The sequence below is a fragment of the Nocardia sp. NPDC058499 genome, from assembly GCF_042719915.1.
GTDB lineage: Bacteria > Actinomycetota > Actinomycetes > Mycobacteriales > Mycobacteriaceae > Nocardia.
Genome location: NZ_JBHXMZ010000003.1, coordinates 411828 through 469498 on the forward strand (window position 1 = coordinate 411828; position 57671 = coordinate 469498).

Genomic DNA, 57671 nt, shown 5'->3' on the forward strand with positions numbered 1-57671 from the left:
ACCCCGGCAAGCACAACGGCGCAGAAGCGGTAAGCGAGTGGCAGCTGCTGAGCCAGCAGCGAGTCACCGATTTCGCCGACGCCAGCGACGACCGCAACCCCCTCCACGTGGATCCTGACTTCGCCCGCACAACTCCCTACGGCTCGACGATCGCGCACGGCTACTACTTCATGGCCACCGCCCCGAGCGTGCTCGAAACCCTGTGGCAGTTCACTGGATTCTCCTTCGCTGTCGCCTACGGTGTCGACCGGATCCGCTTTCCCGCTGCCCTCCCCACCGGCACCCGCTTCAGATTGCGGCTACAGATCATCGCGGCCGAACCAATCCCTGGAGGCGTCCAGGTGCGCACGAACCTCATATTCGAAGGCGAAAGGATCGAAAGCCCGGTCTGCGTAGCCGAATCCCTCTACCGCGCGTATCGATAACCCGCCATCACGGCACAACACCGATGCGTTGGGACAGTTTTCCCAGTTCACCTACCGTCAGGCCACGTCGCATCAATCGACGTATTCGGCCGAACTCCGGCCGGCCTACCCGCCTTCTCACACTGAACCGGATTATGGACATAGCAGACGTGGAGACGGTACGGCCACGATTGTCCTTCGCCCGGTATCGATGTCCGGTGACAGGCAGCAGGGCGTCGCGAGATACGCGGATCGAGTGGTGTCACCATCGGAACATGTCGAAAGATCCCGTAGACCTGGCCGCGAAGTTGTCGCTGTTCTCCGAGCGCTGGTCGCCCAAGGTTGTGGCGCGGCTCAACGATTACGAAATCAAAGTCGTCAAACTGCAAGGCGAGTTCGTGTGGCACAAACACGACGAAACCGACGAACTCTTCTTCGTCATCGACGGTGAACTGATGATCCAGATGCGTGACGGCGACGTCCGGGTCGGGCCGGGGCAGTTGTTCGTCGTGCCGAAGGGTGTCGAGCACTGTCCGATAGCAGACGGGGAAGTGCACGCAATGCTCATCGAACCCGCAGGAGTTCAGAACACCGGCGATGCAGGTGGCCCGCTCACCGCGCAGTATGACGACTCCCTCACATGACGGCGTTCACCGGCGAACCCGAAGGCGGCAAGACCGGTGACAAAGCATTCTTCGACCGGTCGACAGCCGGCTGGACGCCTGGCCCTTGGATCCGGATGCGCTCGCGTGCCACGCTCTCCGCGAATTTTGTTAACTCAGTAGTGCTACCATAATCAAGTGCCGATGTTGATCGACCATGCGCAACGGCGAGCCGAGTTGGCCGCCGCGACCTGGAAAGTGATTCAGCAGAAGGGCGTCGCTGCGGTGTCGCTCCGCACCGTCGCCGCGGCGGCCGGATTGTCCACGGGCTCGCTCCGCCACGTTTTCCCGGCCAAGGCCGATCTACTGGCGTTCTCGATGGAGCTGGTGCACCGGCGTTTCAGCACCCGCGTCGAAAAACACAACAGTTCGCAGACCCCCGACCTCGTGGCGTGGCTCTGCGAACTATTACCGCTGGACGACGAACGCCGGCTGGAGATGGATGTCAATCTCGCCCTCTTCGCCGAAGGGGGAGCCAACCCGCATTCGTTGCGTATGCGGGAGAGCACCGCGACCGGAGTTCACGACGTCTGCCGGCACGCCCTACGGCATCCCGGAATCCGCGCACACCTGCGATCAGACCTCCATCTCGAATGGGAGGTGCCGCGGCTGGCGGTGCTCATCGACGGCCTGGCGCTCCAGCTACAAGCCCGGACCCCGCTATTGGCCCCGGAATTGGCGGTACAGATTCTGCGAGACCACACCGATCGCCTGCGCGCACACTAGCGGGGCGCTTCCCGCAAATACCCGGCGTCGCCGCACGCCGGACATCACCCCAACTCTGGAGCATCAATGGCCTTCCTGCCGAACCGATCCCGGATCGTAGCCACCTGGCGCCGGGCCCCCGCCCCGCTCCACTGGCTGACCTGGTGCGGTGTGGTGAGCATGATCGCGCTCATCGCCCTACCGATCGTCATGACATTCGACCGGACCGGCGTCGAAACGACGATCACACAGGCGAATCCGGATCTGCCGGCAGATCAGCTGAAATTCGCCTGGATCGCCTCCTTGGCCTACACCTACATCCTGCATCTCGCGAACGTCACCGTATTCGTCTGGCTCGGGTGGAAAGTCCTGCTCGGCCGGCGCTGGGCGCGGGTGACACTGACTCTGGTGCTCGTCTTCGTGATCTGCGCGGCGATGATCTCGGCAACGGCCGGCTCCATGTACCTGTGGGCGGTTGTGATCGGTCACCTGACCCACACGGCCGGATTGGCGCTCTTGTGGATCCCCCCTTCGGTGCGCGCCTTCTTCCGCACCGAATCGGCCACCGACCGGACCCCGAAAGTACGTGTGGGAACCATCGGCAACGGGCGACCCGACGGCAGCGACCTGTAGCCGCCCATCCCGCTGAATCAGCCCAGGCTCCGGGCCTCGGAGCCTGGGCTTCCGAACTGCTCCTCCGCTGAGCGCCCGAATTGGGGACGGTCGACCCCCGAAGCAGCATAGGGCGGCACCGAACTATGGCGCGGCGGAGATCTATTCGTAGTGGTGTCGGCACGAGAGAATGCGGATCACCTCGTCCTCGACCCGATAGACCAACCGGTGCTCCTGCGTGATCCGCCTCGACCACCACCCGGCGAGACTGTGCAACAGTGGCTCCGGCTTACCGATTCCGTCGGCTTGGCCATTGACCACGATGTCATCGAAAAGGCGATTGATCTTGCGCGCTGCCGCACGATCGTTGGCGACTGTCCATACGTAGTCGTTCCATGCCTCACTGGAAAACTGCAGCTTCACGCCACACCCGCAGAGTCGTCGTCCGGTACGTCCAGACGTTCGCCCGGAACGAATCCGCCCGCCGCGAATTCTTCCAGCCCGCGCTGCAGATGCCGGGCATTGGCGGGCGTGCCGAGCAGATGGGCGGTTTCCTTCAGCGACTCGTATTCACGAAGCGAAACCACCACCGCCGCCTCGTGACCGGCACGAGTGACGACGACCTCTTCCAGGTCATCGGTCGCGGTGTCGAGCACCTTCGCCAGGGTGGCGCGGGCTTCGGTGTAGGAGATCTGCCTCATGCGCCAACTGTACAGACTTTCTGTACACAGGTCACCGCTGCTGCAGTGATAGATCGTGACAAGGCAGCCGCTGCGGCACCTCGCCGGAGGCGTCGACACGGCGGAAATCAGCTTTTAGAGCTGATTTCCGAGTGGAGCCGCCTAGGAGAATCGAACTCCTGACCTTTTCATTACGAGTGAAGCGCTCTACCGACTGAGCTAAGGCGGCGTGCCTTTCGGCGTCGCGAGTCTATCGTCTCCGGCCGGGGAACGCGAAAACGGGTGGTCAGGAGGTTTGCGCGAGGAGGGTGGCGGCCATTGCGGCGAGGGCGAAACGGGGTTTGACATTGCGATCGAGGGCTTCGCGGCAGGCGAGGACGGCGTCGATCGAGCGGAGCAGGCCCTCGGGGCGGATGCGGGTGGCGAGGGTGCGGGCGCGGTCGGCCATATCGGGGTGGGTCATGGTGAGGCCGGTGGGGTCGCCGAAGCTCACAGCCAAGGCGTCGCGGTAGAGGCCGGCAATATCGAGGAGGGCGCGGTCCAGCGCGTCGCGGCCGGTGCGGGTGGCGCGGGATTTCTGGCGTTTTTCCAGGTCTTTCAGGACGCCCGCGGAACCGCGGGTGGCGCCGGCCGCGCCTTTTCCGGTGCCACCGGCCCCAAGGGCGGTGGCGAGTTCGTCGCGTTCGCGTTCGTCGCGTTCGGCGCTGAGCTCTTTGGCTTCGTCGTCGGCGGCTTTCACCAGCTCGTCCGCCGCGAGGTAGGCGTTACCGCGGAAGACCGCGGCAACCAGGTCGAGCGCCCGCCGGCGGCGGTCGCGGGCCTCGTCGTCGGTGGCGAGGCGGCGGGCGCGGCCCACATGGCCGCCACTCACTGCGGCCGCCCATTCGGCGGTTTCCGCGTCCAGGCCGTCGTGGTCGCGCAATACCTGGGCGATGGCGGACGCCGATGGGGTGATCAGATGGACATGGCGGCAGCGGGAGCGCAGCGTCACCGAGATGTCCTCGGGGTCCACCGAGGGGGCGCACAGCAGGAAAACCGTCCGTTCGGGCGGTTCCTCGACCACCTTGAGCAGAACATTGCCCGCGGCTTCGGTGAGCCGGTCGGCGTCTTCGATCACCACGACCTGCCAGCGGCCGGTGCTGGGGCGGCGGGCAGCGATCTGCACAATTCCACGCATCTCTTTTGTGGAGATACTCAAACCCTCCGGGATCACCCGGCGGACGTCACCGTGGGTTCCGGCCATCGTGGTGGTGCACGCGTGGCACCGGCCGCACCCCGGCCGGTCGGGATCGGTGCATTGCAGTGCCGCGGCGAAGCACAATGCGGCAACGGACCGTCCGGAACCCGGCGGGCCCGTGAACAACCACGAATGTGTCATCGCCGAGTCCGCGGTGCCGGAGCGGCCCGCCACCGCGGCGGCGGTCAGTTCGGCCGCTACCGTCTCCTGCCCCACCAGCCGATCGAAGACGTCCGTCACGTCCGACACCCTAATGGACCCGCTGGGCCTTGCTCATCGGATGGCCCCGGCCGGTCGAGCGGAGGCGGGGCGGGCCTATCCAGCACGCTGAGCGGTGGTGTTCGCACCGTCCAACTGTTCGCGGATGATATCGGCGTGCCCACTGTGGTGGGCGATCTCACGCAGGATGTGCAGGATCAGGAAACGCGCCGACCACCACACCCGGCCGGGTACCCATGGGTTGGTGGGGGTGGGGATGGAGGCGTCGAGGTCGCCCACGGAGCGAATGATTTCCGCGGTGTTCGCCGCGACGATCTCCCATTCCGCGAGCAAACCGGCCACGGTTTCCGAGTCGCCGATGCTGTATTGGCCTTCGAAGTCTTCCAACTTCTGTTCCGCGTTCTCGTCGCGGTCCACGAGCACTTTTGTCCACAGCCGTTCACAACTGACCAGATGGTGCAGCAGCCCACCCAAGGTGAGTTCGCTCGCGGTGGTGCGCTGCCTTGCCTGCTCTTCGCTGATACCCCGCAGGGTGATGCGGAACATCTCGCGCTGTTCGTCCAGCAACTGGATGAGGTCGTCGTGCTCCTGGCGGCCGGCCATCGGCGCTCCTTCTGATCGGTGTCGCGCGTCAGGCTACGGCCCGGGTACGACAACCATCCGTCGTTTCCCAGGGCGGAGAGGTTTCTATTCGTCGTCCTCGGTGGCGCGGCTCGCGGCCTGCTGTGCGGGCGCCTTCTTCGCGGCGGCCTTCTTGGCAGTCGTTTTCTTGGCCGTGGTCTTCTTCGCGGTGGTCGACTTCTTCGCCGCGGTAGTGGTCTTCTTCGCCGCGGTAGTGGTCTTCTTCGCCGCGGCCTTCTTGGCCGGAGCCTTCTTCGCGGTCTTCTTGGCCGCCTTCTTCACCGGCCCCCGCGCGCGACGATCGGCCAGCAGTTCCGAGGCCCGTTCGTCGGTGATCGACTCCACCTCGTCGCCCTTACGCAGGCTGGCGTTGGTTTCCCCGTCGGTGACGTAGGGACCGAATCGCCCGTCCTTGATCACCATCGGTTTATCGGTGGCCGAATCATTGCCGAGTTCCCGCAGCGGCGCAGCGGCCGCGGCCTGTCTACCTCGGCGCTTGGGTTCGGCATACAACTTGAGGGCCTCGTCCAGGGTCACCGTGAAGATCTGGTCCTCGGTGGCCAGCGAACGCGAATCCGTCCCCTTTTTGAGGTAGGGGCCATAGCGCCCGTTCTGCGCGGTGATCTCCTCACCGGAGGCCGGATCGGTACCGACCACCCGCGGCAGCGACAGCAGCTTGAGCGCGTCCTCGAGCGTCACCGTCGCCGGATCCATGGATTTCAGCAGCGAGCCGGTGCGCGGTTTCGGGCCACTGTTCTTCTTCGTCGTCTTCTTCGCCGCCTCGTCCTCCGGCGGTTCTGGCAGGATCTCGGTGACGTACGGCCCGAAACGTCCCTCCTTGACCACGATTTCGTGCCCGGTCACCGGGTCGACACCGAGTGCGCGCCCCTCCTGCGGGGTCGCGAACAGCTTCTCGGCGACATCGGGGGTCAACTCGTCGGGCGGCAGATCGTCGGGCAGATTCGCGCGTTGCGAGGTCGGTTCCGCATCGGGCTTGTCCGGGTCGGTGACCATTCGTTCCAGATACGGCCCGTACCGGCCGACCCGCACCACCACATCGCGGTCCGCGTCATCGGTGAAGAGTTTGATCGAATTGATCACGCGGGCATCGATATCGTCGAGCCGCTCCCCGACCATTTTCTTGAGCCCGCCGGACCGCGCGACCGACCCCTCGGCGCCGTCGTCCCCACCGAAGTAGAAGCTGGACAACCAGTTGCCGCGCTGGGCCCGGCCGGTAGCGATGGCGTCCAGATCGTCTTCCATGGCGGCGGTGAAATCGAAATCGACCAGCCGGCCGAAATGCGACTCCAACAGTCCGGTCACCGAGAACGCCACCCAGGACGGCACCAGTGCGCTACCACGTTTGTAGATATAGCCGCGGTCGAGAATGGTCTTGATGATCGAGGAGTAGGTGGACGGGCGCCCGATGCCCAGCTCCTCGAGCGTTTTGATCAGCGACGCTTCGGTGTATCGGGCAGGCGGATTGGTGCTGTGCCCGTCGGGGTTCAGTTCGACGGCCGTCACGCCCTCGCCCTCCGCGAGCTGCGGCAACCGGGTTTCCGCGTCGTCGGATTGGCCACCTGCCTCCTCGTCGACACTCTCCACGTAGGCCCGGAGGAACCCGGGGAAAGTGATGGTGCGGCCCGAGGCGGAGAACACACACTCCTCGCCGGTACCGGCCGTGCCGGTGATCCGCAGGGTGAGAGTGGTGCCCTTGGCGTCGGCCATCTGTGAGGCGACGGTGCGCTGCCAGATCAGCTCGTAGAGCCGGAACTCGTCGTTGTCCAACCGGGAATGCAGCTGGCCGGGTGTGGCGAAGGTATCACCGGCGGGGCGGATCGCCTCGTGTGCTTCCTGCGCGTTCTTGACCTTGCGGGTGTACTGCCGCGCGGTCGGGTGCACGTACTCCGCGCCGTAGAGCTGGGTCGCCTGGGTGCGGGCAGCATTGATCGCCGACTCCGACAGCGTCGTCGAGTCGGTACGCATATAGGTGATGTAGCCGTTCTCGTACAGCCGCTGCGCGGTGCGCATGGTGCGTTCGGAGGTGAAACGCAGTTTGCGGCCGGCCTCCTGCTGCAGGGTGGAGGTCATGAACGGCGCATACGGTTTGCGGGTGTACGGCTTGGATTCGGCCGAGGTCACCACCAGATCGACACCGTGCAGCGCCTCGGACAACCGTCGAGCGCGGGCCTCATCCAGCACCAGGGCACGCGAATCGGCCTTGAGCTGCCCGTCGGAACCGAAATCCCGGCCGGTGGCGACCCGGGAACCGTCGACATCGACCAGCCGCGCGGAGAACACCCGCGGGTTGGCGGTATCGGATTCCCCGCCGGCGTCCAATCTCGCCGCGATATCCCAGTACTCGGCCGACCGGAACGCCATCCGCTCACGCTCACGCTGCACGACCACCCGGGTCGCGACGGACTGCACCCGGCCCGCCGACAACCGCGGCATGACCTTCTTCCACAGCACCGGGCTGACCTCGTAGCCGTACAGCCGGTCCAGGATGCGCCGGGTTTCCTGCGCGTCGACCAGGTCGTTGTCCAGGTCACGGGTATCGGCGGCGGCCGCCTGGATGGCGGGTTCGGTGATCTCGTGGAAAACCATCCGGCGAACCGGGACCTTCGGCTTCAGCGTCTCCAGCAGATGCCAGGCGATCGCCTCGCCCTCACGGTCGGGGTCGGTGGCGAGGTAGAGCTCGTCGGCGTCGGCCAGCAGTCCCTTGAGTTCGGTGACCTTGCCCTTCTTATCCGGGCTCACCACATAGATGGGTTCGAAATCGTTGTTGACGTCCACCCCGAGCCGGGCCCAGTCCTGCCCCTTGTATTTGGCGGGCACATCGGCGGCGCCGCGCGGCAGATCGCGGATATGCCCCACCGATGCCTCGACCGTATAGTTCCGTCCCAGGTAGGGCGCGATTTTACGAGCCTTTGTCGGGGACTCGACGATCACGAGACGACGCACGGGACGACCCGCCTCGGCTGCGCTACGGTCTCGTGTTGCCACCGGCGAATCCCTTTCCTTCTCGACCCGCTGGACGCTGCTGGGGCGCAGGACGCGGCTGGATGAACAGATGGTGACGACGAACATCACCACCAGACACGTTTATACCTTGACGCTGCGCGTGGTCGAGCGGTTGCGACCATCGGGCGATGGCGCGTCGATGCCGTTCAGTATGCAGGGCGCGGGGCCACCACAGCACGCACGGTAGGTCACGAAGTCGTGCCTTGTCGAGGTGAGCGGTATACGACGACGGTAATCGGCCGTCCGTCCGCGCGTGGCGCAATTCGGACGAGCGGGGCCGGCGATCACCGAGAAGTGTGACGCGACACCATCCGCCGGAGCTCGATCGCGGATGCCCGGAAAATGCGCGGCCGATACCGGGATACCCGGATGCCGCGCGGCCGGAGCGAAAGCCCGGAGGCGCGGCGAGCGCACGACTCGGGCAGGCGCATCGTAACGAGCGGGGCTCACGGCCGCGGAAGTACACATACTGCACATATAGTTCGTCCCTCGCTCCCGTTACGGGATCGAGGGACGAACTGGGAGGTGTACTCGCTCAGCTGAGCGCACGAACTCCGGTGGCCTGCGGGCCTTTGGTGCCCTGACCAACCTCGAACTCGACCTTCTGATTTTCCTCGAGGGTACGGAACCCCGAACCCTGGATTTCGGAGTAGTGGACGAAGACGTCCGCAGAGCCGTCTTCGGGCGCGATGAAGCCGAAGCCCTTCTCCGCGTTGAACCACTTCACAGTTCCCTGTGCCATTCTGTTCCTTCTCTTTTCTTACTCGGAACGGCGGACAACTGAGTTTCGTCCACCGGGCCCGTTCCGAACCCCTGTACTCTGGACACCCGCAGGGCCTTCGTAAGCGGTTCGCAACATCGATCCTGCCAAGGTTTGGACTTTGCATCCGTTCCCTCGAACACAGAAGCTTGCGACCGAGACCCAGTGAACCATGTCTTTGGGAAATTCAACAGCGGAGTTACCGACAATTTGCAAAAAAAATGATCTCGCGAATGCGGCTATAAGGGATAGCCCGGCGGAATCTGAACCTCCGGTATGTTTGCCTACCGATAACCAGCGAGCGGACCGCGTACCCGGCTGTGACCCAGATCGCTATTGGGTATCGAATCCGCAGGCAGCGGGCGGCGGACGACGATGTTTCACATCATCCGGACACGCAGAGGGTGTATCGACATGACTCGCGAGGTCCGATCCGAGGAGAGCTACGGGCGATCGTTGCTGAATCGTGTCCTGCGTGGAGGCGAGGATACCGATTCGCGGCTGACGCATATCGCGGAGGACCCCGGCCGCACGCCCCGGACCGCCGAATGGCCGATCTGGGCGGCGCCTGCGGTGATCGATGCGCTCCGCGAGGACGGTATCGCGGCGCCGTGGAGTCATCAGGCCGCCACCGCCGAACTCGCCCACGGCGGGCAGCACGTGGTCGTATCCACCGGGACCGCCTCCGGTAAATCGCTCGGCTACCACCTCCCGGTGCTCACCGCCCTACACGACGACCCGCGCGCCACGGCGCTGTACATCGCGCCGACCAAAGCTCTCGGCGCCGACCAGTTGCGAATGGTCGGCGAGCTCACCCGGCACGAAGCGTTACGCCGGATCCCGGTGGCCGCCTACGACGGCGATACACCGACGGAGGTCCGTCAGTTGGTACGGGCCGAGGCACGGTGGGTGTTCACCAACCCCGATATGCTGCACCTCGGGCTGCTGCGCTCTCATCAGCGCTGGGCGCGGCTGTTGCGCCGGCTGCGCTATGTGGTTGTCGATGAATGCCACGCCTACCGGGGAATTTTCGGCTCCCACGTGGCACTGGTACTGCGGCGCCTGCGCCGATTGGCCGCCCACTACGGCGCCGATCCGGTGTTCGTGCTCTGCTCCGCAACGGCCGCCGATCCGGCCGCCGCCGCATCGCGGTTGATCGGTTCGGACTGTGCCGCGGTGACCGAGGACGGGTCGCCACGCGGACCGCGTACCGTCGCGTTCTGGGAGCCTCCGCTGCTCACCTCGATACAGGGCGAGAACGGCGCCCCCGTGCGACTGGGCGCCACCACCGAGGCCGCCCGCATCACCGCCGACCTGGTACTCGAAGGGGCCCGCACGCTGACCTTCGCACGCTCTCGGCGGGCCGCGGAGCTGATCGCCCTGCACACCCGGCAGCGACTGACGGAAACCGCCCCTGAACTGGCCGATCGTATCGCCGCCTACCGTGGCGGCTACCTGCCCGAAGACCGCCGCGCACTCGAAGCGGGAATCAACGACGGATCGATACTCGCCGCGGCAACCACCAACGCCCTGGAACTCGGCGTGGATATCGCAGGCCTGGATGCAGTGGTGCTCGCCGGTTTTCCCGGCACCGTGGCCTCGTTCCGTCAGCAGATCGGCCGGGCCGGACGGCGGACCCAGGGAGCGCTGGCGGTATTGGTGGCCCGCGACGATCCACTGGACACCTACCTCGTCCACCACCCGGAAGCCTTGCTGGACCGCCCGGTGGAGGCCACGATAATCGACCCCGCCAACCCCTATGTGCTCGGTCCGCAACTGCTGTGCGCGGCAATGGAGCTACCTCTCGACGACCGCGAGGTCCAGCGCCTCGCCGACCATCACATAGTGGCCGAACTCGCAGGTAAGGGGCTGATTCGCCGGCGCCGGTCGAACGGTGGCGGCCACTACTGGTTCTATACCGCTGCCGAACCACCCCACGATGCGGTCGATGTCCGCGGCGGTATCGGCACCCCGGTGGCGATCGTGGTCGGCGAGACCGGGCGGTTCCTCGGCACGGCGGACGCCGCCCGCGCGCCGGCCACGCTGCATCGGGGAGCGGTACACCTGCACCAGGGCGAGACCTACGTGGTCGACGAACTCGACCTGGACGGCGGCGTCGCATTCGTACGCGAAGAGGCACCGGGTTGGACCACCAGCGCCAGGCAGACCACCTCCCTCACCATTGACTCGATCCGGGAAAGCCGCATGTTCGGGCAGGTCACAGCAGCATTGGCGACGGTGACCGTGCACAGCCAGGTCATCGGTTACCTGCGTACCGCCGTCACCGGCGAGGTACTCGATATGGTCGAGCTCGACCTGCCGCCGCAGCCGTTGCCTACTACCGCGGTGCTCTACACGTTGACCCCGGAGCTGCTGACGCGCGCAGGGATCGCGCCCGCCGATGTCCCCGGCTCATTACACGCCGCCGAACACGCGGCGATCGGGCTGTTGCCGCTGGTCGCGACCTGTGACCGGTGGGATATCGGTGGTGTGTCCACCGACCGGCACCCCGATACCGGTCTCCCCACGGTGTTCGTCTACGACGGACAGGCCGGTGGCGCCGGTTTTGCCGAACGGGGGTACGCCCTGCTGCGGCAGTGGCTGGGAGCCACGCTGGCCGCCGTGGAGTCGTGTTCCTGCCCTGCCGGCTGCCCGTCGTGTGTGCAGTCACCCAAATGCGGAAACGGGAACGATCCGCTGGACAAGGCCGGAGCGATCAGCTTGTTGACCGCGATTCTGACCGAGCCGGCCGAGCCCGGCCGCCCATCCGGCCTTGCTTGACGGGTACACACTGGTCAGTACGTTCGCTGCGTACGGCGGCACTCGGCAACCTGCCCAACCCGTCGTTCGATTTAAGAGGAAGATGATCATGTTAACTGAATTGTTGCCCTGTAACGGATCGGTAGCTGCCGGCAATGCCTCCGAATCAATTCAATAACAAACTCCTATTTCCGGTAGCGAGCCATTAATTGCTCGACCTAAGCGAATGCGGTATTCGTCGTTAACAAATTTCCCCGAAAGCCGATCACTCACCTTCTTCGACCGGACCTGCACGTGCAATGGCTCGTATACCCCGTGACCCGAACGGACCCGCCGGTACTTTTTCTTCGACCTCGATCAGTACGTCCCATCCGGCAACCTCGCACCGGACGACTCCCGCCTTCATGCGCCGGCCGAGCGCTTCGGCAGCGGCGCATCCCGCATCGGCTCCTTCCGGTAGTTCCGCAGCGGCAGTCAGCGCCGCGAGATCGGCTGCCGCCTGCGCCCGGTGCCGGGCCGCGATCACCCCGCCCACGTGCGTAACGAGCACGGTGAGCGCGAGCAACGCGGCCAGCGCGAGGCAGGCGGTCACCGTTGCCGACCCGTCGTCCCGGGAAAGACGCGCGGAATTCGGACTCTCGGCCATATCCGCACCGACGCGCCGGTCCTCCGCAACGGCCGGGTGCGGGCTCGACCGACTCCGGGCCCGCACCCGAGCGGCGCTGCTCTCCGGGAGTTGAGAGGCCGGCTCCCCGTGCTCGGTGCCCCGCCGGCAGGATGGCCGCGCCGAGTGCGTGGCCCGCTCTTCGCGGCGATATCCCACGGGTTCCGCTTTCATACGCCCTCCCCCGGCTCCCGCGCGGCCACCGCTTCGGCACGCAGTTCGAGTGCAGGTAACAGCGGAACATCTGCAGTGACCACCGCGACCACCCGATCGGCCTCGTAGCGCACCGAAATATCGGCCCCGTCCGGGGCGACCTGCCGTGCCGTGGGCTCGGCAGCCGCCCGGTCGCCTCGTGCGGCGAGACGGGCCGCCTCCCTGGCCGCATCGACACAACGCACCTGAGTGACGGCGGCGAAAACCGCACCCACGCACAGTGCGACCGCGGCGGCGAGCGCCCCGAGTGCAATTGCCGCTTCGACAGTCACCGAACCGGCGTCGTCCCGTAGCAGCCCCGGTGCACGCGCAGCCGCAGGCGCTCCGGGGCCGGACCGCCGGTACGTCCCGGTCCGGGCGCTAGACACTTGTGTTCAAAGCCTTTTCGATGATCCCGGTCAACGCGTCGGGAATACTTTCGCCGGTCACCACCGTGTACAGAACAGCACCGAACGCCGCCGCAGCGATCGTGCCGATCGCATATTCCACGGTGCTCATCCCCTCCTCCGCGACCGCGGCATGCAGGAGACGAGCGTTGAACTCCCCGCCGACCGTGCGCAACCGCCGTACCGGCCCGCATTCGCTCACTTTCCACATCTGTATCCCCCTTCTCTCGACCTCGTACGGCCGGTCCGTACGCAGGTACATCTCGGTGTCCGGCGGCGCGGTCACAGCAGCGCACCGCCCAGCACCCGGCCTGCCAGCCCCACGATTACCGGGACGATGCCCAGGCAGACGAACGCCGGCAGGAAGCACAGGCCCAGCGGGCCGCCGATCAGCACTCCGGCGCGCTCGGCCCGCGCGGTCGCCGCTTCCTCGACCAGGGCCCGGTGTTCTTCGGCCAGCTCACCCACCGCCGCCGCCAGCGAAGATCCGGAGCGAGCCGATCGGCGTGCCAGCCGGGCCAGAGCATCGAACTCGGGTGCCGCGGCTTCCGGCCCGGCCGACACCCAGGCGGTGGCCGGGTCGGCGCCCATGGCGAGCAAGTCGGCGGCGTGCTGTAGCGGTGCCGCCAGGCGGGCGGGGCAGGTCGGCACCACGGCGCGGACCGCGGCATCGGTCGGCAAACCGGCACGTAAACACGCCGCCAGCAGATCGAAGAGGGTCGCGGTCGCCACCGGGTCGGCCGGACCGCGCGTGCCGGGTACGGCCGGCCGTCCCTCGACCGGGCGGGCACACAGCCGCGCGATCACCGGCACACGGGCCGGGACCAAGAGCAACGCAGCGGCCAGCAGCAGGCAGGGCCATTCCGGAACGGTGATCATCGGCAGCACCCGCACAGGAGTGGCCGGCAGCCCGGATACCGTCCGGGCTCTGGTCGACACCGAAAACGCCGGTTCGGGCGGCGATCACGGCGCGCAGGCGGGGTCATTGCGATACCACCCGGCGTGTTATCTCGTCGGCCCACAGCAATCCGGCACAGGCCAGGCCGGCGCCGAGCGGCAGGAGATAGGTGCCGATCCCGGAGAAAAGGAGAACGCGTAGCGGGTCGGCCCCCATCAGCTGCCCCAAACCGATGCCCAGCACCGGCAGTACCGCCAGAATGGCGGCCGTGGCCCGGGCACCGGCCAAGGCCGCTTCGGTCCGATTGCGGAATTTGGCCCGGGCTGCCAGGTCGGCGCGGGCCGCCGACAGTAGTTCGGCCAGGGCGAGGCCGTGGCATTCGGCGACCCGCCAAGCATCCGCGACCCGGGCCAGTTCGGTGGCGACGACCGTTCCCGGGCACAGCATTCCGTCGGCCCCGGATCCGCCCAGCCGGCTGCGGGCGGCGCCCACCGCGAACGCCTGTGCCGCGATCCCGGAGGTTTCGCGCGCGGCGACGGCGGCGGCAGCGCTGGGATGCGCGCCCACGTGTAGTTCCGCGATCACGGCCGCCAAGCCGTCGAGCAGGTATCCGCATTCGGTACGGTGCCGCCCGGACCGGCGGGCGCGGCGCACCCGGACCGCAACGGCCGCCCCGACGAGGACTGCGGTGACGAGGGCCCCGCTACCCAGGCTCAGCGCCACCATGGCGCCCAGACCGGCAATGCAGTGGAGAGACCGGTGCACGGGTATTCGACGCCTCGGCTGCGGACGGAAAACCATCAGGTATCGCCGCCGGACAGCCGTTGCCGGGAGAATGAGTAGGCCCACCGCAACACAACCGAGCGCCGCGATCGCCGGCCCGGCCGGCTCTCCCGGCATCATCCGCCCAGCCGTTCTTCGAGCAACCTCGCCAGCAGCTCCGCGCCGGGGGCCGGTCCGCCGGGGCGCCACGCCGGGCAGATCTCGACCCAGCCGTGGCCGTCCCGTCGCACCACGCCGATTTCCCGGAGGATGCGCACACCGTCGGTACGCCGCTGAACGTGCAGTACGACCTGGACCGCGGCGGCCAGCTGACTGTGCAGGGCAGGGCGGTCCATACCGCCCGAACCGGCAAGCGCCTCGAGCCGGGCCGGAACCTCATGGGGCGAGTTGGCATGTACGGTTCCTGCACCGCCGTCGTGTCCGGTGTTGAGGGCGGTGAGCAGGTCCACGACCTCTGCGCCGCGCACCTCCCCCACCACGATGCGATCGGGCCGCATCCGCAGCGCCTGGCGCACCAGATCGCGCAACGTGATCTCGCCGGCGCCTTCGATATTCGCCGGGCGGGCCACCAGCCGGACCACGTGGGGATGTGGCGGCGCGAGTTCGGCGGCATCCTCCACACAGACGATTCGTTCCCCCGCTGCCACCTCGGCGAGCAGCGCCGACAGCAGCGTCGTTTTCCCGGCACCGGTTCCGCCCACCACCAGGAATGCCAGCCGGGCCCGGATGATCTTGCGCAACAGGGTTTTCGCTTCGGCCGAAACTGTCCCTGCCCGGGACAGGGCTTCCAGGCCCTGGGTGGCCGGACGCAGGACACGCAGCGATAGGCAGGTGCCGCCGAGGGCGACCGGAGACAGCACCGCGTGCAGTCGGACACCGAAGTTGTTGCCCAGTACGAGTTCCCGGCCCGAGAGCCGGCCGTCCACCCAGGGTTGCGCGTCGTCGAGCCGACGGCCCGCCGACAGCGCCAGCCGCTGGGCCAGGCGCCGCACCGCGGCCTCGTCGGGAAAGGTTATCGAGGTTTTCTCGACCCCGCGCCCGCGATCGACCCATACCGCGTCGGGCGCCGTCACCAGGACATCGGCAACCGCCGGATCGTGCAGCAGCGGTTCGAGTACGCCGGCGCCGGTGAGTTCGGTCTGCAGCAGCCGCAAGGCACGTAAGAGATCGGTATCACCCAGCATTCCGCCCGCTTCGGCCCGGATGGCCGCGGCGACCCGCGCCGGTTCGGGCTCGGCGGATTCGCCGGCCAGCCGCCGGCGCACCCGGTCCAGAAGTTCGGCCGTGACCACGGGGTCCTCGGCACCGGTGGTCATCCCGGTCGCCGTTCGTCCGGTGGGCTCAGTACCGCGAGAACCGCGTCGCAGGCGGTGCGCAGCGGGCCGCGCGGTAACCGCAGACCACCGCGTTCGAGGCGGGCGCCGAGGCCCGGCTGTGCGCGTACGGCGGCCAGCAGCGGCAGTTCGAGGACCCTCGCGATTTCGTGACCGCGGAGATTACCGGGGGCCGGACCGCGGACGACCAGCCCCTGGTTCGGATTCCGGTCGGCGATCCACCGCGCGACGGCCTCGGCCGCTGCCACCGCGCGCAACCGGGCGGGTACGACGAGCACCACCAGATCCGCGGCGTCCAGTATCCGGTCTACGTGCGGGCCGCGTTCACTCGAGATATCGCAGACGACGAGATCGCCTGCCCCACGGGTGGCTTCGATCACCGCATGGACCGCGGCGGCGCCGATGGGACTCGCCCGGCCCGCGCCGCGGCCGCAGGACAGCACCGACAGGCCCGCGCCGGCGCCGGGTAAGGCGTCGTGTAGTTCGGCGGCGGCCACCCGGCCGTCGTCGATGACCAGATCGGGCCAGCGCAGGCCGGGCGTGCCCTCGATACCGAGCAGCAAATCCAGGCCGCCGCCCTGGGGCACGCCGTCGACGAGCACGGTATGCGGCCGGAACCGGGAGGTGGCCGATCGCAACGCAACCGCTGCGGCCAAGGTCGACGCCCCCGCACCGCCACCGGCACCGGCCAGGGCGATGACGACTCCGCCGTCGGCGTGCTGTTCGGCGTATTCGGCGAACTTCTCGATGAGCCCGACCGCCGCGGCGGGCAGCGTTACCACACGTTCGGCGCCGATCACCGCCGCCGCCTGCCAATCGCCCAGTTCGGGTTCGCCGTCGGTGACGGTGACCACCCCGTTGCGCCGCGGCGGCGCGGCGGCGGCGCATTCCACCGCCGCCCGGGTGTCCAAGACGATGAGTGGCGCCACCGACCAGACGTGCCGGCCCGCCGGTGGGTCGGTTTCCTCGATGCGCCGACCGGCCGCCGCGGCCACCCGGCGGACTTCCTCGCGAAGCGAGTGATCCCGGATGACCACCAGCACAGCGGGTTCGGTGTCTTCCGCGGTGGTCGTGTCGTGGTCCATACGAGCCAGCGTGGCCGACGAGCCCCGCCCGAAAGTGGGCAGTGGCGGCGATTGTGGACAACTCGCGGGCTGTGGACAACTTTGCGAGCGCGACCGCCCCTTGAATAGAGGACGGCCCCAGCCGGGGGGGGAGGAGGCTGGGGCCGTCGGGGTTCAGCCCCGGGGGGTCGGGCTGAACGCGCCTGGAACATGTCCAGGTGACAGCCATACTACACCCAATCCCCGACGGGAACGCAAGCCCCGCGACAAAGAAGTTCGCCGGTTCACACCCGCTATTATATGCCAGGAAAAAGCACAGGTCAGGACCGCCGAATCCACCCGGCAGCGCCGACACGCCAGGCACCGATGCTTATCCTGAACCCGTGACGGACTCTGCTGATTCGACTCCGCTGACCGGCGATCGCCACGGCACCAACGGCCGTATCGCCGCCTTCTTCGACCTGGACAAGACGGTGATTGCCCGCTCGAGCACCTACGTGTTCAGCAAACCCTTCTTCGCCGAGGGCCTGATCAACCGGCGTGCCGTGCTGGAGAGCAGCTATGCCCATTTCATGTTCCTGCTGTCGGGTGCCGACCACGATCAGATGGAACGGATGCGCGCCAACCTGACGAACATGGTTGCCGGCTGGGATGTCGCCCAGATCCAGTCGATAGTGGCCGAAACCTTGCACGACCTGGTGGATCCGCTGATCTACGCGGAGGCAGTCGATCTGATCGCCGATCACCGGATCCGCGGCCACGATGTGGTGATCGTCTCCGCCTCCGGCGAGGAAGTCGTGGCCCCGATCGCCGAGGCACTCGGAGCCACATATACCGCCGCCACTCGGATGGAGGTCGTCGACGGTAAGTACACCGGGGCCGTCGACTTCTACTGTTATGGGCAAGGCAAGGTCACCGCCATGGAAAAACTGTCCGCCACAGCGGGTTACGACCTGTCGCGGTCCTACGCGTATTCCGATTCGATCACCGATCTGCCGATGCTGTCAGCGGTCGGCCACCCGACCGCGGTGAATCCCGACCGAAACCTCCGGCGGGAGGCAACAGCGCGGGGCTGGCCGGTCCTCACGTTCTCCAATCCGGTTTCGCTGTGGTCACGGTTTCGCGCACCGTCGAAAACGACGGCCACCGGTATTGCGGTCGGCCTGAGCGCGCTGGCCGCCGGCGCGCTCACCTATCGACTCCTGCGCCGCCGCTGAAGATGGCCGCTCACCTGGTCTTATAGCATATTCCTCCAATTGGCGGGATCATTCGGTGAATGTTCGGTGATGTTCCGCGAAGCCTTGATGTGAGTGCGCTCACAGTGTAGAAATGGAGGCACGGAAGGACGGAAGGCCAAGGCGCAGCCGGAAGAGAAGGCTCCGCCTCCCGACCCACCCTTCCCAGCACGGACACCAGGTACCCACGCGGAGCTCGCCGCGACAAGGGCAGGAGTGTTGTGGGCCTGCGAAATCCGGTTCGTTGCCGGCGATGGCCTCGCATAGCTGCGGGGATGAGCTGCTGCGGAGCCCGGAGGAACGCCGAGGCCGGAGAACACAACCCATTTCAGCACGCATGGTAACCGGGTAGTCCGTGCTCGCGGGCGGTGAGGTCCAAGGACCACGCCGCCCGCTTTGATGTGCGGGGAACGCCGCGTCCGGGGGCGGTGAACCGGGTGGTCCATCCGCAAGGTACTCAGCCGGCTGCCGCCTCCGCGATCGACATCGCTTCCCGCGCGCCGTCTTCGAGCGCCCCGCAGCAGAAAACCACCCAGCCGCCGACACCCGCGGCGGTACCGGCGCCGAAACCCGCCGCCGCGTCCAGGTAGGCCTGCCGGCGCCGCAACAAGAAAACCTCCGGTACACCGAGCGCGTGCGGATCCAGCCCACTGGACACGGTCACCAGTCGCGACGCCGCCCGGGCGACCAGTGCGTCCGCGGTCCCGAACGGTTTCAACGTCATCAGCTCGCCGTGCACCACGGCCGCCGTCACCGGGGCGGGCGCCGAGGTGGACAGCAGGGTCTGGGCCAGAACGTCCAAGCGTTCGGCGACACCTCCATGAGCACGTGGCCGGCCCAGTTCGCCTTCGTCGTCGACCAGGTCCGCGGCGGCCAGCAGGTGCAGCCGGGCCAGCGCCTGCAGCGGCGCCCGTTCCCAGACCCCGACCAGGTTGCGCAGTGCATCGCCTTCCAACGCCTGCCCCACGCGCAGCGCGCCGGCCAGGATCGGATCGGCGACCGCGCCGTCGGCAGGGAGTTCGGTACTGCCGCCGTCGAGTGCCGCCGAGGATCGCGCGGCGCGCACCGCGGCTTCGGCCGACGTGGTCGGCCAGCCCCGGCGATTGGTTTTGTGCCGGTGTACCTCGGCCAAGGCGTCGCGGGCCTTGTCGGCGGCGGCCCGGACGCAGGGCAGTTCGGTGAGGGGCGCGAGCGGATCGGTCACGGGGTAGCAGGCTACGCGGCGCGGCGGCACGGCGGGCGCGAGACCCGCGTGGTCCCCCGTTACCCGACGAGCAGGTCCCGCCCCGGGATGGCCGCGAGCAGGCTGCGGGTGTACTCCTCGGCGGGTGCTTCGAAGATCCGCTCGGTCGGCGCTGCCTCGACGATGCGGCCGTCGTGCATCACCAGGACGTCGTCCGCGATCTGGCGGACCACGGCCAGATCATGGGTGATGAAGAGATAGGTGAGCCCCAGGTCGCGCTGCAGACGGTCGAGTAGGTCCAGGATATTGGCCTGGACGAGCACATCGAGCGCCGAAACCGCCTCGTCGCAGACCAGCAGATCCGGTTCGAGGGCCAGTGCCCGGGCGATGGCCACCCGCTGACGCTGCCCGCCGGACAGTTCGTTCGGGTAGCGGGGCGCGATACCGGCCGGCAGCGCGACCTGGTCCAGCAGTTCGCGGACCCGGGCGTCGCGTTCGGCACGGGTACCGAGGTTGTGGGTCCACAGTGGTTCGGCGATGCACCGGTGGATCGAGTACATCGGGTCGAGCGAGGCGTAGGGGTTCTGGAAGATCGGCTGCACCCGGCGGCGGAACCGGGTCTGTTCGCGACCCGACAGTCGCGCGATATCGGTACCGTCGAAAATCACCGAACCCGAGCTGGGTTCGAGCAACCCGAGGACGAGCTGGGCGACCGTGGATTTTCCGGAACCCGATTCGCCGACCAGCGCGGTGGTGGTGCCGCGGTCCAGGCGGAACGAGACGTTCTCCGCTGCCGTGCTTTCCCGGGAGCGCCACGGGACCGTACCGCGCACCCGGTAGCGCTTGGTCAGCCGGTCGGCGACCAGGATCGGTTCCTTGCCGCCTGCCCGGTCCGGCTCGACACCGCGGATACGACCCGCCCGCCGCCCGGCGGCCAGCGAAGGTGCCGAATCCACCAGTTTCCGGGTGTAGGCATGCCGCGGATCACGGAGCAATTCGAGCGCGGGGCCCGATTCGACGACGCGGCCCCGATACAGCACCACCAGGTGTTCCGCGCGTTCGGCGGCCAAACCCAGATCGTGCGTGATGAGCAGCATGGCCGTACCGAATTCGCCGGTGAGACTGTCGATATGGTCGAGGATCCGGCGCTGCACGGTGACGTCCAGCGCCGAGGTGGGTTCGTCGGCGATCAACAGCGCCGGTCGCGCGGACAAGGCCATGGCGATGAGCGCGCGCTGCCGCAGCCCGCCGGACAGTTCGTGCGGGTACTGGCCGGCCCGGTGCTCCGGGTCGGGTATTCCGGCGGCGCGCAGTAGTTCCACAGTCCGCTCCCGGGCCGCCCGGCCGCGGGCTACACCGTTGGCGGCCAGGGTCTCCCGGATCTGGAATCCGATCGGGTAGACCGGGTCGAGATTCGACATCGGGTCCTGCGGTACGAAACCGATCTCGGTGCCGCGCACGGCCGCCAGCCGGGATTCCGGCGCGCCGGCCAGTTCCGTACCGGCGAAGCGGATACTGCCGCCGGCGATACGCCCGCCGGGCGGCAGCAGACCGAGGACGGCGTGCGCGGTGGTCGATTTACCCGATCCGCTCTCCCCGACGATCGCCACGGTTTCACCGGGGTAGACGCTGAGATCGACGCCGCGTACCGCCTCGACCCGGTCGTCGCCGGTCCCGAAGGAGATGTGCAGATCCCGGATCTCCAGCAATGGGCGGTCGTCGGTGGCACCGGTCATGATCGCTTCCTGTCTCGGGTCCGCGCACGCGAGGCGCCGTACCGGCTTCCGGCCGGCCGGATTCGCCGGTTTCCGCCGTTCACCGGGCCCGCCGGGTTTTCGGATCGATGGCATCGCCCAGCGCATCGCCGAGCATGATGAAGCTGAGTACCGTCAGCGCCAGGGCGGTGGCCGGGTAGAACAGGATCAGCGACCCCCCGCGCAGTTGCTGCTGGCCGGTCGCGATATCGGCTCCCCAGGAAACCTCGGTGGGCGGCAGCCCGACGCCCAGGAAGGACAGTGTCGCCTCGGTGACGATGAAAACACCCAGCCAGATCGCGGTCACCACGATGATCGGTCCCACCGAGTTCGGCAGGACATGGCGGACGAGGATACCGAGGCGGGAGACGCCCAGAGCCCGGGCCGCCAACACGTATTCGCTGTTCTTCGCCGCGATCACCGAACCGCGGGCGATACGCGCCGCCTGCGGCCAGGTGAAGCCGGCCAGGGTGACGATCACCAGCCAGAGGGTGCGCTCGGTGGACAGTTGCATGAGAACGATGGCGGCGAGCATGAGCGGGATGGCATAGACGATTTCGGAGATCCGGGAGATGACCGAATCGAGTAGTCCGCCGTAATAGCCGGCCAACGCCCCCAGAGTCGCTCCGATCAGGACGAACAACGTCGCGGCCCCCACGCCGGTGAGGATGGAGGCCCGCGCCCCGTAGATGGTGCGCGCGTAGATATCGCAGCCCTGTAGGTCGAATCCGAACCAATGCGCCGAACTCGGCGGCAGCAGACTGTTGTCCACCAGGCAGTAGCGCGGATCCTGGCCGGTGAACAGTCCGGGGAATGCGGCCACCACGACCACGAGCAGAATGAGCGCCGCCGCGATCCAGAACAGCGGGTTGCGGCGTAGATTCCGCCAGGCCTGACCCCAGAACCCGCGCGGTGCGCCCGCGACCCGGACCCGATCGGTGGCCTCCACGGTCACCGTGTCCGGTTCGGCGACCCAGCGTTGCCGGCCGGGCCGGCGGGGCAACTCATCCGACATTGCCGCACTCCTGTTCAGGCATAACGGATCCGCGGGTCGAGTACCGCGTACAGCAGGTCCACCACGAGGTTGGCGAGCAGGAACACCACGATCAGCACCGTGACGAACGAGACCACGGTCGGCGCTTCGCCCCGCACCACCGCCTGATAGAGGGTGCCGCCGACGCCGGGAATGTTGAAGATGCCCTCGGTGACGATTGCCCCGCCCATGAGCGCGCCGAGGTCGGCACCCAGGAATGTGACCACCGGGATGAGGGAGTTCCGCAGGATGTGGACGGGGACCACGCGGCGCCGGGGCAGGCCCTTGGCCGTTGCCGTGCGCACATAGTCGGCGTCCCGAGTGTCCGCCACCGAATTGCGGGTCAGCCGCAGGACGTAGGCGAACGAAAGCGATCCGAGTACCAGTGCGGGCACCACCAGGCGACCCCAGCTCGCGTCCGCGCCGACCGTGACCGGTGCGATCCCCCATTTCACGCCCAGCAGGAACTGTGCGAGGAAGCCGAGGACGAAAACCGGTATCGCGATCACCAGCAGGCTCACCACCAGCATGGCCGAATCGAACAGCTTGCCCTTACGTAAACCGGCCAGGACACCGAACAGCACCCCGAGCACCGCCTCGAATACCAACGCCAGGAACGCGAGCCGGAAGGTGATCGGAAACGCGCGCGCCAGTTCGTCTTTCACCGAGCGCCCGGAAAACGAGGTGCCGAGGTCGAAGGTGAAGATGCCTTTGAGGTAGTAGAAGTACTGCACGAAGAAGGAGCGGTCCAGGTGATACCGCGCGCGCAGTTGCTCCTCCAGGGCGGGGGTGAGGGTGCGGTCACCGGCCAGCGCCGCCACCGAACCTCCGGAAATCTTGTAGATCAGGAAGTAGACGAGCAGGGTGGCGCCGAAGAACACCGGAACCATCTGCAGCAGACGCCGCACTACGTACCAGGCCATACGCGCTCCTCACGCCTCTCGAGTCCGGGCGTCATATCAACTCGAGGTTCTCGAAATCCGCCATCCCGTTCCAACCGAAGGTGACCCCGCGGACCCGGTCGGAGTACCCGGACGAGTTCACATAGTCGAAGACCGGAATGGTGGGCAGGTCGTGCAGGAGAACCGTCTGGGCCCGGGCGACGAGCGCCCACGATTCGGGCTCGGTCGAGGCGGCTTCGGCGGCCGCGATGAGGGCGTCGAATTCAGGGTTGTGGTAGTCGAAATCGTTGGTTTCGGAATGACTCAGGAACGACGGCTCGAGGAACTGGAGCATGGTCGGATAGTCGCCCTGCCAGCCGGAACGGAAGGCCTTACCGACGGTCCGCGAGGTGATCTGGTCGCGTAACTGTTTGAACGTCGGATAGGCGGCCCCGACCGCCTCGATACCGAGAGTGTTCTTGATACTGTTCGCGACCGCGTCGACCCAGGGCTGATGATCGCCGTCCGCGTTGTACGCGATCTCGAAACGCCCGCTCCACGGAGAGATCTCGTTCGCCCGCGCCCACAGCCGGCGCGCCTGCCCCGGATCGAATTCGAGAACCTCCGACCCCGGCAGATCATCGTCGAAACCGGGCAGCACGCTGGATGTGTAATCCCGGGCCGGTGTGCGGGTACCGCGGAAGATCTTGTCGCCGATGGCCCGGCGGTCGATCGCCCGCGATATCGCATGCCGGCGCAGCCGCCCCTCCTCACCGCCGAAATGTGGAAGACCCGGCTGGGTACCGATCCACAGGTTCTTCGCGGTCGCCGCGGCGACGGCGCGGTCCCCCAGGTCGGCGTGGACAACGGTCAGCGCGCTGGTGGGAACCGTATCGAGCACATCCAGATTGCCGGCGAGTAGATCGGCGTAAGCGGCATCGATATCGGAATAGAAGACGAAGGTCAGGCCCTTGTTCCGGGCCGGCCGCCCACCCCGGTACGACTCGTTCGGCACCAGATCGAGTTTCACATCGTGCTGCCATGCATCCGGACCCGCGAAACGGTAGGGGCCGTTGCCGATCGGGTGCTGCCCGAATGCCTCCATATCCGCGAACGCCGCCTCGGGCAGCGGGTAGTACGGGGCATAGGCCAGGCGCGTACGGAAATCGATGGTGGGTACCTTCAGGTCCACGGTGAAGGTGAGATCGTCGAGCACTCGAAGACCCGACATATTCTGTGCCCGTGGCGGATCCGCCTGCACATCCTCGAAACCGACGATCGGCTCGTAGGTGTAGCTCTGCAGCTGGGCGTTGGTGACCAGGGCGCCGTAGTTCCAGGCGTCCACGAAGGAATGCGCGGTGACCGGTGAGCCGTCGCTGAACGTCCAGCCGGGTTCCAGGCGGATCCGGTAGTGCTGCTGATCGGTGGTCTCGATGGATTCGGCGACCTCGTCGTGCAGGCTGCCGTCGGCAGCGATCCGGCGCAGGCCCGCGAACAATCGGTCGACGATCCGCCCGCCGCCGTTCTCGTTCGTATTCGACGGCACCAGCGGGTTCTGCGGTTCCGAGCCGTTGACGGCGATGGAATCACCCAGCGCCGGCGTCACCGTGCAGCCGGGCAGCACCGCCACCGCGCCCAGCGCCAGCACCAGCACGATCGCCCGCCACGACCACGACGCTCCCCGCACGCAAACTCCCCGCTCGATCGCTCCGCCCGGTGTCCACCCTGCCGCGAGACCGAGGCCGCTGCACCCTTCGCGCCCGACGCCACGTCGTGTCCGGCTCGCGCGCCGAAATGCGGGCCCATACCTCGCAGAGTTGTCCGAGGATACCGGCACACGCTCCGTCACGCGCGGCTTCGCGCACTTCCCGCCGGGTCGCAGGCGACCGTTCATCCGCTCCCGGCAGCCGTTCATCCCATGTCGGCGGCCTTTCGTCCGGGGATACGCACGGCCGGACCCGGGAGAGTTTAGGGTCACAGTCAGCCCTCATGGTGCAGGTAACGCGAAGGAAGTGACTCAGATGACCGAAACGCCGGACGCCTACCCGCCGAGCGCGGAGTTCGCTGCCGCGGCGAATGTGGACGCGGGTATCTACGAGCGTGCCGCGCAGGACCGCGAAGGGTTCTGGGCAGAGCAGGCCGACCACCTCCACTGGCACCAGCGCTGGAACCAGGTGCTCGACTGGAGCGAGGCCCCGGTGGCGAAATGGTTCGTCGGCGGGCGCCTGAACGTCGCCTATAACTGCGTGGACCGCCATGTCCTCGAAGGACGCGGCGACAAGGTCGCGCTGCACTGGGAGGGCGAGCCGGGCGATTCGCGCACGATCACCTACGCGGATCTGCTCGCCGAGGTCGGCCGCGCGGCCAACTATCTGACCTCGCTCGGGCTCACGGCCGGCGACCGGGTGGCGATCTACATGCCGATGATCCCGGAAACCATCGTGGCGATGCTGGCCTGCGCACGGCTGGGCCTGACGCATTCGCTGGTTTTCGCCGGGTTCTCCCCGACCGCACTCCGCCAGCGCATCGACGATGCCGAGGCGCGCCTGGTCATCACCACCGACGGCCAATGGCGCCGGGGTAATCCCGCGCCGCTGAAGGAGGCGGTCGACGAGGCACTGTTCGCGCACGGTGACGTTCCGTCCAGCGTGGAGCACGTACTGGTGGTGCGCCGGGTCGGTATCGAGGTGGCCTGGACCGAGGGGCGCGACCTGTGGTGGCACGAAACGGTCGCCCAGGCCGAGCCCGCGCACGAGGCCGAGGCCTTCGATTCCGAACATCCGCTGTTCATCCTCTACACCTCGGGCACCACGGGTAAACCCAAGGGCATCCTGCACACCAGCGGTGGATACCTGACCCAGACCAGCTATACCCACCGCGTGGTGTTCGACCACAAACCGGAGACCGATATCTACTGGTGCACCGCCGATGTCGGCTGGGTGACCGGGCACAGCTATATCGTCTACGGTCCGCTCGCCAACGGCGCCACCCAGGTGCTGTACGAGGGCACCCCGAATTTCCCCGACGAGCACCGGCACTGGCAGATCATCGAGAAGTACGGGGTGACGATCTACTACACCGCGCCCACCCTGGTCCGTACCTTCATGAAGTGGGGCCGCCAGATCCCGGACGCCCACGATCTGTCCTCGGTCCGGGTGCTGGGCTCGGTCGGCGAACCGATCAACCCGGAGGCCTGGCGCTGGTACCGCGATGTGATCGGCGGCGGCACCGCGCCGATCGTCGACACCTGGTGGCAGACCGAAACCGGCGCCATCATGATCTCCCCGCTGCCCGGTATCACCGCCACCAAACCGGGCGCCGCCATGACCCCGCTGCCCGGTATCTCGGCCACCGTGGTGGACGAGGAAGGCAACACCGTGCGCCGCGGCGAAACCGAGGCCAACGGCTATCTGGTCCTGGATCAGCCGTGGCCGGCCATGCTGCGCGGAATCTGGGGCGATATGGAACGCTACCGGGCCACCTACTGGGAGCGTTTCGCCGAACAGGGCTGGTACTTCGCCGGTGACGGCGCGAAACTCGATGTCAACGGCGACCTCTGGGTACTCGGCCGGGTCGACGACGTGATGAACGTATCCGGGCATCGCATCTCCACCGCCGAGGTCGAATCCGCCCTCGTCGGCCATTCCGGAGTCGCGGAGGCGGCGGTGGTCGGCGCCACCGACGAAACCACCGGCCAGGGCATCGTGGCCTTCGTCATCCTGTCCGCCGGCGCCACCGATACCGGCGCGGCCATGATCGACGAGCTCAAGGCCGAGGTGGCGCGCGAGATCAGCCCGATCGCCCGCCCGCGGGAGATCCACGTGGTGCCGGAACTGCCCAAGACCCGCAGCGGCAAGATCATGCGCCGGCTGCTGCGCGATGTGGCCGAGGGTCGCGAACTGGGCGATACCTCCACCCTGGTCGACCCGCAGGTCTTCGAGAACATTCGCGCGGGACGTTCGGAATAGGCCAACCGTCGGGCCCGGGACAGCGGAATGCTCCCCGGGCCCATTCGAGATGCGCGTGGCGGGCGCGAGATTACCGACCGTTAAGATTGCATATGGTGTGCCGGGAAGTCTGGTCGGCGAGATGGTCGTGCGCTCGCCGGTGATCAGCCGGTCGGGCGGACGCAGCAATTGTCCGTACGACCGAAAGGTTTCCCGTGCTGAGCAGCCCCCGGTCGGAACTCGCCAGATATCTGCGCACCGAGACCGTGGGCGGTTCACTGCTACTGGTTGCCGCCGCGGTGGCGTTGCTCTGGGTGAACTCACCGTGGGGTGAGAGCTATCTGACCCTCACCGAAACCCATCTGGCGATCCCGCCCCTGCACCTCGACCTGACCGTCGCCGACTGGGTCAAGGACGGGCTGCTGGCCGTCTTCTTCTTCGTCGCCGGGCTCGAACTCAAACGCGAACTCGTCGTCGGCGAACTGGCCGACCCGAAACGGGCCGCGCTGCCGATCATCGCGGCCGTGGGCGGTGTGGTGACCCCCGCGCTGATCGCCTACGGCGTCGGTTTCGGTGTCGAAGGCATGGACCGCGCCTGGGCCGTCCCGGTCGCCACCGATATCGCCTTCGCGCTCGCCGTACTGGCGATGACCGGGTCCCGGATTCCCGCGAGCGCCCGGGTCTTCCTGCTCAGCCTCGCCGTGGTGGACGATCTGATGGCGATCGTGCTCATTGCGGTGCTGTTCACCACCGGGCTGGCGTTCACCTGGCTGCTGGTCGCGCTCGCCGGCTGCGGCGCCTGGTGGTTCGCCCAGCACCGGCGCTGGAACTCGCCGCTGATCTATATTCCGCTGGCGCTGCTGTGCTGGTACGCGCTGCACGAAGCACATATCCATCCGACCCTCGCCGGAGTCGCGTGCGGCTTGCTCACCCGTGTCCGCACCGACGAAGGCGAGGACGAAGCGCCCGCCACCCGCTGGGAACATAAGTTCCAGCCGATCTCGGCCGGTCTGTGCGTACCGTTGTTCGCGCTTTTCGCCTCGGGTGTGCCGATCAACGGCGAAGTCCTGGGCAACCTGTTCACCGAGCGGCTGTCCCTGGCGATCATTCTCGGTCTGCTACTGGGCAAAACCATCGGCATCTTCGGCGTCAGCTGCGTCGCGATCCGTACCGGGCTCGCCAAACGTCCCGCGAACCTGGGTTATCGCGATATGTTCGCCCTGTCGGTGCTGGGCGCGATCGGATTCACCGTTAGCCTGCTCGTGGCGGAACTGGCATTGGAGGACAATCCCGAATCCGCCGAATTGGCCAAAGCCGCGGTGCTGGTGACCTCCATGGCCGCATCGCTGATCGGTTCGGCGCTACTGTTGCGGCGTGGGCGTGTCCACCAAGCGCGACGTGACGCGGATGCGCTAGAACCAGAACAGTAAGACCGAGCAGAATCGGGACAGGGAGAGGGTCGACCACGTGAGTGTCACACAGGGCGGTAACGGCGACGGCGCACGAGGCGGCACAGTCACCTCGATTCCGCTGTCCGAGATCGACCCGCATGCCTCGGCCAGTTTCGGCAGCCTGGTCCGCGACGCCTCCGAGCAGGTCTCGACCCTGGTCCGTGCCGAGGTGGCGCTGGCCAAGGCGGAGGTCACCGGTGAGATCAAGAAGGGGCTGCAGGGCAGCGTCTTCTTCATCGGCGCGCTGACCGTGCTGCTGTTCAGCAGCTTTTTCTTCTTCTTCGCGGTGGCCGAAACGCTGGATATCTGGCTCACCCGCTGGGCCGCATTCTGGATCGTCTTCGCCTTCATGATCTTGGTCACTGTGCTGCTCGCGTTCCTGGGGTACCGGAAGGTCAAGAAACTGCGGGCACCGGAGAAGACGATCGATTCGCTCAAGCAGACCCGCACGGTGCTGCCCTCCGGAATCGGCAGCCACGACGACCCCTCCGCGCTGGCGAAGACCACGCGCTGAGCGGGCCAGACACCGGACGCGACCGGGCGTTCACTACGCTCGGACGCCGTGGCGTCGAACTTTCCCCCGGACCCGTCGAGCGTGCGCTACGACGGTGCCTGGACGCACCGTGATGTGCACGCCAACGGGATACGGCTGCACGTAGCTTCCGCGGGCCCGGGCGACAACCGCGCCGGGCCCGGTGCCCCCGCGCCGCAGCTGGTGGTTCTGCTGCACGGATTCGCCGATTTCTGGTGGACCTGGCGGCATCAGCTCACCGCCCTGGCCGAACTCGGCTACCACGCCGTCGCGGTCGACCTGCGCGGCTACGGCGACAGCGACAAACCCCCACGCGGTTACGACGGCTGGACCCTGGCCGGCGATATCGCCGGGCTGATCCGCGCACTCGGCTACAGCGACGCGACGCTGGTCGGGCATGCCGACGGCGGTCTGGTGTGCTGGGCGACCGCGGTCCTGCATCCGCGACTGGTACGCGGAATCGCCGTAGTGTCCTCACCGCACCCGGCGGCGCTCAAGAGCTCGATATGGCGCGACAACGCCCAGCGCCGCGCCTTCCTGCCGGGTTTCCTGCGCGCCCAGCTACCCCGCTATCCCGAACATCTACTCACCCGCGAAGACGGCCGCGGCACCGCCGATCTGCTGACCGTTCGCAGTTCACCCACCTGGACCGATACCGCGGAATGCGCCGATACCGCGACCCGGATGGCCTCGGCGATCCAGATTCCCGGCGCGGCCCATTGCGCGCTGGAATACAAACGATGGGCGTTCCGCAGCCAGTGGCGTCCCGACGGGCGCCGGTTCATCGCGGTGATGCGCAAACCCGTCGATATACCGGTGGTTTCGATGCGCGGCGAATTCGATCGGTACATCCTCCCGCATACGGTGCACCGCGCACCACAGCTCGCACCACGCCGGCGGGTGGTGACCGTCCGCGACGCCGCGCATTTCGCGCACCAGGAGAATCCGGAGGCCGTCACCGCCGAGATCGCCAAACTCCTCGCCGGCGAAGGTGGCCGAGGCCGCGACAGCTACGCCTGACTGCCGTCCCGATACTGGGCGGCGAGGTTTTCGCCCGGCCTGCTCGCGGATGAGACCGCCGTCGGCTGCACGCCGACGAGTAGCGATGCGCCGCCGGGATGATCGGATGAGACCGCGGCCTGCTGGCTATCCGGCCATCGCCATCGGCCAAGCGGGATTCGGCCCTCACCGCTAGTGACGGCGGGGCCCGGCTGTCCGTCCGGGCACACCCGGAACACAGCAGTCAGCGATCGACTCGGGTCAGCTCAGTACACAGGGGCCCGTGGCGACCGGCACAGTCGACGAGGGCGCCGCGGTGATCCGTTCGTGGACCTCGTTCAGCGTCAGCACGTATCCGGTGTCGTCGTCGGTGACGGCGGCACCGAACACCACGCCCAGCACCTTGCCCTCGGTATCGACCAGCGGGCCGCCCGAGTTACCTGCCCGCACCTGGCCGCGAACGGTGTACACCTCGCGTTCGACGGTCCCGTCACGGTAGATGGTGGGACCGCTCAGATCCAGAGTTTCCCGGACCCGGGCCGCGCTCGCGGTGTAGCGGCCGCCGCCCGGATAACCGAGCACGATCGCGCTTTCGCCCGAACCTGCCGCATCCGGCGCCTGCGGTATCACCGGCGCGGTGAGCCCGGGCACCGACAGCACCGCGATATCCATGGACGGATCGAATTCCACCACTGTCGCTTCCAGCGGGCCCGCGGCCGAATCCACCGTCACGCTGGTGGTTCCGGCCACCACGTGTGCGTTGGTCATCACCCGTTCCGGCGCCACCACGAAACCCGAACCCTCCAGCGCACGCTGGCAACTCGGCGCGACACCCCGGATACGCAGCACACTCTGCTGCAGCGATTCGGCCACGGGACTGGCCAGCACACTCGGATCCGGGGGCTCCACCGCCGCGATGGGCGCGCGGCCGAACGGCCCGATCACATCCGGCAGACCCGAGGTGTTCAGCAGTTTCGAGAACTCGTTGGGTAGTTTGCGCAACCAATCCGGGGCGACCCGGTTGACATCGGCAAGCACGCGAGAGCTGTTGATAGCCGAGGCGATTGCCGGTTGCGAAGAGGTGGCCAGCGGTAGCGCCAGCAGCCATGCCGTCACCAGTACCGCGCCGGCCATGAGCACCGCGCCGACCGTGCTGTCGGCGCCGCGGGCGAAGGGATGCCGCATCCCGCTGCGTGCCGCCCGGCCCAGCACCATTCCGGCGATCTCCCCGACGATCACCAGCAGCACGATGAGCAATACACCGGCCAAAACCCGGCTACGGCCCTCGTCGATGTGCACGAGAATATGCGGGGCGATCAGGATTCCGGCGACAGCGCCCAGCACCACCCCGAGAAATGCCAGCGCGGAACCGACCGCACCCTGCCGCCATCCGGACGAGGCGGCCGCCAGCGCCAGGATGACCACCGCGATATCGAGCCACGCCGAAGAGCTCACAACACCATCCCCACCGCGGCCAGCGCCTGCTCCAGATCACGCACGTCGGTTCGGTCCCATTCCGATTCCCAGCCCAGTGAAGTCATGAGTCCGGCCAGTATGCCGCCGGTGAGCCCCCAGACCAACATTCCGTCCACCTGGAACGCCGGACTGCGGTAGCCGAGCGCACTGCGCACCAGGAAACGGTTCGCCGGATCCAGCAGGTCCGACATCGGCACGCGGCCCACCCGATCGGTCTCCCCGCGATCCATGACGCGCACCTCGCTCGGCGTGCGCCAATAGGCGACCACCGGGGTCACATCGAAGCGGGAGGGCGGTACGAACAGCTCGGGCAGGGTCGTGACCGGTACGACGCCCGTGCGTTCGAGTCCGGTCTCCTCCCAGGCCTCACGCAGCGCGGTATCGACCGGCCCGTCGTCATCGGGATCGACCGCACCGCCGGGGAAGGCGACCTGGCCGCGGTGCTGACGCATGGTGGAGGCACGTTGGGTGAGCAATACCTCGGCATTCGCGGGCAGGCTGCCCGGCGCCGCCGGATCACCGGCGGGGTCACCGGCGAACAGCACCAGTACAGCGGCTTTACGCACCTTGCCGGCCATCGTGCGGCGCAGAACCCGCGTCCGCCCCAGGGTGTCGGCGAAATCGGGCTGCCCGGGACCGGCCGCCCTGCTCAGCCAGGGCGGCAAATGTTCTTCGGTCATGCGGTAACTCCCAGGGCACCGGCCACGGTATCGGCGATATCGGCGACATCGCGGAACGGGCGGGCGACGTACTCGGCAATCGAACCATCCGGCCGGATCAGCACCGTGATCGGTAGCGCATTGGGCGCATTCGCCGCCGCGCGCACCCGGGCGTCGGGGTCCTGCAGGCCGGGCAGCCGCAGTTCCGGCCGGTGCTGGGCTCGGAGATCCTGATTCAGCGCGGCCAGCAGCGATAACGCTTTCGCCTCGTCCGGATCGCTGTGCACGGTCAGCACCCGCACCGCCGATCCCGCCCGGTCCGCGTATTCCTGGAACAGCGGCAATTCGGTCCGGCAGGGCTCACACCAGTAGGCCCACAGGTTCAGCACCATCGGGGCACCGGTCATCCGGCCGGGCGTTGCCGGCGCGCCGTCGGCCAGGCAGGTCAGGACGATATCCGCCAGCGGCCCCGCCGGTGGTGAATCGGAACCCGGGGGGCAGATCGCGGCACCCGAGGCCTGCCGCAGCGCGGGATCGATCCCGCGGGCAGGTTCCGGAGTCGCCCCGGTGCCATCGGAATCCGAACCGCCGCGCGGCCACAACGCCACCGCCGCCGCCAAAGCCACGATCACTGCCGTCAACGCCCATTTCCACAAAACCGGTCGGCTCACCGGCCCACCAGTTCGAGCAGATGCGCGGCCTCCGGACCTTTCACCAGTGCCGCGGCGGTATCAGGATCGGTGGGGCCGGCGCCGAACGAAGGACAATCCTTGGCCAGGACACACACACCACACGCGGGTTTACGGGAATGACAGACACGGCGCCCATGGAAGATCACCCGATGGGACAGCAGTGTCCACTCCTTGCGTTCGATGAGCGCACCCACGGCGTGTTCGACCTTGACCGGATCCTCCTCGGTCGTCCAGCCCCAGCGACGCACCAGCCGCCCGAAATGAGTGTCGACCGTGATACCCGGAATTCCGAACGCGTTACCGAGAATGACATTGGCAGTCTTGCGGCCGATCCCGGGCAGCCGGACCAGCTCTGCCATCGTGTGAGGTAATTCACCGTCGTGCCGTTCGAGTAGTGCCTGCCCGAGACCGATCAGCGAATTGGCCTTGTTGCGGTAGAAACCCGTCGGCCGGATGAGTTCCTCCAGCTCCGTACGGTTCGCCTCGGCATAGGCCCGGGCATCCGGATAGGCGGCGAAAAGCGCCGGAGTGGTCATATTCACTCGCACATCCGTGCACTGCGCCGAGAGGATCGTGGCGACCGCCAATTCCAGTGGATTACCGAAATCCAATTCGCAGTGGGCATCCGGAAATGCCCGCGTCAGCATCCGGTTCATCCGGCGTGCACGGCGCACCAGACCCAATCGGGTTTCGGCCGGTCGGGAACCGGTTTTCCGATTTCGTACCCCGCCGGAAACCGAGGGCGCAGCACCCGCCGCGGCTGTTCCGGAAAGGGGGCTTCCGGCGGTATCGGAGGGGGAGATTCGCACCCATCCACCATACGGAACCCACCGACAACCTTGCCCTGCCAGTTCTGGTCCCGTATTCCATCTGAGACCTCGACCGTGTTTACTACCCGGCATGCAAGGACTCGCTGTGGCGCTCTTCCCAGTGGTGTTGATGCTGTTCGCCCTCGGTATGGAACGGGTGGAGAACCGTCTTCGCAAACTTGTCGAGCCCGACGAGGAGGTCCAGGCCTACCTGGACAAAGCCAGCAACGCCGAGGTCAACGAGCTCACCAAACTCGGCCTACCGGCGGCGGTCGCGCGTATGCGCCGCCGTCGCAACCGTAGCGAGGAGGCCGAGGAACCCCTCGATATCGCCCGGGCGAGCTGATTCGGCGCGCCCGCTGCCGTGGACCGGACAGCCCCCGGTTAACCTTCCTTTCGTGGTGTCTGTCACTGCGCGTCGATAAGGCCGCGTAGACTGCACTGTCGGCCGAACCGCTTCGGTCCGACGACTACAGCCATTCCCGATAAGGAGCACATTCGTGGACGAGGCCCTCGCCAGAGCCGGCATCTTCCAAGGCGTTGAGCCCACCGCGGTGGCTGCGCTCGCCAAACAGCTGCAGCCCGTGGATTTCCCCCGCGGCCACGTCATCTTCAATGAGGGTGAACCAGGCGATCGGCTGTACATCATCACCGCCGGCAAAGTGAAGCTCGGCCGCCGTTCGCCGGACGGCCGGGAAAACCTGCTGACCATCATGGGACCGTCGGATATGTTCGGCGAGCTGTCGATCTTCGACCCGGGTCCGCGTACCTCCACGGCCACCACGGTGACCGAGGTCCGCGCAGTCACCATGGACCGGGACGCGCTCAAATCCTGGATCGATCAGCGTCCCGAGATCGCCGAGCAGCTGCTGCGCGTGCTGGCCCGCCGCCTGCGCCGCACCAACAACAACCTCGCCGACCTGATCTTCACCGATGTCCCCGGCCGGGTCGCGAAGGCGCTGCTGCAGCTCGCCCAGCGTTTCGGTACCCAGGAGGCCGGTGCGCTGCGCGTCACCCACGATCTGACCCAGGAGGAGATCGCTCAGCTCGTGGGCGCTTCCCGGGAGACGGTCAACAAGGCGCTCGCCGATTTCGCGCATCGCGGCTGGCTGCGTCTCGAGGGCAAGAGCGTGCTGATCTCCGATTCCGAGCGGCTGGCCCGCCGGGCGCGCTGAGTCACACGGCCGGATCGGAGCGCCGTGGTTCGCCGTGGCGGGCCGCCCCGGCACGGTGAACGGCCGACTCCGGTCGTTCGTGCGTAGTACCCGGCTGCAGCGCAGATAGCCGGGTACTGCTGACGCGCTCCGGACGGCAATGACGCGAGTGGCCCGTTACAGGTCGCGCTCTGCCGGGAACGGGTCGAATGCGATAACGCGCTCAGGCGTCCGGTTCGGAGCGCAGATAAGTGAGCTGGGATTCGACCGAGTTGCGCGCCATCGGCCACATGCTCTCGTCCACATCCACGTACACCTTGCGCACCACGTCCATGGCGTCGGCGTCCGCACCGAGTTCGTCGAGCGCCGCGCGAACCTGTTCGAGCCGCTCGTGCCGGTGGGCGATGTAGTATCGCGCGACCGGTTCCAGGTCCGGATGGTCGGGACCGTGCGCGGGTAGCAGTGCCCGTCCGGCTCCCTCCGCCAGCAACCGGTCCATCGAGCGCAGATAGTCGCGTAGAGTGCCGTCACGGTCCAGCACGGTGGTGCCGCGACCCAGGATGGTGTCGCCGGACAGCACCGCGTCCGCGAGCAGGAAGCTGACCGAATCGGCGGTATGCCCCGGGGTGTGCAGCACGGTGATCCGCAGACCTGCGATGTCGATGACCTCATCGCCGGTCAGCGGCGCGACCTCACCGCGCAGGAATTCCGATTCCATGGCGCGTACCGGCGACCCGGTCAATCGGACCAGTTCGTCGATCCCGCCGGTGTGATCCGGATGACGGTGGGTGATCAGCGTCAACGCCACCGCACCGCCGGTCGCCTCGGCTATCGCGGCGATATGTTCCGGATCGTCCGGCCCCGGGTCGACCACCACACAGTCGGTGTGCCCGGGAGCCCGCAGAATCCAGGTGTTGGTTCCGTCCAGGGTCATCGGCCCCGGATTGTTCGCGAGCAGTACCGCCGCGGTCGGCGTGACGGCACGCAATTTCCCATAGGCGGGATGGGTGAGTGTCATCGACGACACCTCCGATCAGAAAGCAACAGAGTCGAATCTACGGTCCACGGCGCCACAACTCCGGTACAGGTCTCGGATCCCGGGACATCGGGCGAACCGCCAACCGCAGCCGCACAGCAGATTCCCACAGCCATAGGAAGGCCGGAGAGATCCGAGGGGCGAAGTGACAATCCGCACTCCGCCCGGCCCCTGCTCGGTTCGCCCGCGTGGCGGTGGGCCTAGCGGATCTCGGCGATCAGTTCGACCTCGACCGGTGTGTTCTTGGGCAGCTCGAAAACGCCGACCGCCGACCGCGCGTGCGCACCGGCGGGGCCGAACACCTCGCCCAAGAATTCCGAGGCGCCGTTGATCACCAGCGGCTGGTCGGTGAACCCGGGTGCGGAGGCCACGAAACCGACGACCTTCACGATCCGCAGCACCTCGTCGAGGCCTACCAGATCGTGCACTGCGGCCAGTGCGTTCAGCGCGCACCAGCGGGCCGCGAGCACCGCCTGGTCGAGCGATACCTCGGCGCCGACCTTGCCGACGGCCGTCAGCTCACCCGAGACGAACGGCAGCTGCCCGGAGGTGTAGACATGCGCGCCGCTGCGCACCGCCGGCACGTAGGCGGCGACGGGGGCCACCACCTCGGGCACTTCCAGCCCCAGCCGGCCGAGGTTCGCGCGCCATTCGGTAGCGGGTCCGCTCACGTTGGATTCCCCCACGGCGCTTACTGCTTCGGCCGCTTCAGGTACGCGACATGCTGCTCGCCGGTCGGGCCGGGCAGCACGGTCACCAGTTCCCAGCCGTCGGCGCCCCACTGGTCCAGGATCTGTTTGGTCGCATGCGTCAGCAGCGGTACGGTCGCGTACTCCCACGGGGTGATATCGCTCATGCGCACCGAGCGTACTGGGTCCCGGGCCGAGTACCCGGCGCAGGACCGGGTGTGACCGAACAGGTGTCGGATCCCGGTGTCTGGTACACCACAGCAGGACAATCCGGAGTATGCGGGCATCCGTCCAGTCCGGGTTATAGGCTCGCGACCGTGGCAGAACCAACGACGATGTCGGAATCGGCCCACCCGGATATGAAAACCGGATGGCCCGAGCGTGCGGCGAGCGCCCGGCTGCACTATGTATCCGGTAAAGGCGGCACCGGTAAGTCCACGGTCGCCGGGGCGCTCGCGCTGGCACTGGCCGCGGGTGGACGGCGTGTACTTCTGGTCGAGGTGGAGAACCGGCAATCGATCGCGCAACTGTTCGACCTGCCGCCGCTGCCACCCACCGAGACGAAGATCGCCACCGCCGACGGTGGCGGCGAGGTCGTGGCATTGGCACTCGATATCGAGCACGCCTTCCTCGAATACCTCGATATGTTCTACAACCTCGGCTTCGCGGGGCGTGCCATGCGCCGGATGGGCGCGATCGATTTCGTCACCACGATCGCGCCGGGTCTGCGCGATGTCATCCTGACCGGCAAGATCAAGGAATGCGTGGTCCGGGTCGACAAGCAGGGCGCACCGGTCTACGACGAGGTCGTGGTCGACGCCCCGCCGACCGGGCGGATTGCGAGCTTCCTGGATGTCACCAAGGCGATGGCCGAACTCGCCAAGGGCGGCCCGATCGCCGGGCAGGCCGAGAGCGTATCCCGGCTGCTGCATTCGGATCAGACGATGATCCACCTCGTCACCCTCCTCGAGGCGCTGCCCGTCCAGGAGACCCTCGATGCCGTGGCCGAGTTGAGCGCGAATGACCTGCGAATCGGCAGCGTTATCGTCAATCGCGCCGCGCAGAGCCCGCTGAGTGTGGAAACCCGTGCGGCCGCGGCCGCGGGCGAGCTCGATACCGAGGCTGTCCGCGCCGGTCTGGAAGCCGCCGGAATCACCCTGACAGCCGCCGACTTCGCGGGCCTGCTCACTGAGACGGTCGAGCATTCGACCGTGTTGAGCGCTCAGGATCAGAGCGCCACGGATCTGCTGGATCTGGATATCGCACGATTGCAGCTACCCACCCTCGACGAGGGTATGGACCTAGGCGGCCTGTACGAGCTGGCCTCCTACCTGACCGAACAGGGAGTCCGATGAGCACCCGACCGGCCGGCCCGGCCCCCCTGGACATCTCCGGCATCCTCGACGACCCCACCGCCCGGGTCGTGGTGTGTTGCGGTTCCGGCGGCGTCGGCAAGACCACCACGGCCGCGGCGATCGCCTTGCGGGCGGCCGAGCTGGGCCGCAAGGTCGTGGTTCTCACCATCGACCCGGCGCGGCGACTGGCCCAGTCGCTGGGAGTCGCGGATCTGGACAACAGCCCGCAGCGGGTGGACCTGGGCCCCGAGGTCAAGGGCGAACTGCACGCCATGATGCTGAACATGCGGCGCACATTCGATGAAATGGTGCTCGAACACACCACACCGGAGAAGGCCGAACAGATCTTCGCCAACCCCTTCTACCAGGCTGTGGCCTCGTCCTTCGGTGGCACCCAGGAATACATGGCGATGGAGAAACTGGGCCAGCTGGCGGGGCGAAAGGAATGGGATCTGATCGTCGTGGACACCCCACCGTCGCGGAATGCGCTGGATTTCCTCGATGCACCGAAACGGCTGGGAACCTTCCTCGAAGGCCGCATGATCCGGGTCATCATGGCGCCCGGCCGGGGGGTCGGGCGGTTCGTCACCGGCGCGATGAGTCTGGCGGTGCGCGGGGTGTCGACCATTGTGGGCGGTCAGATGCTCAAGGACGCCTCGAATTTCCTGCAATCGCTGGAATCGCTGTTCGGCGGCTTCCAGGAGCGGGCGAACCGTACCTTCGCGATGCTGGCCAAACCCGGCACGCATTTCCTGGTGATCGCCGCCCCGGAACCCGATGCGTTGCGCGAGGCATCGTTCTTCGTGGATCGGTTGTCGACCGAGCAGATGCCACTGGCCGGGCTGGTACTCAACCGGACCCATCCGGTGTTGTGCTCGCTGCCGGCCGATCACGCCCTGACCGCCGCCGACCGGCTCGGCGATTCCGATCCGCTGACCACCGGAGTGCTGCGCGTACACGCCCACCGGGTGGCGACCGCCCGGCGTGAGCAACATCTGTTGCACCGGTTCACCGGTGCGCATCCGCGAGTGCCGATGGTCTCGGTAACCGCTCTGCCGTTCGATGTCACCGATCTGGCCGCGCTGCGTGCGGTGGGCGCCCAGCTGGCAGGTACGGAGTCCGTGACCGCCGGCTGACCGGTCACGCCGCCGGGATTCTCCGGCCGATCAATCGGCCGCCGGGCATTCGGCGATTCGAATGCCCGGCGGCCGGTCGTCCAATAGGGATACGGGTTACATCGCCATCTGGTGCTGGCGCTGGGCGTGGAAGAAATCCGCCCAGGAGGTCACCTCAGGATGCTGTTTGAGCAGCGCCCGCCGCTGCCGCTCGGTCATACCACCCCACACTCCGAACTCGACCCTGTTGTCCAGTGCGTCCGCCCCGCACTCCATCAGGACCGGGCAGTGCCGGCAGATCGTCGCCGCCTTGCGCTGTGCCGCGCCGCGTACGAACAACTGATCGGGATCGACTTCCTTGCATCGGGCCTGGGAAACCCAGGCGATCCTTGCTTCGGCCTGCTCTACATCCAAGCGAGCGACGGGGGTTGTCATATGCATTTGGTGTGCCCCTTTGCCAGTCCGAACACCGGGTCACGGCGCTCCGGAATCGCGTGTACTCCGCAGCAACCCGAACCCCGCTGCGAAGTGCACCACATTCCACATTGAGTGTTAGCTCTATCACACTGAGCTCTCAATCTAGGTAAAGGTATGCCGCGAGCGCAAGACCGGATGATGACTTTTTGGTACGTCCGTCCCTGCGACCCGGTGCCTGTTGCCCGCCCATACGGCCGAATACGCACGTCAGGCGGGTTCCCTCGGATCGCACCCGTCATCGGCGAATCCGGATACACAACACCGGATGTCCACACTCCACGGACGCCGGACGGCCACCCTCTACCCTGGTGCTGTGCCGATCACACGTGCGCTCCTCAAGCTGGCGGGCAGCTGTGTACTCGCCTCCGTACTCGTTGCGGGAATGTTGTTCCCGGTCGCCGGAGGTTTCGGATTCGTCTCGAACCGCGCCGCCGACGCTGTCGACAACGTGTCGGCGGAACTGGTCGAGGGAACCGTGCCGGCCGTCTCCACCATGGTGGACGCGGCCGGTAACCCCATCGCCTATCTGTACGAGCAGCGCCGCTTCGAAGTGCCCAGCGACCAGATCTCCAACGATATGAAGCTGGCCATCGTCTCCATCGAGGACAAACGCTTCGCCGACCATCACGGTGTGGACTGGCAGGGCACCATCCGTGCCTTCCTCACCAACACCAGCAGCGGCGAGGTACAGCAGGGCGCCTCCACGCTCGACCAGCAGTACGTGAAGAACTTCAACTTGCTGGTGGTCGCGAAAACCGATGCCGAACGCCGGGCCGCCATCGAAACCACTCCCGCGCGCAAGATCCGCGAGATCCGCATGGCGCTGACCCTGGACAAGGAGCTCAGCAAGGACGAGATCCTCACCCGGTATCTGAACCTTGTCCCGTTCGGTAATTCGTCCTACGGCATCCAGGACGCGGCCCAGACCTACTTCGGTATCGACGCGAAGGACCTGAACGTCGCGCAATCGGCGATGCTCGCGGGCATGGTGCAGAGCAGTTCGAAACTGAACCCCTACACCAACCCGGAAGGCGTGACCGACCGGCGCAACATCGTCCTGGACACCATGATCCAGAACATCCCCAGCCGGGCCGAGGAGTTCCGGGCCGCGAAGACCCAGCCGCTGGGTGTGCTGCCGGAGCCGAAGGGCCTGCCGCAAGGTTGTATCGCCGCCGACGACCGCGGCTTCTTCTGCGATTACGCGCTGCAGTACCTGGCCGAGGCCGGGCTGAGCCAGGAGCAGATCCAGAAGGGCGGTTACCTGATCCGCACCACCCTGGATCCGGTCGTGCAGGACGCGGTGAAACGTTCGCTCGCCGAGCACGCCGACCCGCATCTGCCGAATATCGCCGAAGTCATGTCACTGATCGGCCCGGGTAAGGACAAACATCCGCTGCTGGCGATGGCCAGCAGCCGCACCTACGGCCTGGATCGGGAGGCACACGAGACACTGCTCGCCCAGCCGTATTCGATGGTCGGCGACGGCGCGGGTTCGGTGTTCAAACTGTTCACCACGGCGGCAGCGATGGAGAAGGGTATGGGTATCAACGCCCAGCTCGACGTGCCGTCCCGGTTCGACGCCCGCGGGATGGGTAACGGCGGCGCCCCCGGGTGTCCGCCCGCCACCTACTGCGTCGAGAACGCCGGTAACTACAAGTCGCCGATGTCGGTGACCGAGGCGCTGGCCACTTCCCCGAACACCGCCTTCGTGAAGCTCATCCAGGCCGTCGGCGTGACCCCGACCGTGGATATGGCGGTCCGGCTCGGCCTGCGCTCCTACACCGAACCGGGGACCTCCGGCTTCGGCAACCAGAGCCTGGCCGACATGATCAAGGGTCAGAACCTCGGTTCGTTCACTCTCGGTCCCGTCGCGGTGAATCCGCTGGAGCTGTCGAATGTGGCGGCCACGCTGGCGTCCGGCGGGACCTGGTGCCCGCCGTCGCCCATCGCCGAGGTTATCGACCGGTACGGCAAACCGGTACCGCTCACCGAACAGGCCTGCGAGCAGGTCGTCGAACCGGGTCTGGCCAATACCCTCGCCAACGCGATGGGCAAGGACCACGATCCGGGCGGTACGGCCGGTGCCGCCGCCGCGGCGACCGGCTGGCAAGGGCCCGTGGCCGCGAAAACCGGGACCACCGAAAGCCACCGTTCCTCGGCATTCGTCGGTTTCACCAATTCGATGGCGGGCGCGGCCTACATCTACGGCGACAGCCCGACCCCCGGCGAGATCTGCTCCTTCCCGCTGCGCAACTGTCCGGCCAGCGACGCCAACGGCCTGTTCGGTGGTAACGAGCCGGCCCGGAGCTGGTTCAAAGCCGTCAAGGAAGCCTCGGTGAACTACCCGCCGCCGACCCTGCCACCGGTGGACGAGAAGTATGTCCGCGGCGCGGAGAACGCCCAGGTCCCCGATGTGGTCGGGATGACGGCGGGCGAGGCGACCGGGGCTCTCACCGGCGCCGGTTTCAAGGTCACCTCGGTGACTTCGCCGGGCTCGGCGCCGAAGGGCACCGTCACCGGGTCGACACCGAACGGTTCGGCGATTCCGGGTTCGCAGGTGACGATCTATCTCAGCGACGGCACCATCCGGCAGGCGCCGGAGCCGGGACGTCCGCCCGCCTCGACGCCGAACGCCCCGGGGCTGCCACCGCTGCCACCGTTCCTACCGCCGATCCCCATACCGGTACCGATACCCCGGTGATCTCCGGCGGTGACGGCGCGGCGCACAAACGCCTAGAGCCGTGCCTTCACCGCCGCCGAGATCCGGGAACCGTCGGCCTTCCCGGCGGCCAGCCCGGTCGCGACCTTCATGACCTGCCCCATCTGCCGCTTACCCGGCCGCTCCCCCAGCTCCTCCGCGACCTGGGCGATCGCGGTATCGGCGAGATCGGCGACCTCTGCGTCGGTCAACTGGGTGGGCAGATATTCGTCGATGACCCGCGCCTCGGCATGCTCGTTGGCAGCCAGCTCGCCACGCCCGGCCTGGGTGTAGACCTCTGCGGCCTCGTTGCGTTTCTTCGATTCCTTGGTCAGCACCGCGACGACCTCGGCATCGGAGAGTTCCCGGGCTTCCTTGCCGGCCACCTCGGCTGTCTGCACGGCGGCGAGCAGCATCCGCAGCGTGTTGAGCCGCAGCGAATCCTTCGCCTTCATCGCGGCGGTCATATCGGCGCGTAGCCTCGTTTTCAGTTCCGACATGGGCGCAACGGTAGCCGCTGCACCTCGCCACGCCCATCGGATTATCCCTGCGCGCCGGGCGTGTCCACCCGCGGTTATCGCATTGTTTCCCAAGGCCACAGGCCCGGCGGAGGCGAGCATGAGCAGGTAATCCGCCTGCTACTACGCCGTAACTGTGGTTCAACACGCTGCGCACTGCGCCTGCTGGTCACCTATGCTGGGCAAATGCCCGTGATCTCGACGTCGGCCCTGCGCCGGACCGCGTTCGGCGCAGCCGGAGCCGCGGCTGCCGGAGTCGGCTACGCCTCACTGATCGAACGCAATGCCTTCGTTCTCCGCGAAGCCACCATGCCGGTACTGCGGCCGGGTTCCGCCCCGCTGCGGATATTGCATATCAGCGATCTGCACATGACCCCCGGGCAGAAGCTCAAACAGCAGTGGTTGCGGGAGCTCGACCGCCTGGAACCGGACCTGGTGATCAACACCGGTGACAATCTGTCCCACCAGAAGGCAGTACCGGCGGTGGTGCAGTCGCTCGGCCCGCTGTTGTCGCGCCCCGGTCTGTTCGTATTCGGCAGCAACGACTATTTCGCGCCGGTGCCGAAGAACCCGCTGAAGTACTTCGACAAGAATCACAAGCGGGTGCACGGCGCTCCGCTGCCGTGGAAGGATCTGCGCGCCGCGTTCACCGAACGCGGCTGGCTGGATCTCACCCATATCCGCCGCGATATCGAGGTGGGCGGTACCCGGATCGCGAGTGCGGGCGTCGACGACCCGCATATGCAGCGCGACCGCTACGACACCATTGCCGGCGCCCCCAATCCACTGGCCGATCTGCGGCTCGGTCTCACCCATTCGCCGGAGCCGCGGGTCCTGGACCGCTTCGCCGAGGACGGCTACGACCTGGTCCTCGCGGGTCATACGCACGGCGGCCAGCTGTGCCTGCCCGGTTACGGCGCCCTGGTGACCAACTGCGATATCGACCGCTCCCGGGTGAAGGGTCCGTCCAAATGGGGCGCCCACACCCGGCTGCACGTATCCGCCGGTATCGGCACCTCACCGTGGGCGCCCTACCGTTTCTGCTGCCGCCCGGAAGCGACTCTGCTCACCCTGGTGGCAGTGCCGCCGAAGAAGCCGGCCACCGATTCCGGCCACGTCTCGACCTCACAGGCAGTGGCCGGATAGGTCCTCCTACCCCGGAAAACCGGCCTCGAGCTGCCGGTTTCTTTTCCGGACCGGACCTGGGGTAAGCTACCTCAGGTCCGCTTCACGGGGTGTGGCGCAGCTTGGTAGCGCGCTTCGTTCGGGACGAAGAGGTCGTGGGTTCAAATCCCGCCACCCCGACTCGTGTGGTCGAGACACGATTGACCCCTGATCAGTTCTTCTGGTCAGGGGTTTTCTCGTGTCCGGGCTCATTTCCCCCGGTCAGTGCGGATAGCGCCGCGGCGAGTTCCGCCCCGGTGGGCAGGGCGCCTTCCGGATGGCTCATCCATTGCATGACCAATCCGTTGAGCAGGATCATGTAGAGCCCGCCGAGGGCGCGGGCGTGGGCCGGGTCCAGATCCGCATGGATTTCGGCCAGCGTGGTCGCGATTTCGGTGGCCCCGGTTTCGCTCAGCTCCCCCATACGTACTTGTTCGCTGGGTGTCCGATGGACCCTGACCAAGTTCTCCACACTCGCTACCAGGACTTCCCGGTTGCGCTCGAACAACTCGGCAATACCCTCCCAGACCTGCGGAAACGCGGTGGCGGGCGACTGCCCCGCGGTGGCGCGGATCCGGCGTTCGAGGTCGTCGCCGATCTCCCGGCCGGTCTCGTCGGTGAAGGCTTCGGTGAGGAGCCGGTCCTTGGATCCGAAGTGGTAGCCGATGGCGGCGAGACTCACACCCGCTTCGGTGGCGATATCCCGGGCTGTGGTCGCGGCGAATCCGCGCTCGTAGATGCAGGTGCGCGCGGCAGCCAGCAGGTCCTCCTTGTTTCCCATGAGAACACCCTAACCGTTCGTCTTAGACATTTGTTCTAGACAACTGTTCTACGCTTGTGTTAGACATTTGTCTAAGACATTCGAACAAACAACTCAGCGAGGAACCGATGACCACACGCTCCCGTGCCGCTACCCCCAGAGTGCTGATCTCCGGCGGCGGAATCGCCGGCAACGCCGTCGCCCTGCAACTGTCCCGAGCCGGCATCCGGCCGACCGTGATCGAACGCGCCCCCGCTCCCCGCCCCGGCGGGCAGGCCGTCGACCTGCGCGGGCCCAGCCGGACCGTCGCCGAGCAGATGGGCCTGATGCCCGGGATCCACCGGCATCGGCTCGACGAACGCGGCATGCTGCATGTCGATACCGCAGGACGAGAGATAGTCCGTATGCCCGCGGATCTCTTCGGCGGCAACGGCGCGGTCGCCGAAATCGAGATAACCCGCGGCGATCTGAACCAGGTTCTGCTGGACGCGATCTCCGATGCCGCCGCCGCTCCCGGTAATCCAGGCGTCGACTACCGGTACGGGGAATGGATTCGCGACCTGCGCGAACACAGCGACGGCGTCCGGGTGGACTTCGCCTCGGGCGCCACCGCGGAATTCGACCTGGTGATCGGCGCCGATGGCCTGCACTCGGCGACCCGCCGGCTGGCATTCGGACCGGAAGACCAGTTCAGCACCTACCTCGGCGCCTACACGTCCTACTTCACCATGCCGACCCCGGCCGGAATCGAACCGCACTGGATGACCATGTATTCGATGCCCGGCGGAATCGTGGCCGGGCTGCGTCCCGATGCCGATCCGGCCACGGCCAAGGCGATGGTCATCATCCGGACCGATCCGGCCCCGGCGCTCCGGCGCAATATCGCGGCCCAGCAGGAACTCATCCGCGCAAACCTCGCCGGCGGCGGCTGGCAGACCGCAGCCATCCTCGACGCGATGGACCGGGCCGAGGATTTCTATTTCGACGAGATCGCGCGGATCACGATGCCGCACTGGACCACCGGACGGGTGGCGCTGGTCGGCGACGCCGGCTACTGCGGGTCGCCGCTGAGCGGCCAGGGCACGGCGATGGCGCTGGTGGGCGCGTACGTACTGGCCGGGGAGATCGCCCGCACCCCATACGAACCCGCCGCCGCCCTCACCCGCTACACCGAAACCCTGCGGCCGTTCGTCGAAACCGCGCAGCAGTTGCCGCCGGGCGGAGTGAAAGGAATGGCCCCGCGGACCAAAACCGGCATCCGGGCCGCCCACGCCTTCGCCCGCCTCGCGACCTCACGGGTGATGCAGCCGCTGATGACCCGCATGCTGTCGGAGACCGAGAGCTACACCCTCCCGGAATACCCGGCGGCGCAACCGGTACCCGACTGATCTCCCCGCCCGCCTCGGGTTGCCCGAACCGGCCTCATGCGGCAGCCGCCCCGGTGCACCGCGTATCAGCGCACACCGTGCGCCGGTGACGAACCGCAGTGCACCGCCGCCCCGCGATCCCACACTCACCGAACGACCGCCCGCGGGCCGGGCCTCACATTGCGGCGTATGCGCATACCCCGTGCCGTGTCGACAGCGGCCCGGGTGGCGCACCGCCGGCCGACCGCTACGCGCAGGCCACCATGTCCGCGATCTGCACCGGCACCGCAAAATGGTGTGTTCGGTGCAGCCACGGACGAGCGAAGTCATAGCGTCCGGATCTGGTGGACTCGTTCACCCAGCACCTCATCCGTACCCGCGACACCGACCTCGCCACCGGTGAACACGCCGATGTTTGTCGACACCGCCGAACTTCCAGGGCTTTGTAGCGCGGACTGCACCGGCGGCTCGGCACCGACCTTGCGCAGGTGCGAACTACCGGTTCGTGCGATGTGAGTCGGTGTCCGAGACTTTCCCGTGGACGACGCCGCACGTGTGTTGCACCAGGTAGGCCGCGAGGTTCTCGGACCGGCTCGTGCCGCGCTTTTCACCTGGTGGGACGTCACCTCACCGGTGTTGCCCGCGAGCCCGGCCGCGCGCGGCCGGGATGCGAGGCCCGGTGGCACGGCGGGCGCCGAAAGCGACGGGACGGGCGGGGCGTTTCGCACCGCGACCCATCCGCACCGAGAGCGCTCCGCCGACCAGCAGCATCCGCATCATGCGTTCGGCGGCATCGGTGAGCAGTCGTTCGGCATCCGCCACCGCCTCGGCGAGGGCCATGGGCACCGGGATGATCGAGGCGATCGCGCCGATGCCGACCTCGTGGACCGACGGCGCGCCCTCCCCCAGCGAACCGGCCAGCGCGACCACCGGCACCCCCTGCGCACGGGACCTACGGGCGATTTCGGCCGGCACCTTGCCGTGTGGGGTCTGCAGGTCGATCGCGCCTTCCGCGGTGATCACCAGGTCCGCCAGGCCGATCCGGCGGTCCAGGTCCGCCCCGGTGAGGCCGGAGTCCAGCAGTGCGTCGAATCGGGAGCGCAGCGTCGCGCCCGCTCCGGCGGCCAGCCCCGCGCCGAGTCCACCGGATGCGCCGGTCACCGGTCCGGTGCGCAGATCGCCGGATGCACGGCCGTCTCGTTCGAGTATCGCCGCCCAGTTGTCCAGCGCGAGCGACAGCGCTTCGACCTGCGCGGGTGTGGCTCCTTTCTGCGGTCCGAACACGCGCGCGACACCGCGGGGTCCGCAGAGCAGGTTGTGCGGATTACCCGCCACCACGATTTCGGCGCGGGACAGCCCGGGGTGCAGGCCGGACAGGTCGAGCCGAGCGGCGCGCGCGAGTCCATAACCACCGCTGCCTATTTCGCGGCCGGATCGGTCCAGGATCCGCGCGCCCAGCGCTTGTAGCGCACCGGCGCCGCCGTCGCAGGTGCCGGAATCGCCGCAGCCCACCACGATCCGCTCCGCGTCCGAATCCAGAGCCGCGGCGATGAGCTGCCCGACCCCGGTGGTCGTGGTGGCGCCGGGATCTCGGCGGTCGCGCGGTACCTGCCGCAGTCCCGCGGCGGCGGCCACTTCGACCACGGCTGTCTTCGCTGCCGGGAACCCGAGCCGGGCCCACTGGGCGCGCACCGGGATGTTCACCGGCCCGGTGACGTCGAGGTGATGCAGTGTGCCGCCGGTCGCGGTGGCGAGCATGGCGGCGGTGCCTTCGCCACCGTCGGCGATCGGGGCGAGATCGACGTGCACACCGGGCAGCACCCGGCGCAGACCCGCGGCGATGGCATGCGCCACGGATTCTGCCCCGAGACTTTCTTTGAATCCGCTGGGTGCCACGAGGATGCGCTGCGGAACGGTTACCGACATGGTGGTGCCTTTCGAGAGAGCCGACCACTCGGGTCAGGGGGTGGGACTCATACCCAGCTGCGGCCAGACCCAGACCGCGAACGCGAGGAGTAACGCCACCGACAACGGGGCGAGGACAGCGGAGTAACGCAGTAGGTGTTCGGGCCGGTACCCCGGGACCGTGTCGGATGCGGCGAAAACGGCCATCGGTTTCGCCGAGCTGGTCATGGTGTGGCAGAACCCCGCTGCCGCCGTCGACAGGAAGGCCGCCGCGGCCGCATCCACGCCCACCGCCGGGGCGGTGGCGACGATGATCGGCACGAGCACGGCCGAACGGGCCGATCGTGACTGGATCATCAAGTGGGCGAGCAGGGATACCACCACGGTCAGCACCAGGAAGACCGGGCCGGCCGCAGCCCCCAGCGAACGCACCGGATCGAACACGAGTCCGGCGAGCCAGGCCGACGCACCGGTGGTCGTGAGGGCGATACCCAGGCACAGGGTGGCGGCCATGAACAACAGCAGAGTCCACGGGATCGTTTTCGCGGCGGCGGGCAGCGTGGTCCCACCTATCCGCGGCGCCGTCGCGAGCAGGGCGCCGAGTACGGCGACCACTGCCGGGTCCACACCGTGCAGCGCCTCGGTGCACCACAGCACCACAACGGCCGCGAGCACCCCGAGTACCCGGCGTTGAGGTGCGGACAGCGGACCCCGCACGTCGGCGCCCGCGGATTCGGCGAAGGCGGTTGCGGGCACGGTGAGCGGTGTGCGGCGCTCGGCGCGGTCGGCGAACAGGGCGAGCGCGATCTCCGCGGCCAGATGTGACCACACCACCGCGAGCGGGAGACCGAGGATCAGCCACTGCACGAAGTGGTAGCCCTCACCGGTGGCAGTCGCGACGATCTCGCTGGTGATGAGATGTGCGCCCGCTCCGAGAAGCGATCCCACCGCGGAGAACAAGATGACCGAAGGGATCCCCACCGCGAGCGCCAGCACCAGCTGGGGCCGATGTCGCAGCACGGTGGCGAGGGCCAGGAAAACCGGGAGCGCGAGCGCGGCGCGACCGGAGGTCGCCGGAATCGCGAACGTGGTCACCAGCAGGACGGCGGTGAGCAGGTGCATCAGCTGCCGCGGGGTCCGGGCGAGGGTGAGAACCCGTGCGGCGATCCGCGCCGACAACCCGGTCGCGGTGACCGCGGCCGCGATCACGAACGACCCCACCAACAGCCAGATCACCGAATCGCCGAGAGTTCCGGTGAACGTCTCGGTATCGATCGGTCCGGTGACGACGAGTGCCACCGCCGCACCGAGGGCGACATAGGTGTCGGGTACCGGCGCGAAAACCCACATCCAGATGGCGGCCACGAACACCACGAGCGTGATCAGGGCGTCGTGGCCGAGGTCACCGGTTGCCGCGGCGGCGAGAAAGCCCAGGCACACAAGGATTCCCGCAATCGCCGCCAGCAGCGGCGCCCACGCGGGCCGGCGTGCGGGTGAACCGGCCGACGGGCGCCGGCGCGGTACGGTCCGGAATTCGGTCGCTTCGACGTGCTCCCCGCCGTGCACGACCGGGCTTCCTGCCACGCCGCTACGCGACGTCTCGGTGGGTTCCTGCTTCACCGGCCACCGCCGGAACGAATCCTGGTCCGCCACGGCCGCCACCGGCGTTCGACCGCTCCGTCGGTCCGGCGGCGAGGGCGCCGGACCACATTGAGCCGTGTACTGGAATATGCCACCCCGGCCCGGAACGTCCGGGTTTGCACTGTACGTTTCGCCGTCACGAGAGCCGGTATCCCATTCCGCGCACCGTCTGCAGGCGCTGGGCACCGATCTTGCCGCGCAGCGCCCGAACGTAGACGTCGACCACGTTGGAGGCGGGGTCGAAATCGTAACCCCATACCTGCCCGAGGATCTGCTCTCGGCTCAGCACCTGGTCGGGATGCCGCAGGAACACCTCGAGCAGGCCGAATTCGCGGGCGGTGAGATCCACGGTCCGGCCGTCGACATGTACGCGCCGGGCGCGTAGGTCGAGGCCGATACCGTTGTAGGACAAAGAAGCCGACGGCGCGCCCGCGGTCGTATCGTCCTGGAGACGCAACCGTACCCGCGCGAGGAGTTCGGCGAATTGGAACGGTTTGGTCATGTAGTCGTTGGCGCCGCCCTCCAGCCCGGCGACCGTATCGTCGACACTGTCGCGGGCGGTGAGCACCACCACCGGGGTCCGCACGCCCTCCCCGCGTAACCGGCGCAGCACGGTGAATCCGTCCATGGAGGGCAGTCCGATATCGAGGATCACCATGTCGAAGGCGCCGGAACGGGCCATCAGCAACGCGGTTTCGCCGTCGCCGACATGCTCGGTGGTGTATCCGGCGGCCCGCAGGCCTTTACCGACGAACGACACGATGTGCACATCGTCCTCGGCGATCAGGATCCGGCTCACTTCTACCCCTTGCGTTCGTTCGGATCGGCGGTGTCGCGGTGTGCGGGGTAAACCGGGTCGGCCGGCAGGTCGAGACCGAATGTGGCGCCGTCGCCGGGCACACTGCGCACCCAGGCCGACCCGTGGTGCGCGTCGGCGATGGCGCGCACGATGGCGAGGCCGAGACCCGCGCCGGACCGCCGATCTGCCCCGGAACTATCGGCCGGACGGCCCCGCCGGAACCGCTCGAAGATCACCGGCGCGTCTTCCGGCGCGACTCCCGGCCCCTGATCCGATATCCACAACGACAGGGTGCGATCCGGTTCGGTCCCGGTGAACCGGGATCCCAGCTGCACGGTCGTCCCGTCCGCCGAATGCGCGACCGCGTTCGCCGCGAGCTGCAACATCGCCTGGGTGACCCGCTGCGAGTCGATCCACGCGGTGCCTTCGGCCACCTCCATCAGATGCCAGCGCCGCTCCCCGAGCGGTTGCACCTTGGATTCGATATCCAGCATGGTCTGCGCGATATCGACCGGGCGGCGGACCACGAAATCCGGCTGTTCGGCCTTGGCCAGCATCAGCAGATCGGAGACCAGCCGTCCCATCCGGTTCAGTTCGGAATCGACGAGGGCGAGCGTGCGTCGCCGTTCTTCGGGATCCTCGGAGAGCAGTTCGAGATGCCCCCGGACCACCGTGATCGGCGTGCGCAGTTCGTGGCCCGCGTCGTCGACGAACTGCCGCTGGGTCGTATAGGCGTGTTCGAGACGGTCGAGCATATCGTTGAAGGTCTCCGCCAGCGCCGCGATATCGTCGCGCCCCTCCACCGGCACACGGGCGGTGAGATCGGTTTCACCGATATCGGCGGCCACCGCCCGCACGGTGCGCACCGGCAGCAGGATGCGTCCGGCCACGAGATAGGCGACCCCGGTGGTCAACGCCAGCCCGGCCAGCGATACCGCGGCGATGGTGCGCATCGTCCGGTCCACACCCGCGCGCCCGACCTCGGTGAACACGGCCACCACGAACGATCCCCGATCGGCCCCCGATTCGACGTCTACTCGGCCCCACCGCATCTCCCCGGCCGGGGAGTCGACCACCCCTGAGGTCCGGCCCGCCGCCGCTGTCGCGGTGAACAGGCCCGGATCTCCGGCCACCGGTGCGGGCAGGTCGCCCCGGATACCACCGAGCTGCCTACCGTCCACGACCCCCACCATCACCTCGCCCTCGATCGGCGACTGCCGCAGCAGATAGGTCTCGAGCAGTCTTTCCACCGAGGTGAACGGCTGCGTGGTGGTCGGGTCCACCCCCTCGGCGGCGAAGGTCCGGAATTCGTCGGCTTCCTGCGCGATATCGGCGTTCGCCCGGGTGTTCACATCGCGCAGCAGCAGGTTGCGGGCGGTTACCAGCACCACGACCAGCAGCAGGAAGGTCGTGAGCATGATCCATGCGGTGATCTTCCAGCGGGCCGGCAACCGGGAGCCGCGCCGCCGGAGTATCCGCGAGCCGGCCACTGCCGGGCGGTGATCGTCGGCGTCGGGTCCGTGCGCTGGTTGCCGCAGGGTCGGCTCCGTGGTGTCGGCGAGACGTGCGGGGTCGAGATCAATCATCGTCGCCGGACGGCCCATCCGTGCCGGGCTGGTCATCCGCGTCGTCGTCGAATCCGTCGTCGGCATCGTCATCGCCCTGTTGCGGTACTGGTGCCGGAGCAGCCGGTCCGGGAGCCATAGGCGCCGGAGGTACCGGACCCGGGACAGGCGCCACCGGCGCGGGAGCGGGATCCGGGGGTTCCGGTGCGGGAGCCGTGCCGTCCGGAGCCGGCGGCGCGCCGCCGGAACCCGGCCCCGGTGGCGGTACCGCGCCCTCCGGCGCATCCGGGGCCTGGCGGCCCGGAACCGGACCGGCCGGCGACTCCGGTCCGTCCGGCGCCACACTCACCGACACGGAAGACGGATCGAGCTCCGGTTCCGGCGAACGGGTCAGGGCAAAGCTCACCAGCACCACGGCGGCGGCGCCCGCGAGAACGAGGGCGGCGGCGAAAGAACGAGAACCGGACATAACAGCCACTATGCCCAACGCTGATGACCCGGCCGTGAGGCGTAGATGAGGATTTCTTCATCACAGACACGAACGACCGGCCGGACGATTCGACCTTGTCTCGTCCGGCCGGCCGTTGTTCGCAGGCGCTGTCTTACCGATTCTCGAACGGTTACCTTTCGCGGTGCCGGACCGGCGGACGACTGTGCGCCCGATCCGCCACTGAGCATCCGGAAGAGCCGTCCGGTGCGACGGCTGCCGACCGGACCGGTCACCCCGCGAGACCGGTCCGATCGACGACGCCTTGCCCGTGGGCCGGTCTGCCACCCCGCGAGACAGACCGACCCACCCGGTCGACCTGCTCCCCAGCTGCGCCGACCGGCCCCGTTCCCCCACGGTGGTCCCGGTTTCCCTCCCCGGTCACCGGACCACCACACCCCCGCGGATCCCCCACGATTCCCCCGGATCCGTACTTTCCGGGATGCGTACCGGGTCCTCCCCAGGCACCGGCTCGCATCCCGCCCCCTCCTTCGGCGGCGTCGCGACTACTGGCGGGAGTCGACGACGCCGGGCTCGGTGCGACCGTCCTCGATCAGGAGTCCGGGCGCATACAGTTCGGTGGTCGGCTGGGTGATCATCTACGGGGTTCCTCTTCGCGGTGTGAGTGCCGGTGTGTTCTCCGGCGTGACTCAACAATGCGGCCCCGCGCTTGGCGCGCCCTTAACGTGAACTTATAACGCTGAGAACACGATCCGTCACAGTGCAATCAAGGTCGTGGAACGGGTTGTGCGGGTGTCCCGCCGGCCGGGTATCTCGGGCATCATGGAGGGCATCCGCTACGACAAGAGTGGGAGTGTCGATGGATACGTTGGTCCTATGGGCGCTGGCCTCGGTGGTCTATTGGTTCGGCCTGCTGTAGCCGCGCCCGTACCGACATCGTGACGGCACGGTACGAGTGCCGCTGGGTGTGACGCCCCTGATCGATCCCGGATCGATCAGGGGCGTCACGTATCTGCGCCGATGCCCCGCCCGGCGGTGTCGGCGCTGCCGGCAGCCCGGCATTAGTGTGTGCCCATGGCGCGTTTCGGTGGGCTCCTGGCGGGGGTCGCAGCGGTAACACTGGTGGTGGGACAGGTTTTCGTGACTCAGGCGCAGGCCGCGCCGGCGCAGGTCGAATGCGCGGTGAACTCCGGACGGGAACCGCAGCGGGCGCAACCCGGGCAGGTGGGCCTGGACGCGCAGCGGCTGACGGACGCACTGACCTTCGCCGGTGGCCGGAATCGATTGAATGTGCAGGTATTCCGGCACAACTGCCTGGTGGGCGAGGGCCCCGCCAACGAGCAGACCGGGCATATCCCGTGGAATGTGTGGAGCGTGACCAAGAGTGTGGTCTCACTGCTCACCGGGATCGCCGCCGACCGTGGTCTGGTCGATATCGCGGCCCCGATCGACCGGTATCTGCCGCCGGGTCTGGGCGATCCGCGACGCCGCGCGATCACGGTCGAGAATCTGCTCACCGAAACATCCGGTATGCGCACCGGCGTGGTGACCGAGGGCATCACGGGAGCTGTCCCCATCGATCCCAACAGCGCTGTTCAGGCGCTGGGCGTACCGCTGGATCACGAACCCGGCACCGTGTTCACCTACAGTCAGCGCACCGTGGACCTGCTCTCCTATGTGGTGGAGCTGGCCGCCGGCGAACCGCTACAGGAGTTCGCACAGCGAGAGTTGTTCACGCCGTTGGGGATCGAACGCGGTGACTGGTATTGGGCGCGGGACCGCAGCGGTCACACCTACGGTTACGCACATCTGCTGATCCCGCCGGACGATCTGGCCAAGCTGGGGCTGCTGGTGGCCAACAACGGCGACTGGGGCGGGCGGCAGGTCGTCTCCGCACAGTATCTGTCCCGCGCGACCAGCCCGTCCCGGGCGAACCCGTGTTACGGCTATCTGTTCTGGCTCGGATCGGCCTGCGCGGAGAATCCGTCGTTCCTGCCACCGGACACCTACGCGATGTCCGGGATGGGGTTGCAGAACGTCTTCGTCGTTCCGAGCCTGGATCTGGTGGTGGTGTGGACCGGCGTTTTCGGCAATATCAGCAAGTACGGTCCGGCCGGGATCATCCAGAACTTCGAGGAATTGCCGCACGAATTCTTCCGGCGACTCATGGCGGCGTTCCAGGAACCCCCGGTGGCCGATCCGGGCCCGTACGTGGAGCCGCCGGTGAAGGCGGACCCGGATGCCTATATCGACACCGATATCCTGCTGGCGGTCTTCGGGATCGGTAATTCGGCGTATCCGGGCTGCGATGTGTTCGCGTGCCTGAGCCAACCATTGGCGGCCCCGTTCACCGACGCGCCGCCGGGGTGTGTGCTGCTGGCCTGCCTCGGGCCGGATCCGCGGACACCGGGAATCCACTGAGCCCGCTGCCTCCCCGGCGCCGGTCGCGCCGGGGAGACGGGCTCGTCGTCACCGATCGGCGAGCAGGACTTCCGCGATCTGGATGGTGTTGAGCGCGGCGCCCTTGCGCAGGTTGTCGCCGGAAATGAACAGCGCCAGACCGCGACCGTCCGGCACACCGGGATCCTGGCGGATACGGCCGACCAGGGATTCGTCCTTACCGGCGGCGGCCAGCGGTGTCGGCACATCGACCAGCTGCACACCGGAGGCCTTCGCCAGGATCTCCTGGGCCCGCTGCACCGACAGCGGATCGGCGAATTCGGCATTGATCGACAGCGAGTGGCCGGTGAACACCGGGACCCGCACGCAGGTGCCGCTCACCAGCAGCTCCGGCAGACCGAGAATCTTGCGGCTCTCGTTGCGCAGCTTCTGGTCCTCGTCGGTTTCGCCGGAACCGTCGTCCACCAGCGAACCCGCGAGCGCCAGCACGTTGAAGGCGATGGGTGCCACGTACTTGTTCGGGGCCGGGAAATCCACGGCGCTGCCGTCGTGGGTGAGTTTCTCGGCATCGTCGATCACCGCGCGGGTCTGTGAGGCGAGTTCCTCGACGCCGGCCAGCCCGCTCCCCGAGACCGCCTGGTAGCTGGACACGATCAGCCGCTGCAACCCGGCCGCGTCGTGCAGCGGTTTGAGCACCGGCATGGCGGCCATCGTGGTGCAGTTCGGGTTGGCGATGATGCCCTTGGTGAGACTGCGGGTCTGTTCCGGGTTGACCTCGCTGACCACCAGCGGGACATCCGGATCCTTACGCCACGCCGACGAATTGTCGATCACCGTGACCCCGGCGGCCGCGAACCGCGGCGCCTGCACACGCGACATGGTCGCGCCCGCGGAGAACAGGGCGATATCCAGGCCGGTGGGGTCGGCGGTTTCGGTGTCCTCCACGACGATCTCGCCGCCGCGCCACGGCAGTTTCTTACCGGCCGACCGGGCCGAGGCGAAGAACCGCAGCTCGTCGGCCGGGAAATCACGTTCTTCCAGGAGTTTGCGCATCACGGCGCCGACCTGCCCGGTCGCGCCGACCACGCCTACACGTACACCCATCGGTTATCGCCCCGTTCCGGCGTGCACGACGGCGACCTCGTCGCCGCCGAGATCGAAGGCGCGGTGCAGCACCTGCACGGCGTCGTCGAGTTCGGTGTCCTTGACCAGTACCGAGATGCGGATCTCGGAGGTCGAGATGAGGTCGATATTGATACCGGCCTCGGCCAGCGCCTCACAGAAGGTGGCGGTGACCCCGGGGTGGCTCTTCATACCGGCGCCGACCAGCGACACCTTACCGATGTGATCGTCGTAGAGCACCTGCGAGAAGCCGATCTCCTCCTGGTGCCCGGCGAGCATCTCCACCGCCCGCTGACCGTCGGAACGGGGCAGGGTGAAGGTGATATCGGTCTTCCCCGTCTCCACCTTGGAGATGTTCTGCAGGACCATATCGATGTTGATCTCGGACTCGGCGACGGCGCGGAACACCTTGGCGGCGTATCCGGGAACGTCCGGTAGCCCGACCACGGTCACCTTGGCCTCGCTGCGGTCGTGCGCGACGCCCGTGAGGATTGCTTGTTCCAAGGGGATGTCCTCCATCGATCCGTATACGTAGGTGCCCGGCTTGTCGGTATAGGACGAGCGCACATGCACGGGCACGTTGTAGCGGCGCGCGTATTCGACGCAGCGCAGCATCAGCACTTTGGACCCGCAGGCCGCCATCTCCAGCATCTCCTCGTAGGAGACCTGCTCGAGCTTCTGCGCGTCGCCCACGATGCGTGGGTCGGCGGTGAAGACTCCGTCCACATCTGTGTAGATCTCGCAGACGTCGGCTTCCAGCGCGGCCGCCAAGGCGACAGCGGTGGTATCCGAACCGCCGCGACCCAGCGTGGTGACGTCCTTGCTGTCCTGGCTCACGCCCTGGAAACCCGCGACGAGCACGATCGTGCCCTCGTCGAGAGCTTCCTGGACGCGGCTGGGCGTCACGTCGATGATCTTGGCCTTACCGTGCACCGATGTGGTGATCACGCCGGCCTGGGAGCCGGTGAACGACCGCGCCTCGGCGCCGAGAGTGTGAATGGCCATGGCCACCAGCGCATTGGAGATGCGTTCACCGGAGGTGAGCAACATATCCATCTCCCGGGCGGGTGGCGCGGGAGCGACCTGTTCGGCCAGGTCGAGCAGTTCGTCGGTGGTGTCGCCCATGGCCGAGCAGACCACGACCACGTCGTGGCCTTGCTTCTTCGTCTCGACGATCCGTTCGGCGACGCGCCGGATCCGGTCGGCCGAGGCGACCGAGGATCCTCCGTACTTCTGGACAACGAGTGCCACGAGGGGTCCTCCAATGTCTGCGAACAGGCGATCAATGCATAAGCGTACCGAGCCCGCTGTGCATGTTCCGGCAGTATCCGCCCTGGCTGTGGAATAACACACAGCCGCGTGACGTCACGTTTACCGGGTCCGGCGCCCGCCCGACGCGCGGGCGCCCGACCACGTCCCGAAGCCGGCCTCAGTCGCGTTCGAACCAGGTGACCTGCGCCCCGTTGCCGAACTCCTTGCGCCGTACGGGGGTGAACGGCGTCGGCCGGAAGGCCCCGCTGATGATCGGGACGCCCGCACCGGCCGATACCGGATAGCTCTTGACGATCAGCTCGTCGATCTCGTCGATCAGCGCCCCAGCGAGTTTGCCGCCCCCGGCGAGCCAGATGTCCTTGCCTTCCGGACCGTCTTCCCGTTTGAGGCGCCGCACGAGTTCGACGGGGTCGGTACGGACGAGTTCGATCTCGGGATCGTCGATCCGCTCGAGCGTGGTCGAGACGACGTACTGCTTCATATGCGGGTAGGGGCTGGCAATGCCGATC

54 protein-coding genes and 2 tRNA genes (2 of these 56 cut by a window edge) are annotated in these 57671 nt (G+C 67.5%); 19 read left to right on the plus strand and 37 right to left on the minus strand.

Annotation, left to right across the window (positions count from 1 at the left end; genetic code table 11):
- The 4 genes from ACFWPH_RS12125 to ACFWPH_RS12140 all read left to right on the plus strand — a co-directional run.
- Positions 1-425, plus strand: the 3' portion of a protein-coding gene (locus ACFWPH_RS12125) for a MaoC/PaaZ C-terminal domain-containing protein (protein ID WP_378750175.1). 25 nt of this gene lie to the left of the window's left edge; the window shows 425 of its 450 coding nt (coding positions 26-450); its start codon lies beyond the left edge, outside the window; it ends in the stop codon at positions 423-425.
- 254 nt (positions 426-679) lie between these two features.
- Positions 680-1048: a cupin domain-containing protein gene (locus ACFWPH_RS12130; protein WP_378750177.1), complete on the plus strand. Its 369-nt coding sequence runs from the start codon at positions 680-682 to the stop codon at positions 1046-1048.
- 162 nt (positions 1049-1210) lie between these two features.
- Positions 1211-1792, plus strand: coding sequence for a TetR/AcrR family transcriptional regulator (locus tag ACFWPH_RS12135; protein WP_378750702.1), 582 nt, complete (start codon positions 1211-1213; stop codon positions 1790-1792).
- Between the two features lie 66 nt (positions 1793-1858).
- Positions 1859-2404: a hypothetical protein gene (locus ACFWPH_RS12140; RefSeq protein WP_378750179.1), complete on the plus strand. Its 546-nt coding sequence runs from the start codon at positions 1859-1861 to the stop codon at positions 2402-2404.
- 141 nt (positions 2405-2545) lie between these two features.
- Here the strand turns inward: ACFWPH_RS12140 and ACFWPH_RS12145 are convergent, their stop codons facing one another.
- The 7 genes from ACFWPH_RS12145 to ACFWPH_RS12175 form a co-directional block, all read right to left on the minus strand.
- Positions 2546-2806: a Txe/YoeB family addiction module toxin gene (locus tag ACFWPH_RS12145; RefSeq protein ID WP_378750181.1), complete on the minus strand. Its 261-nt coding sequence runs from the start codon at positions 2804-2806 to the stop codon at positions 2546-2548.
- Positions 2803-3084, minus strand: a complete 282-nt coding sequence (locus ACFWPH_RS12150) for a type II toxin-antitoxin system Phd/YefM family antitoxin (protein ID WP_378750183.1) — start codon at positions 3082-3084, stop codon at positions 2803-2805. The genes ACFWPH_RS12145 and ACFWPH_RS12150 overlap by 4 nt, the downstream gene beginning before the upstream one ends.
- A gap of 132 nt (positions 3085-3216) precedes the next feature.
- Positions 3217-3292: transfer RNA gene (locus ACFWPH_RS12155), tRNA-Thr, on the minus strand.
- 57 nt (positions 3293-3349) lie between these two features.
- Entirely contained in the window at positions 3350-4540 is a 1191-nt protein-coding gene (locus ACFWPH_RS12160) for a DNA polymerase III subunit delta' (RefSeq protein WP_378750185.1), read from the minus strand.
- Between the two features lie 75 nt (positions 4541-4615).
- The gene (locus ACFWPH_RS12165; protein WP_378750187.1) at positions 4616-5122 is read right to left on the minus strand and encodes a DUF664 domain-containing protein; all 507 of its coding nucleotides are present in this window, start codon (positions 5120-5122) and stop codon (positions 4616-4618) included.
- An 84-nt stretch (positions 5123-5206) separates the two neighbouring features.
- Positions 5207-8092: a type I DNA topoisomerase gene (gene topA / locus ACFWPH_RS12170; RefSeq protein WP_378750704.1), complete on the minus strand. Its 2886-nt coding sequence runs from the start codon at positions 8090-8092 to the stop codon at positions 5207-5209.
- Positions 8093-8699: 607 nt separating this feature from the next.
- Entirely contained in the window at positions 8700-8906 is a 207-nt protein-coding gene (locus tag ACFWPH_RS12175) for a cold-shock protein (RefSeq protein ID WP_011206895.1), read from the minus strand.
- Between the two features lie 432 nt (positions 8907-9338).
- On the opposite strand from ACFWPH_RS12175, the gene ACFWPH_RS12180 reads away from it, so the two are divergent.
- Positions 9339-11705: a DEAD/DEAH box helicase gene (locus ACFWPH_RS12180; protein WP_378750189.1), complete on the plus strand. Its 2367-nt coding sequence runs from the start codon at positions 9339-9341 to the stop codon at positions 11703-11705.
- Positions 11706-11949: 244 nt separating this feature from the next.
- Here the strand turns inward: ACFWPH_RS12180 and ACFWPH_RS12185 are convergent, their stop codons facing one another.
- From ACFWPH_RS12185 to ssd, 7 genes are all read right to left on the minus strand, one after another.
- Positions 11950-12330, minus strand: a complete 381-nt coding sequence (locus ACFWPH_RS12185) for an Rv3654c family TadE-like protein (protein WP_378750191.1) — start codon at positions 12328-12330, stop codon at positions 11950-11952.
- A gap of 188 nt (positions 12331-12518) precedes the next feature.
- Positions 12519-12833: a TadE family type IV pilus minor pilin gene (locus ACFWPH_RS12190; RefSeq protein ID WP_280418533.1), complete on the minus strand. Its 315-nt coding sequence runs from the start codon at positions 12831-12833 to the stop codon at positions 12519-12521.
- 88 nt (positions 12834-12921) lie between these two features.
- Positions 12922-13158, minus strand: a complete 237-nt coding sequence (locus ACFWPH_RS12195) for a DUF4244 domain-containing protein (RefSeq protein ID WP_378750706.1) — start codon at positions 13156-13158, stop codon at positions 12922-12924.
- A gap of 71 nt (positions 13159-13229) precedes the next feature.
- The gene (locus ACFWPH_RS12200) at positions 13230-13826 is read right to left on the minus strand and encodes a type II secretion system F family protein (RefSeq protein WP_378750194.1); all 597 of its coding nucleotides are present in this window, start codon (positions 13824-13826) and stop codon (positions 13230-13232) included.
- A gap of 103 nt (positions 13827-13929) precedes the next feature.
- Positions 13930-14610: a hypothetical protein gene (locus ACFWPH_RS12205; RefSeq protein ID WP_378750196.1), complete on the minus strand. Its 681-nt coding sequence runs from the start codon at positions 14608-14610 to the stop codon at positions 13930-13932.
- A 134-nt stretch (positions 14611-14744) separates the two neighbouring features.
- Positions 14745-15944, minus strand: a complete 1200-nt coding sequence (locus tag ACFWPH_RS12210; protein WP_378750198.1) for a TadA family conjugal transfer-associated ATPase — start codon at positions 15942-15944, stop codon at positions 14745-14747.
- Positions 15941-17047 carry a septum site-determining protein Ssd gene (gene ssd, locus ACFWPH_RS12215; protein ID WP_378750200.1) on the minus strand — a complete coding sequence of 369 codons (1107 nt, stop codon included), beginning with the start codon at positions 17045-17047 and terminating at the stop codon, positions 15941-15943. Before ssd ends, ACFWPH_RS12210 begins: the two co-directional genes overlap by 4 nt.
- A 362-nt stretch (positions 17048-17409) precedes the next feature.
- On the opposite strand from ssd, the gene ACFWPH_RS12220 reads away from it, so the two are divergent.
- Positions 17410-18243 (plus strand): HAD family hydrolase, encoded by an 834-nt coding sequence (locus ACFWPH_RS12220; protein WP_378750202.1) that lies wholly within the window; start codon positions 17410-17412, stop codon positions 18241-18243.
- Between the two features lie 475 nt (positions 18244-18718).
- On the opposite strand, the gene ACFWPH_RS12225 is transcribed toward ACFWPH_RS12220, so the two are convergent.
- From ACFWPH_RS12225 to ACFWPH_RS12245, 5 genes are all read right to left on the minus strand, one after another.
- Positions 18719-19465: an oxidoreductase gene (locus ACFWPH_RS12225; protein ID WP_378750204.1), complete on the minus strand. Its 747-nt coding sequence runs from the start codon at positions 19463-19465 to the stop codon at positions 18719-18721.
- Positions 19466-19524: 59 nt separating this feature from the next.
- Entirely contained in the window at positions 19525-21180 is a 1656-nt protein-coding gene (locus tag ACFWPH_RS12230; protein ID WP_378750206.1) for a dipeptide ABC transporter ATP-binding protein, read from the minus strand.
- Positions 21181-21259: 79 nt separating this feature from the next.
- Complete coding sequence (locus tag ACFWPH_RS12235; RefSeq protein ID WP_378750208.1) at positions 21260-22213, minus strand: ABC transporter permease; 954 nt, start codon at positions 22211-22213, stop codon at positions 21260-21262.
- 14 nt (positions 22214-22227) lie between these two features.
- Entirely contained in the window at positions 22228-23154 is a 927-nt protein-coding gene (locus ACFWPH_RS12240) for an ABC transporter permease (RefSeq protein ID WP_378750210.1), read from the minus strand.
- Positions 23155-23185: 31 nt separating this feature from the next.
- On the minus strand, positions 23186-24799 hold the full coding sequence (locus ACFWPH_RS12245; RefSeq protein WP_378750212.1) for an ABC transporter substrate-binding protein: 1614 nt from the start codon (positions 24797-24799) through the stop codon (positions 23186-23188).
- Positions 24800-25133: 334 nt separating this feature from the next.
- On the opposite strand from ACFWPH_RS12245, the gene acs reads away from it, so the two are divergent.
- The 4 genes from acs (at position 25134) to ACFWPH_RS12265 (ending at position 30062) form a co-directional block, all read left to right on the plus strand.
- Positions 25134-27080 carry an acetate--CoA ligase gene (acs, locus tag ACFWPH_RS12250; protein WP_378750214.1) on the plus strand — a complete coding sequence of 649 codons (1947 nt, stop codon included), beginning with the start codon at positions 25134-25136 and terminating at the stop codon, positions 27078-27080.
- A gap of 197 nt (positions 27081-27277) precedes the next feature.
- On the plus strand, positions 27278-28489 hold the full coding sequence (nhaA, locus tag ACFWPH_RS12255; protein ID WP_378750707.1) for a Na+/H+ antiporter NhaA: 1212 nt from the start codon (positions 27278-27280) through the stop codon (positions 28487-28489).
- A gap of 37 nt (positions 28490-28526) precedes the next feature.
- A complete protein-coding gene (locus ACFWPH_RS12260) occupies positions 28527-29024 on the plus strand; it encodes a phage holin family protein (protein ID WP_378750216.1) in 498 nt (165 codons plus the stop codon).
- Positions 29025-29072: 48 nt separating this feature from the next.
- A complete protein-coding gene (locus ACFWPH_RS12265; protein WP_378750218.1) occupies positions 29073-30062 on the plus strand; it encodes an alpha/beta fold hydrolase in 990 nt (329 codons plus the stop codon).
- A 240-nt stretch (positions 30063-30302) separates the two neighbouring features.
- Here the strand turns inward: ACFWPH_RS12265 and ACFWPH_RS12270 are convergent, their stop codons facing one another.
- Genes ACFWPH_RS12270 through nth form a run of 4 tightly spaced genes read right to left on the minus strand, consistent with a single transcriptional unit; the run spans position 30303 to position 33551 of the window.
- Positions 30303-31496, minus strand: coding sequence for a MarP family serine protease (locus ACFWPH_RS12270; RefSeq protein WP_280414877.1), 1194 nt, complete (start codon positions 31494-31496; stop codon positions 30303-30305).
- Complete coding sequence (locus tag ACFWPH_RS12275; protein WP_378750221.1) at positions 31493-32197, minus strand: NUDIX hydrolase; 705 nt, start codon at positions 32195-32197, stop codon at positions 31493-31495. Before ACFWPH_RS12275 ends, ACFWPH_RS12270 begins: the two co-directional genes overlap by 4 nt.
- Positions 32194-32847, minus strand: coding sequence for a TlpA disulfide reductase family protein (locus tag ACFWPH_RS12280; protein WP_378750223.1), 654 nt, complete (start codon positions 32845-32847; stop codon positions 32194-32196). Before ACFWPH_RS12280 ends, ACFWPH_RS12275 begins: the two co-directional genes overlap by 4 nt.
- Entirely contained in the window at positions 32844-33551 is a 708-nt protein-coding gene (gene nth / locus ACFWPH_RS12285; RefSeq protein WP_378750709.1) for an endonuclease III, read from the minus strand. The genes ACFWPH_RS12280 and nth overlap by 4 nt, the downstream gene beginning before the upstream one ends.
- A 232-nt stretch (positions 33552-33783) precedes the next feature.
- Here nth and ACFWPH_RS12290 point away from each other — a divergent pair, with 232 nt between their 5' ends.
- Positions 33784-34023, plus strand: a complete 240-nt coding sequence (locus ACFWPH_RS12290) for a hypothetical protein (protein WP_081595241.1) — start codon at positions 33784-33786, stop codon at positions 34021-34023.
- A 154-nt stretch (positions 34024-34177) separates the two neighbouring features.
- Positions 34178-34852, plus strand: a complete 675-nt coding sequence (locus ACFWPH_RS12295) for a Crp/Fnr family transcriptional regulator (protein ID WP_033243926.1) — start codon at positions 34178-34180, stop codon at positions 34850-34852.
- A 202-nt stretch (positions 34853-35054) separates the two neighbouring features.
- On the opposite strand, the gene ACFWPH_RS12300 is transcribed toward ACFWPH_RS12295, so the two are convergent.
- The 3 genes from ACFWPH_RS12300 to ACFWPH_RS12310 all read right to left on the minus strand — a co-directional run bounded on the left by ACFWPH_RS12300 (position 35055) and on the right by ACFWPH_RS12310 (position 36723).
- Positions 35055-35849, minus strand: coding sequence for an MBL fold metallo-hydrolase (locus ACFWPH_RS12300; RefSeq protein ID WP_378750226.1), 795 nt, complete (start codon positions 35847-35849; stop codon positions 35055-35057).
- A gap of 218 nt (positions 35850-36067) precedes the next feature.
- Positions 36068-36538: a RidA family protein gene (locus tag ACFWPH_RS12305; RefSeq protein ID WP_378750228.1), complete on the minus strand. Its 471-nt coding sequence runs from the start codon at positions 36536-36538 to the stop codon at positions 36068-36070.
- A gap of 20 nt (positions 36539-36558) precedes the next feature.
- Positions 36559-36723: a DUF4177 domain-containing protein gene (locus ACFWPH_RS12310; RefSeq protein ID WP_157116249.1), complete on the minus strand. Its 165-nt coding sequence runs from the start codon at positions 36721-36723 to the stop codon at positions 36559-36561.
- A gap of 168 nt (positions 36724-36891) precedes the next feature.
- On the opposite strand from ACFWPH_RS12310, the gene ACFWPH_RS12315 reads away from it, so the two are divergent.
- Positions 36892-37911 carry an ArsA-related P-loop ATPase gene (locus tag ACFWPH_RS12315; protein ID WP_378750711.1) on the plus strand — a complete coding sequence of 340 codons (1020 nt, stop codon included), beginning with the start codon at positions 36892-36894 and terminating at the stop codon, positions 37909-37911.
- Positions 37908-39047: an ArsA family ATPase gene (locus ACFWPH_RS12320; protein WP_378750231.1), complete on the plus strand. Its 1140-nt coding sequence runs from the start codon at positions 37908-37910 to the stop codon at positions 39045-39047. Before ACFWPH_RS12315 ends, ACFWPH_RS12320 begins: the two co-directional genes overlap by 4 nt.
- A 96-nt stretch (positions 39048-39143) precedes the next feature.
- On the opposite strand, the gene ACFWPH_RS12325 is transcribed toward ACFWPH_RS12320, so the two are convergent.
- Positions 39144-39467 carry a WhiB family transcriptional regulator gene (locus ACFWPH_RS12325; protein ID WP_062971942.1) on the minus strand — a complete coding sequence of 108 codons (324 nt, stop codon included), beginning with the start codon at positions 39465-39467 and terminating at the stop codon, positions 39144-39146.
- Positions 39468-39885: 418 nt separating this feature from the next.
- On the opposite strand from ACFWPH_RS12325, the gene ACFWPH_RS12330 reads away from it, so the two are divergent.
- On the plus strand, positions 39886-42204 hold the full coding sequence (locus ACFWPH_RS12330; protein WP_378750713.1) for a penicillin-binding protein: 2319 nt from the start codon (positions 39886-39888) through the stop codon (positions 42202-42204).
- Positions 42205-42236: 32 nt separating this feature from the next.
- On the opposite strand, the gene ACFWPH_RS12335 is transcribed toward ACFWPH_RS12330, so the two are convergent.
- On the minus strand, positions 42237-42701 hold the full coding sequence (locus ACFWPH_RS12335; protein ID WP_378750233.1) for a GatB/YqeY domain-containing protein: 465 nt from the start codon (positions 42699-42701) through the stop codon (positions 42237-42239).
- A 204-nt stretch (positions 42702-42905) separates the two neighbouring features.
- Here ACFWPH_RS12335 and ACFWPH_RS12340 point away from each other — a divergent pair, with 204 nt between their 5' ends.
- Positions 42906-43865, plus strand: coding sequence for a metallophosphoesterase (locus tag ACFWPH_RS12340; protein WP_378750235.1), 960 nt, complete (start codon positions 42906-42908; stop codon positions 43863-43865).
- Positions 43866-43950: 85 nt separating this feature from the next.
- Positions 43951-44024 (plus strand) — tRNA-Pro (locus tag ACFWPH_RS12345).
- Positions 44025-44055: 31 nt separating this feature from the next.
- Here the strand turns inward: ACFWPH_RS12345 and ACFWPH_RS12350 are convergent.
- The gene (locus tag ACFWPH_RS12350) at positions 44056-44664 is read right to left on the minus strand and encodes a TetR/AcrR family transcriptional regulator (protein WP_378750237.1); all 609 of its coding nucleotides are present in this window, start codon (positions 44662-44664) and stop codon (positions 44056-44058) included.
- A 107-nt stretch (positions 44665-44771) separates the two neighbouring features.
- Here ACFWPH_RS12350 and ACFWPH_RS12355 point away from each other — a divergent pair, with 107 nt between their 5' ends.
- A complete protein-coding gene (locus tag ACFWPH_RS12355; protein WP_378750239.1) occupies positions 44772-46031 on the plus strand; it encodes an FAD-dependent monooxygenase in 1260 nt (419 codons plus the stop codon).
- A gap of 606 nt (positions 46032-46637) precedes the next feature.
- Here ACFWPH_RS12355 and ACFWPH_RS12360 read toward each other — a convergent pair.
- From ACFWPH_RS12360 to ACFWPH_RS12380, 5 genes are all read right to left on the minus strand, one after another.
- Positions 46638-47936, minus strand: coding sequence for a glycerate kinase (locus ACFWPH_RS12360; RefSeq protein ID WP_378750241.1), 1299 nt, complete (start codon positions 47934-47936; stop codon positions 46638-46640).
- A gap of 33 nt (positions 47937-47969) precedes the next feature.
- Positions 47970-49568: an SLC13 family permease gene (locus ACFWPH_RS12365; protein WP_378750243.1), complete on the minus strand. Its 1599-nt coding sequence runs from the start codon at positions 49566-49568 to the stop codon at positions 47970-47972.
- 124 nt (positions 49569-49692) lie between these two features.
- Positions 49693-50355: a response regulator transcription factor gene (locus ACFWPH_RS12370; protein ID WP_378750245.1), complete on the minus strand. Its 663-nt coding sequence runs from the start codon at positions 50353-50355 to the stop codon at positions 49693-49695.
- A gap of 2 nt (positions 50356-50357) precedes the next feature.
- On the minus strand, positions 50358-51773 hold the full coding sequence (locus tag ACFWPH_RS12375) for a sensor histidine kinase (RefSeq protein WP_378750715.1): 1416 nt from the start codon (positions 51771-51773) through the stop codon (positions 50358-50360).
- A 160-nt stretch (positions 51774-51933) separates the two neighbouring features.
- On the minus strand, positions 51934-52389 hold the full coding sequence (locus ACFWPH_RS12380) for a hypothetical protein (protein ID WP_378750247.1): 456 nt from the start codon (positions 52387-52389) through the stop codon (positions 51934-51936).
- A gap of 1053 nt (positions 52390-53442) precedes the next feature.
- Between ACFWPH_RS12380 and ACFWPH_RS12385 the strand changes: the two genes are divergently transcribed.
- On the plus strand, positions 53443-54789 hold the full coding sequence (locus tag ACFWPH_RS12385) for a serine hydrolase domain-containing protein (RefSeq protein WP_378750249.1): 1347 nt from the start codon (positions 53443-53445) through the stop codon (positions 54787-54789).
- A 48-nt stretch (positions 54790-54837) separates the two neighbouring features.
- On the opposite strand, the gene ACFWPH_RS12390 is transcribed toward ACFWPH_RS12385, so the two are convergent.
- The 3 genes from ACFWPH_RS12390 to ACFWPH_RS12400 all read right to left on the minus strand — a co-directional run.
- The gene (locus tag ACFWPH_RS12390) at positions 54838-55872 is read right to left on the minus strand and encodes an aspartate-semialdehyde dehydrogenase (RefSeq protein ID WP_378750251.1); all 1035 of its coding nucleotides are present in this window, start codon (positions 55870-55872) and stop codon (positions 54838-54840) included.
- 3 nt (positions 55873-55875) lie between these two features.
- Complete coding sequence (locus ACFWPH_RS12395; RefSeq protein WP_378750253.1) at positions 55876-57141, minus strand: aspartate kinase; 1266 nt, start codon at positions 57139-57141, stop codon at positions 55876-55878.
- A 178-nt stretch (positions 57142-57319) separates the two neighbouring features.
- Positions 57320-57671: the 3' portion of a dihydrofolate reductase family protein gene (locus ACFWPH_RS12400; protein ID WP_378750717.1), read on the minus strand. Its footprint extends 233 nt past the window's final position; the window shows 352 of its 585 coding nt (coding positions 234-585); the start codon falls outside the window, past its right edge — the gene reads right to left on this strand; the stop codon is at positions 57320-57322.

Bases quoted from the DNA above. Each gene is read 5' to 3' on its own strand.
- ACFWPH_RS12130 (WP_378750177.1), top strand. From the start codon at position 680: ATGTCGAAAGATCCCGTAGACCTGGCCGCGAAGTTGTCGCTGTTCTCC.
- ACFWPH_RS12135 (WP_378750702.1), top strand. From the start codon at position 1,211: ATGTTGATCGACCATGCGCAACGGCGAGCCGAGTTGGCCGCCGCGACC.
- ACFWPH_RS12140 (WP_378750179.1), top strand. From the start codon at position 1,859: ATGGCCTTCCTGCCGAACCGATCCCGGATCGTAGCCACCTGGCGCCGG.
- ACFWPH_RS12150 (WP_378750183.1), bottom strand. From the start codon at position 3,084: ATGAGGCAGATCTCCTACACCGAAGCCCGCGCCACCCTGGCGAAGGTG.
- ACFWPH_RS12165 (WP_378750187.1), bottom strand. From the start codon at position 5,122: ATGGCCGGCCGCCAGGAGCACGACGACCTCATCCAGTTGCTGGACGAA.
- ACFWPH_RS12175 (WP_011206895.1), bottom strand. From the start codon at position 8,906: ATGGCACAGGGAACTGTGAAGTGGTTCAACGCGGAGAAGGGCTTCGGC.
- ACFWPH_RS12180 (WP_378750189.1), top strand. From the start codon at position 9,339: ATGACTCGCGAGGTCCGATCCGAGGAGAGCTACGGGCGATCGTTGCTG.
- ACFWPH_RS12185 (WP_378750191.1), bottom strand. From the start codon at position 12,330: ATGGCCGAGAGTCCGAATTCCGCGCGTCTTTCCCGGGACGACGGGTCG.
- ACFWPH_RS12195 (WP_378750706.1), bottom strand. From the start codon at position 13,158: ATGTGGAAAGTGAGCGAATGCGGGCCGGTACGGCGGTTGCGCACGGTC.
- ACFWPH_RS12200 (WP_378750194.1), bottom strand. From the start codon at position 13,826: ATGATCACCGTTCCGGAATGGCCCTGCCTGCTGCTGGCCGCTGCGTTG.
- ACFWPH_RS12210 (WP_378750198.1), bottom strand. From the start codon at position 15,944: ATGACCACCGGTGCCGAGGACCCCGTGGTCACGGCCGAACTTCTGGAC.
- ssd (WP_378750200.1), bottom strand. From the start codon at position 17,047: ATGGACCACGACACGACCACCGCGGAAGACACCGAACCCGCTGTGCTG.
- ACFWPH_RS12230 (WP_378750206.1), bottom strand. From the start codon at position 21,180: ATGACCGGTGCCACCGACGACCGCCCATTGCTGGAGATCCGGGATCTG.
- ACFWPH_RS12235 (WP_378750208.1), bottom strand. From the start codon at position 22,213: ATGTCGGATGAGTTGCCCCGCCGGCCCGGCCGGCAACGCTGGGTCGCC.
- ACFWPH_RS12240 (WP_378750210.1), bottom strand. From the start codon at position 23,154: ATGGCCTGGTACGTAGTGCGGCGTCTGCTGCAGATGGTTCCGGTGTTC.
- acs (WP_378750214.1), top strand. From the start codon at position 25,134: ATGACCGAAACGCCGGACGCCTACCCGCCGAGCGCGGAGTTCGCTGCC.
- ACFWPH_RS12275 (WP_378750221.1), bottom strand. From the start codon at position 32,197: ATGACCGAAGAACATTTGCCGCCCTGGCTGAGCAGGGCGGCCGGTCCC.
- ACFWPH_RS12300 (WP_378750226.1), bottom strand. From the start codon at position 35,849: ATGACACTCACCCATCCCGCCTATGGGAAATTGCGTGCCGTCACGCCG.
- ACFWPH_RS12310 (WP_157116249.1), bottom strand. From the start codon at position 36,723: ATGAGCGATATCACCCCGTGGGAGTACGCGACCGTACCGCTGCTGACG.
- ACFWPH_RS12315 (WP_378750711.1), top strand. From the start codon at position 36,892: ATGTCGGAATCGGCCCACCCGGATATGAAAACCGGATGGCCCGAGCGT.
- ACFWPH_RS12320 (WP_378750231.1), top strand. From the start codon at position 37,908: ATGAGCACCCGACCGGCCGGCCCGGCCCCCCTGGACATCTCCGGCATC.
- ACFWPH_RS12325 (WP_062971942.1), bottom strand. From the start codon at position 39,467: ATGCATATGACAACCCCCGTCGCTCGCTTGGATGTAGAGCAGGCCGAA.
- ACFWPH_RS12330 (WP_378750713.1), top strand. From the start codon at position 39,886: ATGTTGTTCCCGGTCGCCGGAGGTTTCGGATTCGTCTCGAACCGCGCC.
- ACFWPH_RS12335 (WP_378750233.1), bottom strand. From the start codon at position 42,701: ATGTCGGAACTGAAAACGAGGCTACGCGCCGATATGACCGCCGCGATG.
- ACFWPH_RS12340 (WP_378750235.1), top strand. From the start codon at position 42,906: ATGCCCGTGATCTCGACGTCGGCCCTGCGCCGGACCGCGTTCGGCGCA.
- ACFWPH_RS12350 (WP_378750237.1), bottom strand. From the start codon at position 44,664: ATGGGAAACAAGGAGGACCTGCTGGCTGCCGCGCGCACCTGCATCTAC.
- ACFWPH_RS12355 (WP_378750239.1), top strand. From the start codon at position 44,772: ATGACCACACGCTCCCGTGCCGCTACCCCCAGAGTGCTGATCTCCGGC.
- ACFWPH_RS12360 (WP_378750241.1), bottom strand. From the start codon at position 47,936: ATGTCGGTAACCGTTCCGCAGCGCATCCTCGTGGCACCCAGCGGATTC.
- ACFWPH_RS12375 (WP_378750715.1), bottom strand. From the start codon at position 51,773: ATGCTCACGACCTTCCTGCTGCTGGTCGTGGTGCTGGTAACCGCCCGC.
- ACFWPH_RS12380 (WP_378750247.1), bottom strand. From the start codon at position 52,389: ATGTCCGGTTCTCGTTCTTTCGCCGCCGCCCTCGTTCTCGCGGGCGCC.
- ACFWPH_RS12385 (WP_378750249.1), top strand. From the start codon at position 53,443: ATGGCGCGTTTCGGTGGGCTCCTGGCGGGGGTCGCAGCGGTAACACTG.
- ACFWPH_RS12390 (WP_378750251.1), bottom strand. From the start codon at position 55,872: ATGGGTGTACGTGTAGGCGTGGTCGGCGCGACCGGGCAGGTCGGCGCC.